Annotated in this window: 52 protein-coding genes, 1 tRNA gene and 3 pseudogenes (1 of these 56 only partly in view); 23 read left to right on the top strand and 33 right to left on the bottom strand. The window is 74.7% G+C overall.

Going from position 1 to position 56,592, the window contains the following annotated elements:
- Both EDJALFJO_RS28685 and EDJALFJO_RS34610 read left to right on the top strand, forming a co-directional pair.
- Positions 1-110: the end of a hypothetical protein gene (locus EDJALFJO_RS28685; protein ID WP_233150097.1), read on the top strand. 286 nt of this gene lie to the left of the window's left edge; 110 of the gene's 396 nt are visible here — the last part of the coding sequence; its start codon lies beyond the left edge, outside the window; the stop codon is at positions 108-110.
- Positions 111-216: 106 nt separating this feature from the next.
- Positions 217-357 carry a hypothetical protein gene (locus EDJALFJO_RS34610; RefSeq protein ID WP_158220602.1) on the top strand — a complete coding sequence of 47 codons (141 nt, stop codon included), beginning with the start codon at positions 217-219 and terminating at the stop codon, positions 355-357.
- Positions 358-673: 316 nt separating this feature from the next.
- Here the strand turns inward: EDJALFJO_RS34610 and EDJALFJO_RS28680 are convergent, their stop codons facing one another.
- Positions 674-1,507, bottom strand: a complete 834-nt coding sequence (locus tag EDJALFJO_RS28680; RefSeq protein WP_088289746.1) for a crotonase/enoyl-CoA hydratase family protein — start codon at positions 1,505-1,507, stop codon at positions 674-676.
- Positions 1,508-1,584: 77 nt separating this feature from the next.
- Between EDJALFJO_RS28680 and EDJALFJO_RS28675 the strand changes: the two genes are divergently transcribed.
- From EDJALFJO_RS28675 to EDJALFJO_RS28655, 5 genes and pseudogenes are all read left to right on the top strand, one after another.
- Entirely contained in the window at positions 1,585-2,988 is a 1,404-nt protein-coding gene (locus EDJALFJO_RS28675; protein WP_088289745.1) for a glutamate mutase L, read from the top strand.
- Between the two features lie 78 nt (positions 2,989-3,066).
- The gene (locus EDJALFJO_RS28670) at positions 3,067-4,356 is read left to right on the top strand and encodes an AI-2E family transporter (protein WP_088289744.1); all 1,290 of its coding nucleotides are present in this window, start codon (positions 3,067-3,069) and stop codon (positions 4,354-4,356) included.
- Between the two features lie 113 nt (positions 4,357-4,469).
- Positions 4,470-5,684, top strand: a pseudogene (locus tag EDJALFJO_RS36605) (right-handed parallel beta-helix repeat-containing protein); the annotation flags it as partial.
- A gap of 1 nt (position 5,685) precedes the next feature.
- Positions 5,686-6,279: pseudogene (locus EDJALFJO_RS28660) on the top strand (hypothetical protein); the annotation flags it as partial.
- Between the two features lie 88 nt (positions 6,280-6,367).
- Positions 6,368-7,009 carry a DUF1349 domain-containing protein gene (locus EDJALFJO_RS28655; RefSeq protein ID WP_088289742.1) on the top strand — a complete coding sequence of 214 codons (642 nt, stop codon included), beginning with the start codon at positions 6,368-6,370 and terminating at the stop codon, positions 7,007-7,009.
- Between the two features lie 12 nt (positions 7,010-7,021).
- On the opposite strand, the gene greA is transcribed toward EDJALFJO_RS28655, so the two are convergent.
- Entirely contained in the window at positions 7,022-7,513 is a 492-nt protein-coding gene (greA, locus tag EDJALFJO_RS28650) for a transcription elongation factor GreA (RefSeq protein WP_088289741.1), read from the bottom strand.
- 125 nt (positions 7,514-7,638) lie between these two features.
- Entirely contained in the window at positions 7,639-8,052 is a 414-nt protein-coding gene (locus tag EDJALFJO_RS28645; RefSeq protein ID WP_158220601.1) for a DUF4307 domain-containing protein, read from the bottom strand.
- A gap of 139 nt (positions 8,053-8,191) precedes the next feature.
- On the opposite strand from EDJALFJO_RS28645, the gene mca reads away from it, so the two are divergent.
- The 3 genes from mca to EDJALFJO_RS28630 all read left to right on the top strand — a co-directional run bounded on the left by mca (position 8,192) and on the right by EDJALFJO_RS28630 (position 10,477).
- The gene (gene mca / locus EDJALFJO_RS28640) at positions 8,192-9,070 is read left to right on the top strand and encodes a mycothiol conjugate amidase Mca (RefSeq protein ID WP_088289739.1); all 879 of its coding nucleotides are present in this window, start codon (positions 8,192-8,194) and stop codon (positions 9,068-9,070) included.
- The gene (locus EDJALFJO_RS28635) at positions 9,070-9,405 is read left to right on the top strand and encodes a hypothetical protein (RefSeq protein WP_088289738.1); all 336 of its coding nucleotides are present in this window, start codon (positions 9,070-9,072) and stop codon (positions 9,403-9,405) included. Before mca ends, EDJALFJO_RS28635 begins: the two co-directional genes overlap by 1 nt.
- 160 nt (positions 9,406-9,565) lie before the next feature.
- Positions 9,566-10,477, top strand: coding sequence for a patatin-like phospholipase family protein (locus tag EDJALFJO_RS28630; protein ID WP_233150101.1), 912 nt, complete (start codon positions 9,566-9,568; stop codon positions 10,475-10,477).
- A 133-nt stretch (positions 10,478-10,610) separates the two neighbouring features.
- Here EDJALFJO_RS28630 and EDJALFJO_RS28625 read toward each other — a convergent pair whose 3' ends face one another.
- The gene (locus tag EDJALFJO_RS28625; RefSeq protein ID WP_143448843.1) at positions 10,611-11,747 is read right to left on the bottom strand and encodes a methyl-accepting chemotaxis protein; all 1,137 of its coding nucleotides are present in this window, start codon (positions 11,745-11,747) and stop codon (positions 10,611-10,613) included.
- Positions 11,748-12,008: 261 nt separating this feature from the next.
- Here EDJALFJO_RS28625 and EDJALFJO_RS28620 point away from each other — a divergent pair, with 261 nt between their 5' ends.
- The 4 genes from EDJALFJO_RS28620 to EDJALFJO_RS28605 all read left to right on the top strand — a co-directional run bounded on the left by EDJALFJO_RS28620 (position 12,009) and on the right by EDJALFJO_RS28605 (position 16,186).
- The gene (locus EDJALFJO_RS28620) at positions 12,009-12,752 is read left to right on the top strand and encodes a DUF5995 family protein (RefSeq protein WP_088289735.1); all 744 of its coding nucleotides are present in this window, start codon (positions 12,009-12,011) and stop codon (positions 12,750-12,752) included.
- A gap of 161 nt (positions 12,753-12,913) precedes the next feature.
- The gene (gene betA, locus EDJALFJO_RS28615) at positions 12,914-14,719 is read left to right on the top strand and encodes a choline dehydrogenase (RefSeq protein ID WP_088289734.1); all 1,806 of its coding nucleotides are present in this window, start codon (positions 12,914-12,916) and stop codon (positions 14,717-14,719) included.
- Positions 14,719-15,567, top strand: coding sequence for a methylenetetrahydrofolate reductase (locus EDJALFJO_RS28610; protein WP_088289733.1), 849 nt, complete (start codon positions 14,719-14,721; stop codon positions 15,565-15,567). The genes betA and EDJALFJO_RS28610 overlap by 1 nt, the downstream gene beginning before the upstream one ends.
- Before the next feature lie 13 nt (positions 15,568-15,580).
- Positions 15,581-16,186, top strand: coding sequence for an HAD family phosphatase (locus tag EDJALFJO_RS28605; RefSeq protein ID WP_088289732.1), 606 nt, complete (start codon positions 15,581-15,583; stop codon positions 16,184-16,186).
- Between the two features lie 98 nt (positions 16,187-16,284).
- Here EDJALFJO_RS28605 and EDJALFJO_RS28600 read toward each other — a convergent pair.
- The 7 genes and pseudogenes from EDJALFJO_RS28600 to EDJALFJO_RS28570 form a co-directional block, all read right to left on the bottom strand.
- A pseudogene (locus tag EDJALFJO_RS28600) lies at positions 16,285-16,821 on the bottom strand (alpha/beta fold hydrolase); the annotation flags it as partial.
- Between the two features lie 232 nt (positions 16,822-17,053).
- Complete coding sequence (locus tag EDJALFJO_RS28595) at positions 17,054-17,617, bottom strand: DUF1697 domain-containing protein (protein WP_088289731.1); 564 nt, start codon at positions 17,615-17,617, stop codon at positions 17,054-17,056.
- A gap of 48 nt (positions 17,618-17,665) precedes the next feature.
- Positions 17,666-18,157: a DUF1638 domain-containing protein gene (locus EDJALFJO_RS28590; RefSeq protein ID WP_255392596.1), complete on the bottom strand. Its 492-nt coding sequence runs from the start codon at positions 18,155-18,157 to the stop codon at positions 17,666-17,668.
- A gap of 136 nt (positions 18,158-18,293) precedes the next feature.
- A complete protein-coding gene (locus tag EDJALFJO_RS28585) occupies positions 18,294-20,261 on the bottom strand; it encodes an ASKHA domain-containing protein (RefSeq protein WP_088289729.1) in 1,968 nt (655 codons plus the stop codon).
- On the bottom strand, positions 20,258-21,160 hold the full coding sequence (locus EDJALFJO_RS28580; protein WP_088289728.1) for a dihydropteroate synthase: 903 nt from the start codon (positions 21,158-21,160) through the stop codon (positions 20,258-20,260). Before EDJALFJO_RS28580 ends, EDJALFJO_RS28585 begins: the two co-directional genes overlap by 4 nt.
- A gap of 97 nt (positions 21,161-21,257) precedes the next feature.
- A complete protein-coding gene (locus EDJALFJO_RS28575) occupies positions 21,258-21,926 on the bottom strand; it encodes a corrinoid protein (protein WP_088289727.1) in 669 nt (222 codons plus the stop codon).
- Positions 21,923-22,711 (bottom strand): IclR family transcriptional regulator, encoded by a 789-nt coding sequence (locus EDJALFJO_RS28570; RefSeq protein ID WP_198950732.1) that lies wholly within the window; start codon positions 22,709-22,711, stop codon positions 21,923-21,925. The genes EDJALFJO_RS28575 and EDJALFJO_RS28570 overlap by 4 nt, the downstream gene beginning before the upstream one ends.
- Positions 22,712-22,854: 143 nt before the next feature.
- Here EDJALFJO_RS28570 and EDJALFJO_RS28565 point away from each other — a divergent pair, with 143 nt between their 5' ends.
- Positions 22,855-24,384, top strand: a complete 1,530-nt coding sequence (locus EDJALFJO_RS28565; protein ID WP_255392595.1) for a trimethylamine methyltransferase family protein — start codon at positions 22,855-22,857, stop codon at positions 24,382-24,384.
- A gap of 389 nt (positions 24,385-24,773) precedes the next feature.
- Here EDJALFJO_RS28565 and EDJALFJO_RS28560 read toward each other — a convergent pair whose 3' ends face one another.
- The 4 genes from EDJALFJO_RS28560 to EDJALFJO_RS28545 form a co-directional block, all read right to left on the bottom strand.
- The gene (locus EDJALFJO_RS28560; protein WP_088289724.1) at positions 24,774-26,651 is read right to left on the bottom strand and encodes an HNH endonuclease signature motif containing protein; all 1,878 of its coding nucleotides are present in this window, start codon (positions 26,649-26,651) and stop codon (positions 24,774-24,776) included.
- A 94-nt stretch (positions 26,652-26,745) separates the two neighbouring features.
- Positions 26,746-27,114 (bottom strand): hypothetical protein, encoded by a 369-nt coding sequence (locus tag EDJALFJO_RS28555; RefSeq protein WP_088289723.1) that lies wholly within the window; start codon positions 27,112-27,114, stop codon positions 26,746-26,748.
- A gap of 41 nt (positions 27,115-27,155) precedes the next feature.
- Positions 27,156-28,031 (bottom strand): SDR family oxidoreductase, encoded by an 876-nt coding sequence (locus EDJALFJO_RS28550; RefSeq protein WP_088289722.1) that lies wholly within the window; start codon positions 28,029-28,031, stop codon positions 27,156-27,158.
- A gap of 54 nt (positions 28,032-28,085) precedes the next feature.
- Positions 28,086-28,706, bottom strand: a complete 621-nt coding sequence (locus tag EDJALFJO_RS28545; protein ID WP_088289721.1) for a hypothetical protein — start codon at positions 28,704-28,706, stop codon at positions 28,086-28,088.
- Positions 28,707-29,171: 465 nt separating this feature from the next.
- On the opposite strand from EDJALFJO_RS28545, the gene EDJALFJO_RS28540 reads away from it, so the two are divergent.
- Genes EDJALFJO_RS28540 through EDJALFJO_RS28530 form a run of 3 tightly spaced genes read left to right on the top strand, consistent with a single transcriptional unit; the run spans position 29,172 to position 33,050 of the window.
- On the top strand, positions 29,172-31,487 hold the full coding sequence (locus EDJALFJO_RS28540) for a bifunctional diguanylate cyclase/phosphodiesterase (protein WP_088289720.1): 2,316 nt from the start codon (positions 29,172-29,174) through the stop codon (positions 31,485-31,487).
- Positions 31,484-32,194, top strand: a complete 711-nt coding sequence (locus EDJALFJO_RS28535) for a DUF5317 domain-containing protein (protein ID WP_088289719.1) — start codon at positions 31,484-31,486, stop codon at positions 32,192-32,194. The genes EDJALFJO_RS28540 and EDJALFJO_RS28535 overlap by 4 nt, the downstream gene beginning before the upstream one ends.
- Positions 32,195-32,237: 43 nt before the next feature.
- Complete coding sequence (locus EDJALFJO_RS28530) at positions 32,238-33,050, top strand: MBL fold metallo-hydrolase (RefSeq protein WP_088289718.1); 813 nt, start codon at positions 32,238-32,240, stop codon at positions 33,048-33,050.
- A gap of 51 nt (positions 33,051-33,101) precedes the next feature.
- On the opposite strand, the gene EDJALFJO_RS28525 is transcribed toward EDJALFJO_RS28530, so the two are convergent.
- The 13 genes from EDJALFJO_RS28525 to EDJALFJO_RS28470 form a co-directional block, all read right to left on the bottom strand.
- Positions 33,102-33,767, bottom strand: coding sequence for a hypothetical protein (locus tag EDJALFJO_RS28525; RefSeq protein WP_198950731.1), 666 nt, complete (start codon positions 33,765-33,767; stop codon positions 33,102-33,104).
- A 60-nt stretch (positions 33,768-33,827) separates the two neighbouring features.
- Positions 33,828-34,574, bottom strand: coding sequence for a YcnI family protein (locus EDJALFJO_RS28520; RefSeq protein ID WP_158220600.1), 747 nt, complete (start codon positions 34,572-34,574; stop codon positions 33,828-33,830).
- A 29-nt stretch (positions 34,575-34,603) separates the two neighbouring features.
- Positions 34,604-36,289, bottom strand: a complete 1,686-nt coding sequence (locus tag EDJALFJO_RS28515) for a copper resistance protein CopC (RefSeq protein ID WP_158220599.1) — start codon at positions 36,287-36,289, stop codon at positions 34,604-34,606.
- Positions 36,286-36,969 (bottom strand): hypothetical protein, encoded by a 684-nt coding sequence (locus EDJALFJO_RS34605; RefSeq protein ID WP_158220598.1) that lies wholly within the window; start codon positions 36,967-36,969, stop codon positions 36,286-36,288. Before EDJALFJO_RS34605 ends, EDJALFJO_RS28515 begins: the two co-directional genes overlap by 4 nt.
- A gap of 347 nt (positions 36,970-37,316) precedes the next feature.
- Positions 37,317-40,262 carry a BTAD domain-containing putative transcriptional regulator gene (locus tag EDJALFJO_RS28510; RefSeq protein WP_158220597.1) on the bottom strand — a complete coding sequence of 982 codons (2,946 nt, stop codon included), beginning with the start codon at positions 40,260-40,262 and terminating at the stop codon, positions 37,317-37,319.
- A gap of 124 nt (positions 40,263-40,386) precedes the next feature.
- Positions 40,387-41,481 carry a branched-chain amino acid aminotransferase gene (locus EDJALFJO_RS28505; protein ID WP_088289714.1) on the bottom strand — a complete coding sequence of 365 codons (1,095 nt, stop codon included), beginning with the start codon at positions 41,479-41,481 and terminating at the stop codon, positions 40,387-40,389.
- The gene (locus EDJALFJO_RS28500) at positions 41,478-42,608 is read right to left on the bottom strand and encodes a diaminopropionate ammonia-lyase (RefSeq protein WP_088289713.1); all 1,131 of its coding nucleotides are present in this window, start codon (positions 42,606-42,608) and stop codon (positions 41,478-41,480) included. Before EDJALFJO_RS28500 ends, EDJALFJO_RS28505 begins: the two co-directional genes overlap by 4 nt.
- Positions 42,605-43,792, bottom strand: coding sequence for an amidohydrolase (locus EDJALFJO_RS28495; RefSeq protein ID WP_088289712.1), 1,188 nt, complete (start codon positions 43,790-43,792; stop codon positions 42,605-42,607). Before EDJALFJO_RS28495 ends, EDJALFJO_RS28500 begins: the two co-directional genes overlap by 4 nt.
- The gene (locus EDJALFJO_RS28490; protein ID WP_088289711.1) at positions 43,789-45,075 is read right to left on the bottom strand and encodes a M20 family metallo-hydrolase; all 1,287 of its coding nucleotides are present in this window, start codon (positions 45,073-45,075) and stop codon (positions 43,789-43,791) included. The genes EDJALFJO_RS28495 and EDJALFJO_RS28490 overlap by 4 nt, the downstream gene beginning before the upstream one ends.
- Positions 45,076-45,295: 220 nt before the next feature.
- On the bottom strand, positions 45,296-45,811 hold the full coding sequence (locus EDJALFJO_RS28485) for a hypothetical protein (RefSeq protein ID WP_088289710.1): 516 nt from the start codon (positions 45,809-45,811) through the stop codon (positions 45,296-45,298).
- Positions 45,812-45,907: 96 nt separating this feature from the next.
- Positions 45,908-46,699, bottom strand: a complete 792-nt coding sequence (locus EDJALFJO_RS28480; RefSeq protein WP_143448842.1) for a hypothetical protein — start codon at positions 46,697-46,699, stop codon at positions 45,908-45,910.
- Between the two features lie 94 nt (positions 46,700-46,793).
- Entirely contained in the window at positions 46,794-47,108 is a 315-nt protein-coding gene (locus EDJALFJO_RS28475) for an EthD family reductase (protein WP_088289708.1), read from the bottom strand.
- Positions 47,109-47,523: 415 nt separating this feature from the next.
- Positions 47,524-47,964, bottom strand: a complete 441-nt coding sequence (locus EDJALFJO_RS28470) for a hypothetical protein (protein ID WP_088289707.1) — start codon at positions 47,962-47,964, stop codon at positions 47,524-47,526.
- A gap of 204 nt (positions 47,965-48,168) precedes the next feature.
- On the opposite strand from EDJALFJO_RS28470, the gene EDJALFJO_RS28465 reads away from it, so the two are divergent.
- Positions 48,169-48,921: a DUF4386 domain-containing protein gene (locus EDJALFJO_RS28465; RefSeq protein ID WP_088289706.1), complete on the top strand. Its 753-nt coding sequence runs from the start codon at positions 48,169-48,171 to the stop codon at positions 48,919-48,921.
- A 231-nt stretch (positions 48,922-49,152) separates the two neighbouring features.
- On the opposite strand, the gene EDJALFJO_RS28460 is transcribed toward EDJALFJO_RS28465, so the two are convergent.
- The 5 genes from EDJALFJO_RS28460 to EDJALFJO_RS28445 form a co-directional block, all read right to left on the bottom strand.
- Complete coding sequence (locus EDJALFJO_RS28460) at positions 49,153-49,500, bottom strand: hypothetical protein (protein WP_143448841.1); 348 nt, start codon at positions 49,498-49,500, stop codon at positions 49,153-49,155.
- 26 nt (positions 49,501-49,526) lie between these two features.
- Positions 49,527-49,784, bottom strand: coding sequence for a hypothetical protein (locus EDJALFJO_RS33800; RefSeq protein WP_143448840.1), 258 nt, complete (start codon positions 49,782-49,784; stop codon positions 49,527-49,529).
- A 26-nt stretch (positions 49,785-49,810) separates the two neighbouring features.
- Positions 49,811-50,209, bottom strand: a complete 399-nt coding sequence (locus tag EDJALFJO_RS28455; protein WP_088289704.1) for a type II toxin-antitoxin system VapC family toxin — start codon at positions 50,207-50,209, stop codon at positions 49,811-49,813.
- 16 nt (positions 50,210-50,225) lie between these two features.
- Positions 50,226-50,423: a hypothetical protein gene (locus tag EDJALFJO_RS28450; protein WP_088289760.1), complete on the bottom strand. Its 198-nt coding sequence runs from the start codon at positions 50,421-50,423 to the stop codon at positions 50,226-50,228.
- Between the two features lie 208 nt (positions 50,424-50,631).
- Positions 50,632-50,704, bottom strand: a tRNA-Arg gene (locus EDJALFJO_RS28445).
- 480 nt (positions 50,705-51,184) lie between these two features.
- Here EDJALFJO_RS28445 and EDJALFJO_RS28440 point away from each other — a divergent pair.
- The 4 genes from EDJALFJO_RS28440 to EDJALFJO_RS28425 form a co-directional block, all read left to right on the top strand.
- Positions 51,185-53,149 carry a dynamin family protein gene (locus tag EDJALFJO_RS28440; RefSeq protein ID WP_198950730.1) on the top strand — a complete coding sequence of 655 codons (1,965 nt, stop codon included), beginning with the start codon at positions 51,185-51,187 and terminating at the stop codon, positions 53,147-53,149.
- Complete coding sequence (locus EDJALFJO_RS28435; protein WP_088289702.1) at positions 53,146-54,852, top strand: GTPase; 1,707 nt, start codon at positions 53,146-53,148, stop codon at positions 54,850-54,852. The genes EDJALFJO_RS28440 and EDJALFJO_RS28435 overlap by 4 nt, the downstream gene beginning before the upstream one ends.
- A gap of 190 nt (positions 54,853-55,042) precedes the next feature.
- Entirely contained in the window at positions 55,043-55,651 is a 609-nt protein-coding gene (locus EDJALFJO_RS28430) for a single-stranded DNA-binding protein (protein WP_088289701.1), read from the top strand.
- Between the two features lie 47 nt (positions 55,652-55,698).
- On the top strand, positions 55,699-56,592 hold an 894-nt coding region (locus tag EDJALFJO_RS28425; protein WP_088289700.1), incomplete at its 3' end, for a CobD/CbiB family cobalamin biosynthesis protein.

Below are 56,592 nucleotides of genomic sequence, written 5' to 3'. Positions count from 1 at the left end.
CTGGCGGGTGTCGTCCGCCGGCTCGACGTCGCCCGCAGGACGACCTCGACGGCGGTGCCGACGTCAGCGGCCTCGTCGGTGACATCGAGCACGGCCTCCTCGAGCCGTAGGCGCGGGGGCGCTCCGGCCGGGTGGACCCGGTGCTCGAGGTGGCGGCGCCGCAGGAGGCGCGCGCCGGACGGCGCCACGACGCGCCGCCGCTCGGGCACGCAGACGGTGAGCCGGTCCGGGCACACCGGCAGCACCTGCCACAGCCAGAGCGCCGTCGTCCCACCGAGCGCGGCGCCGTCGCCCGCCGCGAGTACGGCGGCCCAGACCCGGGTCATCGGCGGCACCGGCCCGGTGAACGTCGCGTAGACGCCGCGATGCAGGCCGGTCCATCGCCGGGCGTCGAGGAGTGCGCCCACCTGGCCGGCGGTCAACCCGGACGCGATCAGCTGCCTGCGGGTGACGACACCGGCCTGCCACGTCGCGATCGCACGCCACGGCACCGGCCGCCCGAGCGCGGCAACGGCCCCTGACCGTCGGTCACGTCCCACCATGCCCGCAGATCCTGCACCGAACCGCGCACCCGCTGCCGCGCCCGTCCACAGCCCCCGCGGACCCCTGTGGAGTGCGGAAGTTCTCGCGGCAGATCGCCGTCCGATCCTCCGCACATCGATGGGCGGCGCCGCTACAGGCCCGTCGGCGCGGGCGGGAGGTCCTCGAACTCGGGGTCGGTGCGCGCCTGCTTGGCCATGAGCGCCGTCGCCATGTCGGCCGTCTGGAGCATGCCCGTCTGCCACAGGCTCACGAAGTCGAGGCTCTCCGCGACGGAGTGGTCGCGGGCGTGGTTGAGGGACTCCTTGACGCCCCACAGCACGAGCGGGGAGTGCCGGGCCATCTCGTGGGCGACGTCGAGGGCGCCGGCGACGAGCGCCTCGTGGGTGTCGAAGACCTCAGTGACGAGGCCGACCTCGCGGGCGCGGGCCGCGGGCATCCGGCGACCGGTGAACGCGAGCTCGCGGGCGACGCCGTCGCCGACGATCCGGGGCAGCCGCTGGAGCGCGCCGACGTCGGCCGTCATGCCGATGTTCGTCTCCTGGAGCACGAAGAACGCGTCGGCGCTCGCGTAGCGCAGGTCGCAGGCCGTGACGAGCGACAGCGCGCCGCCGATGCACCCGCCCTGGACGGCGGCCACGACCGGCATCCGGGCCGCCTCGATCGCGTCCGAGGTGCGCTGGAGCGCCTTGACGAGCAGCCGGCGGTTCGCGTTGTTCCGGGCGGGCTCGCCGGACGGCACGAGGCCGCCGCCCATGAAGACGGACAGGTCCATCCCGGCGCAGAAGTGCTTCCCCGTCGAGGACAGGACGACGGCCCGCACGTCCCCGGCGTCCGACAGTGCCGTGACGAGCTCGGGGAGCTCGCGCCAGAAGGCGGGGGTCATCGTGTTCAGCGCGTCCGGCCGGGACAGCCGCACGTGCGCGACCTTGCCGTCGCGCTCGACCTCGAAGCACTCGTACGTCATGCCGTCCTCCTTCAGCCCGACCCTCGCTCTGGCACGCTAGCGCCCGTGGCGACGGCGCAGCGGCAGGGGAGTGTGGCGTGAGCGACGTCCTGTGCGTCGACGTCGGGTCGACCTTCACGAAGGCGGCCCTCGTCGACACCGCGACCGGCGACCTGCTCGCCACCGCCTCGCACCCGACGACCCTGGCGACCGACGTCCTCGACGGCGTCGCGGCCGTCCGGGCGGACGCCGAGCGGGCCGCCGGGCGGCGCGCGGACGACGTCCTCGTCTGCTCGAGCGCGGGCGGCGGGCTGCGGATCGCCGTCGTCGGCTACGAGCGGCTCGTCACCGCCGAGGCCGGCCACCGGGTCGCGCTGTCGGCGGGCGGCAAGGTCGTCCACGTCGCGGCGGGCCCGCTCGACGGCACGGGGGCCGGCGACCCCCGCCTGGACGACCTGCGCGCCGCCGCGCCGGACGTCGTCCTGCTCGTCGGCGGCACCGACGGCGGCAACGCCGAGGTGCTCCTGCACAACGCCCGCCGGCTCGGGATCGCCCGGCTGCCCGTCCCGGTCGTCCTCGCCGGCAACGCCGACGCCGCCGACGAGGCCCGCGCCGAGCTCGAGCGCCGCCGCCGGCACGTCGTCGTCACGGCCAACGTCCTGCCCCGGATCGGCGTCCTCGACCCGCTCGGGGCCCGCGCGGCGATCCGCGAGGTCTTCCTCAGCCACGTCATCGGCGGCAAGGGGTTGTCGAAGGGCCCGGCGTTCGCCCGGCTCGTCCGCGCGGCCACGCCGGACGCCGTCCTCGCGGGCGTCGAGGCGCTCGCCGACGGCAGCCACGACGTCCCCGGCGCGGACGACGTCCGGGGCGCCGGGGACGTGCTCGTCGTCGACGTCGGCGGTGCCACGACCGACGTCTACTCGGTGCTCACGCCCGAGGGCGAGGACGCCGCGCTCGCCAAGGAGGTCGTCGCGACGCTGTGGCGGGCCCGGACCGTCGAGGGCGACCTCGGGATGCGCTGGGGCGCGCCGGGGGTCGTCGCCGCCGCGGTCGCCGAACGGCTCCTCGACCCCGGCGACGCCACGACCGCGGCGCTCGCCGCGCACGCCGACCGGGCCCGCGCCGAACCGGCCTGGGTGCCCGGCCCGGAGACCGCGGACGGCGCCGCGGCGCGCGACCTCGACACGACGCTGGCCCGGCTCGCGGTCACCGTCGCCCTGCGCCGGCACGGCCGCCCCGCGACCACCTCGGCGTCGCCGCGCCCGCTGCGCGACGTCGCGCTCGTCGTCGGCAGCGGCGGGGTGCTGCGGCACGCGGACGCCGCGACCCGGGCCGCGGTGCTCGCGCCCGCGACGTCCGACCACGCCGGCGGCTGGCGGGTGCCCGACCGCGCCCGGATCGTCGTCGACGGCCGGTACACGCTCTTCGCCGCGGGGCTGCTCGCCGCCGGGGCCCCGGTCGCCGCCGCCCGGCTCGCAGGGTCGGTCACGTCGCCCGGCTGAGCCCCGACCGCCGGCCGACCGACCGGCCGAACGCCACGTCGCCCGGTCGCGAGCACGCGCACCCGGCAGGATGGGGCCATGAGTCTCTCGCCGCGTGAGCGTGCCGCCGTCGGACGCCTCGACGACGCCGACGTCGTCCCTGCCGGGCTGCGGGCCGCCGCCGGATGGTCGTGGCGGATGCTCGTCGTCGGCGTCGCGATCTACTACCTGCTGCGCATCCTCGGCATCTTCGAGGTGCTCGTCGTCCCGGTGCTCGTCGCGCTGCTCGTCGTGGCGTTCCTCAAGCCGTTCGTCGACCTCGTCGCCGCCGGCCGCGGCCGCCCCGGCGTCCCCCGCGGGCTCGCGTCGATCGGCGCGATCATCCTGTCGCTGCTCGTCATCGCCGGGCTCATCACGCTCATCGGCCAGCAGGTCACGACCGGTTTCCCGAGCCTGCAGAAGCAGGCGCTCAGCGGCTGGCAGGAGCTGCAGAAGTCGCTCGCCAGCGGGCCGCTGCACCTGACGAACAACCAGGTGTCGGCGTACATCGACCGGATCGTCGCCGAGATCCAGGCGAACAGCTCCCAGCTCGTCAGCGGCGCGCTGCAGGTCGGCTCGACGGCGGCGGACATCGGCACGGGCTTCTTCATCGTGCTCTTCAGCGCGTTCTTCATGCTGTCCGGCGGCGACCGGATCTGGGCCTGGGTCGTCCGGCTCTTCCCGCGCACGGCCCGGGCCCGGGTCAACGGCGCCGGGGTGCGGGCCTGGGCGACGCTGACGGCCTACGTGCGGGCCACGATGATCGTCGCGGTCGTCGACGGCGCCGGGGTCGGGATCGCCGCGGCGATCCTCGGGGTCCCGCTCGCGCTGCCGCTCGGCGTCCTGGTCTTCCTCGGTGCGTTCGTGCCGATCGTCGGTGCGTTCGTCACGGGCATCGTCGCCGTCCTCGTCGCGCTCGTCGCGAAGGGCCCGGTCGTCGCGCTCATCATGCTCGCCTCGGTCATCGCCGTGCAGCAGCTCGAGGCGCACGTGCTCCAGCCGTTCCTCATGGGCCGGGCCGTCTCCGTGCACCCGCTCGCGGTGATCCTCTCGATCGCCGCGGGCGTGCTCCTCGCCGGCATCGTCGGAGGCCTGTTCGCCGTCCCGCTCGCGGCCGTCGTCAACGTCGTGGCCTCGTACCTGTCGGGGTCGGACGACGAGGAGGACTCCAGACGCGACGCCGCGGACGGCGTCCTCGACGGCTTCGACGGGAACGCGACGACCGGGCAGACCCCGGCGGAGGCCGCGCGGGACGCCGGTGCCGCCGCGGACGAGGCCGGACCGCTCGCCGACGAGCCCGTCGAGGGGGCCCGCCGGGCCGCCGGGGAGCCCGGCCCGTCGGAAGCCTGACCTCATCACTCGAGTGTGGTCCACCTCACATCGAACCTCGCCTGGAAACCCGGAGCGGCCCCGGGACGACCTCTGCGCGTCGGACACCACCGAGCAGAGGGACACCGATCTCCATGGTTTCAAGGACAGCGCGGCGGCGCCCCGCCCGCGTGGGGGCCCGGGCGTTCGCCGCGGCCGCCGTCGTCGCGGTGGGGGCCTCCGCGGTCGTCGCCGTCGCCACGTCGACGTCGCAGGCGGCGCTCAACAGCAACGCCCTGTACGTCTCCCCGACCGGCAGCGCCGGTGCCGCGGGCACGGCGTCGGCCCCGACCACGCTCGCGTCGGCGATCTCGAAGATCACCCCGGGCGGCACGATCTACCTGCGGGGCGGCACGTACAGGCTCTCCTCGACGGTGGCGGTCCCCACCGGCAACAACGGCACGTCGTCCGCCCGCAAGGAGCTCGCCGCGTACCCGGGGGAGACCCCCGTCCTGAACTTCTCCGCCCAGAGCGAGGCCGCCTCGAACCGCGGCCTCGTGCTCGGCGGGAGCTACTGGCACCTCTACGGTCTCGTCGTGGAGCGGGCCGGTGACAACGGCATCTACGTCTCCGGCAGCAACAACGTCGTCGAGCGCACCGTGACGCGCTTCAACCGCGACACCGGCCTGCAGATCGGTCGGGCGGCGTCCTCGACCCCGCGCTCGGACTGGCCGGCGAACAACCTCGTCGTCACGTCGGAGTCCCACGACAACAAGGACGCGCTCGGCGAGAACGCCGACGGGTTCGCCGCCAAGCTCACCGTCGGCCCCGGCAACGTCTTCCGCTCCACGGTCGCCCACCACAACGTCGACGACGGCTGGGACCTGTTCGCCAAGCCCGACACCGGCCCGATCGACCCGGTGACGATCGAGGACTCCCTCGCCTACTCCAACGGCACCCTGTCCGACGGCACCCAGCTGGCGAACGGCGACCGCAACGGCTTCAAGCTCGGCGGCTCGAAGATCGCGGTGAACCACGTCATCCGGCGCAGCATCGCGTACAAGAACGGCCAGCACGGGTTCACCTGGAACAGCAACCCGGGCCGGATCACGGTGTCCGACAACGTGAGCATCGACAACACCGAGCGCAACTTCGCGTTCGACGGCGGCGTCTCGGTGTTCCGCAACGACACGTCGTGCCGCAGCTCCGGCTCGACGGTCGACAGGACCTCCGGTGACGCCGACGCCTCGAACCAGTTCTGGAGCGGGAAGAACGGCTCGCGTTGCGCCACGTACACCGGGGCCATGACGTGGTCGTTCGCCGGCCAGTCCGAGCGCGGGGTCGAGGACGCCGCCCGACCGATCTGCAGGNTTCCCCGACGTGAACGTGGCGTCCGTCGTGCTGACGAGCCGGGCGCCGCCGACGACCACGACGACGACCGGCGCCCCCGGCGGGACGTCGCTGCTCGCGGACGACTTCGCGGACGGCAGCAGCACCGGCTGGACGGCGGGCGCCGGCACCTGGGCGGTCAGCGCCGGGGCCCTGGGCCAGTCGGCCGCCGGGACGACCGCGGCGGTCGCCGGGTCGGCCGCGTGGACGGCGGCAGACGTCCGGGTGACCGCGACGAACACGGGCGTCACCGGGTCGGGCTCGGCGGTCTCGGTGCTCGCCCGGGCGCAGAGCGCGACGAGCTACTACGCGCTGGCCCTGCGCGACGCGAACGTCGTCGAGCTGCGCAAGGTCGTCGACGGCAGGAGCACCGTGCTCGCGTCGGCCCCGTTCAAGGCCGCCACGAACAAGGCGTTCGCGTTGCGGCTCGTCGTCAAGGGCACGACGCTCACCGGGTCCGTCGGCGGCGCCCGGCTCGTCAGCACGACGGACGCCACGTTCACGTCGGGGAAGGTCGGCGTCGGCACGAACAACGCCACCGCGTCCTTCGACGACGTGACGGTGACCGTCGCGTAGCGGTCCGGCGCCCTCCCGAGGCGTCGGCCCGAGCGGCCCGGATCCCGTCCCCGACGGGGTCCGGGCCGCTCCGCGTAGGGTGCCGGGCATGGATCTCACCGACGGCGCCCCGGCCTTCGACTGGCTCCCCGTCCCCGGCGCCCCGGCCGCCGGCACCTGGGCGGACGGCGTCCTCACGGTCACGGCCGGCCGGCTCACCGACTGGTTCGTCGACCCGTCCGGAGTGCACGTCGCGGCAGGGAACGCGCCGATCCTGCTCGGCCCGGTCGGCACGACGGGTGAGGGTGCCCCGGCGGGTCCGGCGCGGGCCTGCCTCACGGCGACGGCCGCCATGGACGGCACGACGCAGTTCGACGCCGCCGCGCTCTACGTGTTCGTCAACGACCGGTCCTGGGCGAAGCTGGCCCTGGAACGGAACCCGCTCGGCCAGGAGACGCTCGTGAGCGTCGTCACCGACGGGACGTCGGACGACTGCAACCACCGGGTCGCGGCCGGTCCGGTCCGGCTGCGGGTCTGCTCGGTGGGCGGCGGGGCCTTCGCGTTCCACGTCGAGCAGGACGGCCGCTGGGACCTGCTGCGCCTGTTCGGCCTCGCCGACGCGAAGGCCGAGCCGGACTCGGTCCGGCTCGGCCTGTCGGCGCAGTCCCCGCTCGGCGAGGGCTGCACCGCGTCGTTCCGTGGGATCGCCTGGTCGGCCGACGTCCCGGCCGACCTGCGCGCCGGGACCTGACCCGCGGGCCGCTCAGCCGCTGTAGGGCTTGGCGTCCTTGATGACGACCGGGATCTCGGTGCCGTTCGGCGCGGTGTAGGCCACCTTGTCGCCGATCTTCGCGCCGAGGATCGCCGAGCCGAGCGGGCTCTTCTCGCTGTAGACGTCGAGGTCGGTGTCACCCGCGACCTCGCGGCTGCCGAGGAGGAAGGTCGTCTCGTCGCCGGCGAGGTCGATCGTCACGACCATCCCGGGGGCGATGCCGTCGTCCGCGTTCTGGGGGGCGTCGCCCACCTTGGCGTTCTCGAGCAGGTGGCGCAGGACCCGGATCCGGGCCTCCTGCTTGCCCTGCTCCTCCTTGGCGGCGTGGTACCCGCCGTTCTCGCGGAGGTCGCCCTCGAGGCGCGCCTCCTCGATCTTCTTCGCGATCTCGGTGCGGCCATCACCCGACATGTACTCGTACTCGGCCTTGAGGCGGTCGTAGGCCTCCTGCGTCAACCACTGGACGCTCGTCGTCTCGGTCACGATGCCTCCGTTCCACGTGCTGTCGGCCTGTGCCGCACGGCCGGGCCTGTTCCCGGCACGCGTCTGACCCGGCCCGCCGATGCGGACCCTCGGTCAGGTAGGTGAAGCGTCGAGCCTAGCAAGGCTCACCCGAGGGCGCAGGCCTTGACATTCCCGCTCACGGCGCGCTCGCTCGTCGGCACGACGGCCGTGACGGTCACCGCGCCGTCCGGCGCCGCGGGGATGCGGACGTCGGTGCGCCCGACCTCGGCGAACCCCACGTTGAGCGCGCGGACGGTGCACACCGCGGTCGCCGACGGGGCCTTCTGGACCTCGAAGGTCACCCGGACCTCGGTGTCGGCCACGACCTCGTACCCGATGTCGAGGTAGTGCACCCCGGTGTTGCCCGGGCCGAAGGCGATGTAGGCGAACCAGCCGACGGCGAGCAGGAGGGCGGCCGCCGCGGCTCCGACGAGCGTGCGGCGGCTCGGCGGGCGCCGGACCGGGCCGTAGCGGCCCTCGGGGCGGCGCGGGCCGGCGGCCCCGTCGGCGAGCGTCACGTCGTCCTCCTCGTGCCCCGCCGGGCCGGTGTCGGACCGGCGGCGTAGCGTCGGGAATGATTGTCCCCCGGGGCGGCTTCGCCCTGGGAGGGGGGACCTCCCTCCGGGGGGACCGGCGAACGACCAGGGAGGCAGTGGCGTGGGCGAGGTGCTCCGGCTCATGGCCGTGCACGCGCACCCGGACGACGAGTCCAGCAAGGGTGCGGCGACGATGGCGCGGTACGTCGCGGAAGGCGTCGAGGTGCTCGTCGTCACGTGCACCGGCGGCGAACGCGGCGACATCCTCAACCCGAAGCTCAAGGACGACCCGGACCTGCTCCGGGACATCGCCGAGTACCGCCGGGTCGAGATGGCCAACGCGGTCGCGGCGCTCGGCGTCCGGCACGAGTGGCTCGGTTTCGTCGACTCGGGGCTGCCGGAGGGCGACCCGCTGCCGCCGCTGCCCGAGGGCTGCTTCGCGCTCGAGCCGCTGCACGTCGCGGCGGCCCCGCTCGTACGCCTCGTCCGGTCGTTCCGGCCGCACGTCATGACGACGTACGACGAGAACGGCGGCTACCCGCACCCGGACCACATCATGACCCACAAGGTGAGCATGGAGGCCTTCGAGGCCGCCGGGGACGACGAGCGCTACCCGGGGACCGGCGCCCCCTGGCAGCCCCTCAAGCTCTACTACGACCGCGGCTTCTCCCGCGCGAAGATCATCGGCTTCCACGAGGCGATGCTCGCGGCCGGTCTGGAGTCCCCGTTCGCGGAGTGGCTCCAGCGCTGGGAGGACCGCGAGGAGGTCACCATCACCACGCGCGTCGAGTGCGCCGACTGGTTCCCGGTGCGGGACAAGGCCCTGCTGGCCCACGCGACCCAGATCGACCCGGACGGCTGGTTCTTCTCCATCCCGTCCGAGATCCAGCGCAGCGTGTGGCCGACCGAGGACTTCCAGCTGGCCCGGTCGCACGTGCCGACCGAGACCCCCGAGGACGACCTCTTCGCGGGCGTCCGCGAGCGGGTCGAGGTGGCGTGATGACGGCCTCGCTGCACAGCGGCCTGCTCACCGGTCTGCACGGCGGTCTGCTCGCCGTCGACCCGGAGGGGCCCAACGCGGACAAGGTGTCGCCGGGCCTGCTCGGGTTCGTCACGGTGTTCTGCCTGGCGCTCGCGGTCGTCGTCCTCGTCCGGAGCATGGCCAAGCACCTGCGGAACGTGCGGTACAGCCCCGGCCCGGACGGTCAGATGTGGACGCCGCCCGGCACCGTCGGCCTGCCCTCGGCCGAGCAGGTAGCGGCCGAGCAGGCGGCGGCCGCGAAGGTGCCGCCGGCGGACGACGAGCGTCCGGGGTCCGCACCCGCCGCACCCTGACCGCCCGCCCGGTCACCCGGCCGGCCGAAAGACCGGACGTACCTGCTCACCCTCGCGGCCCCTCCTGCCGATAGACCAGCAGCGCGTCGTCGCGGTGGGGTGCGGCCCGCCGCGACGACGCCAACTCATCTCGAGGGCGAGCGGAGGTCCGCCGGTGGCGATGTGGTCCGCGGTGCGCGAGGGCGTCCGGGTGGGCCGCCGCGCGCCGGCCCCGCCCCCGGTGCCCGTCGTCCGCAGGCACGTCGTCGTCCTGTCCGGCGGGGGCGCCCGCGGCGCCGCCCAGGCCGGCGCGCTCGCCGCGCTGCTCACCGCCGGGATCGACCCGGTCGGCATCGTCGGCTGCTCCGTCGGGGCGCTCAACGGGGCCTACCTCGCCGTCGACCCGACCCCCGCGCGGGCCGAGGCGCTCGCCGACCGGTGGGCGGGCCTGCGGCGCCGGGACGTGTTCGGCGGCGGCCGGCTCTCGACGTGGCGCAACGTCGTCGCGCGCCGACCGGCGCTGTTCTCCGAGGAGCCGCTGCGCCGCCTGCTCGCCGACTGGCTGCCCGTCGACGACTTCGACGACCTCGCGGTGCCGCTCCGGGTCGTCACGACGTCCCTGACGTCCGGCCGCGCCGTCTACCACGGCACCGGTCCGCTCACCGACGTCCTGCTCGCCTCGGCCGCCCTGCCCGGGCTCTTCCCGCCGGTCCACCTGCCCGCCGGGTACGACGACGACGGCACGGTCCGGACCGAGCAGCACGTCGACGGCGGGGTCACCGACCTCGTCCCCGTCGCGGGGGCGCTCGACCTGGCCCCGACGGACATCTGGCTCCTCGACGTCGCGGCCCACCCGGGGACGGGCGCCTGGCGCGTCCGCAGCGCGCTCGACGTCCTCGTCGCCTCGCTCGCGGCCTCGATGCGCTGCCGGCCGCTGCCGCGGCTCGACGGCACGGTGCTCCACCACGTCGAGCTGGGCGCGGCGCCGGACGGCCCGGGCGGCCTCATGGACTTCACCCGCACCGCCGGCCTCGTCGAGGCCGGCCGGGCCGCCGGGGCCCTCGCGGTGTCGGGGCTCGTCGTCGGGGCCTGAGCCTCCGTCCGGCGACGTCCGACAGGACGACGGCCCGACACGACGACGCCGCGACACGACCACGCCGCGACAGAACGACGACCCGACAGGACGACGTCCCCCGACGTCCCCCGACGTCGCCCGACGCCCCCGCTCAGCTGTCGAGGATGATCCGGTGGAGCATCTTCGTCTGCTCGCTGACCTCGCTGACGGCCTGCTCGATGTCGCCGGACTGCGCCGCGGTGTCCCGCGCGCCGCTCGCGATGCCCTCGAGCGCACGGGCGATCTCCGTGGTCACGGCGGACTGCTCCTCGATCGCGGCGGCCACGGTGTTCTGGCTCTCGCTGATCGTGCCGATGAGGGTCTCGATGTTCGTCAGCGCCTGGACGCCCAGGTCGGCGGCCCGCTGGATGGCGGCGATCCGGGCCTCGATGTCGCTGATCGACGCGGCCGTGGTCCCGGCGAGCTGCTTGACCTCGTCGGCGACGACGGCGAAGCCCTTGCCGGCCTCGCCGGCCCGGGCCGCCTCGATCGTCGCGTTGAGGGCGAGCATCTTCGTCTGCTCGGCGACGCCCGTGATGAGGCGCAGGAAGTCGCCGATCTCGGTGCTGGAGCGCTGCAGGTCGCGCAGCGTCGAGGCGCCCTCGTCGGTGGCCTGGACGGCCGCCCGGACCTGGGTCACGGCGTCCGACGACGAGCGCGCGATCTCGGCGACGGCCGCCCGCAGCTCCTCGGTCGCGGCGGCCGCGGTGTCCGAGGCGCTCGAGGTCTCGGCCGCGACCTGGACGATGTGCCCGACGATCCCGCGGAGCCGGTCGGTGGCGCTGTCGACGTCCCCGATCGAGGTGTCCGCGCGGCCGTTGCGCTCGGAGACGTTGTCCCAGATGACGACGAACCCGTGGCGGGTGCCCTCGCCGTCCGTGATCGCGTTGATGAGCGTGCGCAGGGTGATCCCGCCGAAGCTGAAGACCGCCTCGCGGGGCAGCGCGGCGGGGTCGGCGAGGATCCGGTCGATCCGGGCCGGGTCCTTGTGGAAGCGGTGGATGGAGCCGCCGAGGAGGTCCTCGATGGACATCCCGAACGCCTGCCGGACGGCGGGGCCGAGCGCCCGCACCGTCTGCGCCGCCTTGCGGTTCATGTAGACGAGGTTGAGCGAGGTGTCCGCGATGAAGCAGTTCGCGTTGAGGCTGTCCAGCGTGGCCTTGACGGGGTTCTTCGGGTCGTCGAGGTAGCCGGTGATCCCCGCGGCGGCGCGCTTGCCGCCCCCGTTGAGCAGCTGGGTGATGGACATCTGCGCCTGGTCTCCTGACGGGACGGTGTTGCCTGGAACGGTCTGACCCCGGGCGGAGCCCTGTCGCTGGGTCGAGAACGACATCGACGTGCGACGCACATCACTTGACGACCGCTCACCGCAGACGCCGGTGTTATCGCTACCGAGGTCGGTCGCGCGGGGAGTGCCGGCCGGGGCTGCGGGTCGGCCCGACCGGACAGCACGCCGTCCCGGATGGTGTGATGGGCCCGACCTTGCGGTGCGGCGTGCTCGGGAGGTGCGGTGAGCGACACGGTCGACGGCGTCGTCGCGCGGATGCGCGAGCGGCTGTCGGTGCTGGAGCGTGACCGGGACCCCGCGCGGTTCTTCCTCGCGACGTACCTGCGCACGACGCAGGCGGTCGCGGACGCCGTCGACGACGGCCGGTTCGAGGACGCGCCGTGGGTCGAGTGGTGGGACGTCGTCTTCGCCGAGCTCTACCTCGACGCCCTCGACGCGCACCGGATCGACCCGAAGTCCGCGCCGCGGCCGTGGCGGATCGCCTTCGGGGCGGCCCGGGACGCGCCGCCGGTGCTCCACGTGCTGCTCGGCATGAACGCCCACATCAACTACGACCTGCCGCAGTCGCTCGTCGGGGTCATCTCGCCGACCCAGTTCGGCGACCCCGGTCTGCTCGCCCGCCGCGAGCGGGACCACGCGCGCATCGACGAGGTGCTCGCGCGCCGGGTGTCCGCCGAGGACGGCGAGCTGCGCCGCCTCTCCGGCCCGCGGCGGGCGCTCGACCGGGCGATGACCCCGCTCAACCGCCGGATGACGGCGAGGTTCCTCCGCGAGTCCCGGGCGAAGGTCTGGCTCAACACCCAGGCGCTCCACGAGGCCCGGGTGGCCGGCGACGACGTCTACCGCCGCCGCCTGGCCGAGCTCGAGGTGCTCTCCTCGGCGCGCGTCCGGGACCTCACGACCCCGGGGCCGGTGCTCGTGCGGCTCGGCGTCCGCGGCTTCGGCGTCGTCCTGCCGCCGCCCTGACGACGCGTCGGCCCACATGGTGGTGCCGTTGTTGCGTATCGCGCACACCGTTCCGTATAGCGCGTCGCTCGGATACGATCGCCGCAACCTGGGGGGACTCGTCGGGGCGGCGTCGCTGCCGTCCCATCAGGCGTTTCCGTGCGGCGAAGGGATCGTCGAGCGTGTCCGGTCAGCGGTACGACGTCATCGTGGTCGGTGGTGGTTCGGCGGGCTGCGCGCTCGCCAACCGGCTCTCCGCGGACGGCACCACGAAGGTGCTCGTCCTCGAGGCCGGCCGCAGCGACTACCCGTGGGACGTCTTCATCCACATGCCAGCGGCCCTGCCGTTCCCGATCGGCAGCCGGTTCTACGACTGGCAGTACGAGTCCGAGCCCGAGCCGTTCATGCACGGGCGGAAGATCTACCACGCCCGCGGCAAGGTGCTCGGTGGCAGCAGCAGCATCAACGGGATGATCTTCCAGCGCGGCAACCCGATGGACTACGAGCGCTGGGCCGCCGACCCGGGGATGCAGACCTGGGACTTCGCGCACTGCCTGCCGTACTTCAAGCGGATGGAGAACTGCCTCGCGACGGGGCCGGAGGACGTGTGGCGCGGTCACTCCGGCCCGCTCGTGCTCGAGCGCGGCCCGGCGACGAACCCGCTCTTCGGGGCCTTCCTCGAGGCTGTCCAGCAGGCCGGCTACCCGCTGACGGACGACGTCAACGGGTACCGCCAGGAGGGCTTCTCGGCGTTCGACCGCAACGTCCACCGCGGCCGCCGGCTGTCCGCCGCCCGGGCCTACCTGCACCCGGTCAAGGGCCGCGGCAACCTCGAGGTCCGTACCCGGGCGTTCGTCACCAAGGTGCTGTTCCGCGGCACGAAGGCGATCGGCGTCGAGGTCGCCAAGGCGCCGCTGTGGGGCGGCGCGCCCGGCCGCTACTCCGCGGGCTCCGTCGAGCGCATCGAGGCGGGCGAGGTGATCCTCGCCGGCGGCGCGATCAACTCCCCGCAGCTGCTCCAGGTCTCCGGCATCGGCAACTCCGAGCACCTGCGCCCGCTCGGCGTCGAGATGGTCCACCACCTGCCGGGTGTCGGTGAGCACCTGCAGGACCACCTCGAGGTCTACATCCAGCACACGGCGACGCAGCCGGTGACGATGCAGCCCTACCTCAAGCACCGGTACAAGCCGCTCATCGGGGCGCAGTGGCTGTTCCTGCGCAGCGGGCCCGGCGCGACGAACCACTTCGAGGCCGGCGGCTTCATCCGCAGCAACGAGGACGTCGAGTACCCGAACCTCATGTACCACTTCCTGCCGATCGCGGTCCGGTACGACGGGACGGCGCCCGCCGGCGGCCACGGCTACCAGGTGCACGTCGGGCCGATGTACTCCGACGCCCGCGGCCACCTGCGGATCAGGAGCGCGGACCCGACCGTCAAGCCGTCGATGCTCTTCAACTACCTGTCGACCGACCAGGACCGTCGCGAGTGGGTCGAGGCGGTCCGCCGCACCCGCGAGATCCTCTCCCAGTCCGCGATGGCGCCCTTCGACGGCGGCGAGATCTCGCCCGGGGCGCAGGTGGAGACCGACGAGCAGATCCTCGACTGGGTCGGCCACGAGGGCGAGACCGCGCTCCACCCGTCGTGCACGGCCCGGATGGGCGTCGACGAGGAGTCCGTCGTCGACCCGCTGACGATGCGCGTGCACGGCGTCGAGGGGCTGCGCGTCGTCGACGCCTCCGTCATGCCGTACGTGACGAACGGCAACATCTACGCGCCCGTCATGATGCTCGCCGAGAAGGCCGCGGACCTCGTGCTCGGCAACACCCCGCTCGAGGCGATCACCGAGCCGTTCTACCGGCACCGACCCGCCGGGGCGGCCGGTGAGCACTACCCGCCCGTCCGCACCGGTGCCCCCTCGTCCGACGGTCTGTCCGACGGTCTGTCCGACGGCACCGACCCCGACCCGACCCGGCAGGTGAGCGCCTGATGGCCAGGACCGAGACCCTCACCCGCGGGACCGCCGCGGAGCGCCTGCTGCGCCACGCGCGGTACGAGGTGCTGCCGACGAAGACGATCGAGGAGAAGGTGCTCGCGGCGGTCCCCAAGGACGTCGCGCTCACCGTGACGGCCTCGCCCGCCAAGGGCATCGAGCAGACCGTCGACCTCGCCGAGCGGTTCGCGGGGCACGGGTACAGCGTCGTCCCGCACCTGTCGGCGCGGCTCATCAGGGACGGTGCGCACCTCGCCGACCTCGTCGCGCGCTGCACGGCTGCCGGGATCACCGCCGTCTTCGTGCCCGCGGGCGACGCCGACCCGCCCGCGGGGGAGTACGACGCCGCGCTGCCGGCGCTCGCCGAGCTGAGCCGGATGGGCAGCCCGTTCTCCACCGTGGGCATCACCGGGTACCCGGAGAGCCACCCGTCGATCGACGACGACGTCACCGTGCAGGCCATGTGGGACAAGCGTTCCCACGCGACGGAGATCGTCAGCAACCTCTGCTTCGACGCCGCCGCGATCGCCGGCTGGGTCAAGCGAGTGCGCCGGCGCGGCGTCACACTGCCGATCCAGGTCGGCATCGCCGGGCCGGTCGAGGCGACGAAGCTGCTCTCGATGGCGACGAAGGTGGGGGTCGGGGAGTCGACGCGGTTCCTCACGAAGCACGCCGGCTGGTTCGCCCGGCTCGCCAACCCCGGCTACACCCCCGAGCGGCTGCTCGGCCGCCTCGCCAAGGAGGTCGGCGACCCGGAGTGGGGGCTCGCCGGCCTGCACGTCTTCACGTTCAACCAGGTCGCCGAGACCGAGGCCTGGCGGCGGCGCCTGCTCGGCGAGGGCTGAGGCCCGCCGTCCGGTGCAGCTCGTCTTCGACCTCGGCGGCGTCCTGCTGCGCTGGCGCCCGCTCGAGCTGGTCCGCCGCGCGCTGCCGCACCGCGCGGACGACGCGGAGCGGCTCGCCCGCAGCATCTTCGGCCACCCGGACGGCGAGTGGTCCCGGTTCGACCGCGGCCTGCTCGACGTCGACGGGGTCGTCGCCGGGATCGCCGCGCGCACCGACCTCACCCCGGACGACCTGCGTGCCGTCCTCGCGCAGGTGCCGGCCGAGCTGGTGCCCGTGCCTGCGACCGTCGCCCTCCTGGAGCGGCTGCACGGCCGCGGGGCGCCGATGTTCTACCTGTCGAACATGCCGGCGCCGCACGCCGACCGCCTCGAGGCCGAGCACGCGTTCTTCGGCCTGTTCGCCGACGGGGTCTTCTCCGGCCGGGTCCACCTCGCCAAGCCGGACCCGGCGATCTTCCAGGTCGCCCAGGAGCGGTTCGGCGTGCCCGCGGGCGACCTGCTCTTCCTCGACGACCACGCGCCGAACGTCGACGCGGCCCGGTCCGCGGGCTGGCAGGCGCTGCTGTTCACCGACGCCGCGGCGTGCGAGGCGGAGCTGACGGCCCGCGGACTGGTCTGAGGCCGCTCGTACGGGGCTGTCCCAGGTCGGCGCCACGCTGGGGACGATCGCCAACAGCGGGATGTGGCGGATGGTCCCCGATCCGCAGCGCCACCGCGTCAGGCGCGTCGTGCGGGCCCGTGGCACGCGGCGGTCACGACGTCGACCCACACCTGGGGGTGCGTCGACCACAGGTCGTGCGGTACGCCGGGGACCTCCACGAGGCGGCCCCGGGGGAGCAGTGCGGCGAGCTGTCGGAGCGGCCACGCCGGGCGGATGTCGTGCTCCGCGGCGACGACCGTCGTCGGCACCTGGCAGTCCGCGAGGCGGCGGAGCAGGTCGCGCTCATGGATCCACTCCACGAAGGACTCGCTGAGCGCACCGTGCACACCCGGATCCCAAGCGACGTCGATCCCGGCCTCGGTGTTCTTGAGGGCGTGGTAGGCCGCCGACCACGTCCGGTCCTGGTGCAGACCGTGCGCGGCGACCGCGACGACTCCGCGAACGGCGGCCGGGTGGTCGAGCGCGTACCGCACCGCGAGGTCGCCGCCCCACGAGTGACCGAGCACGACCCCGCCGGCCACCCCAGCGGCCTGCCGGACGGCCTCCAGGTCGGCGACGTCCCGGGCGAGGTCGTGCGGACCGCCCGCGGAGCGGCCGACGCCGCGGGGTTCGGGGTACCAGGCGCGCGTCCCGCGCGGCGCGAGGTTCGTCGCGTTCGAGGTAGTGCACGCAGCCGGGACCGCCGGAGAGGACGACGACGTCGGGACCGCTGCCGGTCACGCCCACGTGGAGCAGGACGCCGTCGTCGGCCGTCACGGTCGTGGAGCGCACCGCGCCATCGTGCCAGCGGTCGAGGGGCCGCGCCGACCGTCGGCCGGCCGCCCGTCAGGCGTCGACGAGACCGAGCAGCGCCTCGACGGTCGACCAGTTGCGGGCCGTCGCGACGATCTTCGCCTTCGGCAGCACCTTCGTCAGCGGTGAGTCGATGCTGCGGCCGCTGCGGAACGCCAGGTAGAGGGTGCGGTCGCCGACCGCCATCTCGTCGTCGCCGTGCCGCAGGCCGACGGCGGCGTCGAGCGCGGCGGCGTCCGGCGCGGTCTCGCAGAACATGACGTGCAGCTGCTTGGGGGTCGGCACGAGGTCGGGGAAGGGGTTCGCGGCCGCGACCGCACGCAGGTGGTCGGCGGTGACGACGAGGACCCGGGCCTGGACGCCGCTGCGGGCGAGCATCGCCTCCTCGGCGGCGGAGCCGAGCGCGGCGAGCGCCTCCGCGGTGCCGGCGGCCTCCGCGGGGACGTCCATGACCGCGTTGCCGCTGCGCAGGTACGTGCGGACGCCGGTGCCGCCGACGTCCTCGAGCGCCGTCTTCAGGTCCGCCATCCGCACCTGCTTCGCCGTCCCGACGTTGATGCCACGGACGAGGACGACGACGCGTGCGAGTGGGCTCACCGGGCCAGGGTGCCACGCGCGCGGGGTGCGCGGGACCGGGGCGCGGGGTCAGCCCGTGACGAGCCGCTCCAGCTCGGACTCCAGCCCGCCCTCGCCGACGTCGACCCGTTCCAGCGGCAGCCGCAGCACGGCGGCGGCGTCCGCGACCGCCGCCTCGAGCGCGGGCGTCGGGTGCTGCGCGAGCCACACGACGCGGCGGTAGTGCCGGAAGTAGTCCTCGTGCAGCTCGGGGTACCGGTCCAGGCCCAGCTCGACGACGACGCTGCGCCGGAAGGACGCCGCGAGGAAGTCGGTGAGCACGTACGTCCCGGCCTCGGCCTCGAAGATCTCCCTGAGCCGCTGGACGCCCGCGTAGACGTCGTAGCAGTGCTCCCCGGCGAGCCGGGCGACGCCGTGCCGGGCCAGGACCTCGTCGAGGGCCCCGTACGTGCCGCAGTCGGCGTACGCGACCGCGAGGCGGGCGTAGCCGGGCCGGTGCTCCCCGAGGACGGCGAGCGCCTCCTCGACGGCCGCGGCGATCCGGTCCGGGTGGTTGTGCAGCAGCGGCGGCAGCGGGTGGACGTCGACGGGCCAGCCGCGCCGGGCGGCGACCCGCCCGATCGTCAGCGAGAGCGCGCCGCAGGCGACGACGCCGACGCGCGGCCCGCCGTCCGGCCCGCCGTCGTCGGGCCGCTCGTCAGACCGGGAAGGACAGCTGCTCGACGAAGAGGTCGTTGAAGTCGGTGCGGTCGGAGAGCTCGACGTAGCGCACCTCCTCGAGCAGGGTCTGCGCGCCCTGGCGCTCGCGGACCGAGAGCAGGGTCATCTTCGCGCCCTCGCCGGCGACATTGCCCGCGCTGACGATCCGCAGCAGGGGCACCTTGGGGACCAGACCGATCCGGACGGCGCTCGCGGGGGACAGGTAGGACCCGAAGGAGCCGGCGAGGAGCACCTGCTGGATGTCGGCGACGTCGGCGCCGATCTCCTCGACGAGGAGCTTCCAGCCGGTCGCGATGGCGGCCTTGGCGAACTGCAGCTCGCGGACGTCGCGCTGCGACAGGTAGATCGCCTCGTCGAGGTCGCCGACCTCGCCCTTCCAGTGCAGGACGAAGACCCGCTCCTTGCCGACGGCGAGGAGCCGGTCGGCCAGCCCCGGGTGCAACTCAGCGGCGACCTCGTCGGCGACGAGCCGGCCCGAGGTGTCGAGGATGCCGACGGCGGCGAGCTCGGCGACGGCGTCGACGAGGCCGGAGCCGCACAGGCCCATCGGGGCGACGTCCCCGATGACCTGGAGCTGGACGTCGTCGTCGCTGATCTTGACGACCTCGATCGCGCCGTCCGCGGCGCGCATCCCGCACCGGATCGAGGCGCCCTCGAAGGCCGGGCCGGCCGGGGCCGCGGTCGAGACGAGGCGGCTCGCGTCGCCGAGGACGATCTCGCAGTTGGTGCCGACGTCGATGAACAGCCGGAGCCGCTTGTCGCGGTCCATGCCGCTGGCGAGCATGCCCGCGACGATGTCGCCGCCGACGTACGCGCCGAGCGAGGGGAACACGTACGCCCGGGCGCGCGGGTGCAGCGCGAGGCCGAGGTCGGTGGCGAGGACGTCGGGGAAGCCGCTCGCGGTCATGACGAACGGGGCGACGCCGAGCGGCTCGGGGTCGATCCCGAGGGCCAGTGCCGTCATCGTCGCGTTGCCGGCGAGCGCGACCTCGTAGACGTGCCGCGGGGCGACGCCGGCCTCGGCGCAGACCTCGTCGGCGAGCTCGGCGAGGGTCGCGTGCGCGGCGTCCCGCAGGCGGCCGAGGGCGTCCGGGTCGAGCATCGTCGCGCTGATCCGGCTGATGACGTCGCCGCCGAACGGCTGCTGCTTGTTGAGCATGGAGCGGACGGCGGAGGGCGTGCCGGTGGAGAGGTCGAGCAGCGTCGCGACGACCGTCGTCGTGCCGAGGTCGAACGCGATCGCGTAGCGCTGCTCGGTCGTGTCGCCGCCCTCGACGTCGACGAGGACGTCGTCGACGATCACCGCGGTCACGGTGAAGTCGTTGTCCCGCAGTGCCTTCGGCAGGCTGCGCAGGGCGTGCAGGTCGACCCGGAGCTCGAGGTCGTCGATCTGCGCGAGGAGCCGGTCGAGGTCCGGGACCTGGTCGGCGAGCGTCGGCTCGGCGAGCGTGACGCACCGCTTCTGGACGGCGGGCCGCAGGATGACCTGCCGGCCGACGCCGACGGTGGCCGCCTTGGGCCGGGTGAGCAGCGGCGGCACCTCGACCCGCAGGTCGCGGTTCGCCTGCGCCAGGCAGGCCAGCCGCCAGCCCTGCCGCAGCTGCTCGGTGGAGAACGCCCGCGGGTCGAGCCGTGCGACCGGGACGTCGCCCTCGACGACGCGGATCTTGCACTTGCGGCACGTGCCGTGGCCGCCGCAGGTGGAGTCGATCGCGATGCCGTTCCAGGACGCGGCGTCGAAGACCGTGACGCCGGGCGGCACCCGGACGTCCCGCTCGGCCGCGAGGTTCTTCTGGTCGGCCTCGCCGGGGACGAACGCGATCCGCACCCGGCCGACGCCCTCCGGGGCGGCGGGCGGCGGGGGCGCCGGGTGCTCGCCGAGCAGGCCTTCGCGCAGGTAGGCCTCGCGGGGTGCGGGGGCGGGCCCGTCCGGGGTCGAGGTCACGTGGTCGGCTGGGCGGCGGCTGCCGCGGCGGCCTCGGCCTCCGCCTGCGCCTTCTGCTTGGCGCGGAACGCGGAGATCCAGTTCGCGCCCCAGGGGTCGTTGCCCATCATGAGGTCGGCGGCCTTGATCGCGTCGACCATCTGCGGCGTCCGGGCGTCCATGATCGCCGTCGTGAGGCCGGCGTGCATGGCCATCGTGAGGAACGTCGACCCGAGGGTGTGCCGGCCGGGCATGCCGAACGAGACGTTGCCGGCGCCGAGGGTCGTGTTGAGGTCGAACTCGTCGCGGATGAGCGAGATCGCCTCCATCGTCAGCTTGCCGTACTCGTGGTTCGCGCCGACCGGCATCGCGAGCGGGTCGATGATGATGTCCTCGATCGGGATGCCGTACTTCTCGGTGGCGACGCCGACGATCTTCTTGGTGATCTCGAGGCGCTTGCGCGGGTCCTCGGGGATCTCGTCCTCCTCGTTGGGGAGGGCGATGACCGCGGCGCCGTAGCGCTTGACGAGGGGCAGGATCGCGTCGAGCCGGTCCTGCTCGCCGGTGACGCTGTTGACCAGGGCCTTGCCCTCGTACGCCGCGAGGCCGGCGTCCAGCGCCTCGACGACGCTGGAGTCGATGCACAGCGGCAAGTCCGTCATGGACTGGACGAGCTTGACGGCGCGGGCGAGCAGCTCGGCCTCGTCGGCGAGCGGGACGCCCATGTTGACGTCGAGCATCATCGCGCCGCCCGCGACCTGGGCCCGGACGTCCTCCTCGACGCGGGCCAGGTTGCCGGCGCGCAGCTCCTCCTGGAACTTCGGCCGCCCCGTCGGGTTGATCCGCTCGCCGATGATGCAGAACGGCTGGTCGGGACCGATGACGAGCTCTTTGGTCGCCGAGCGGACGACGGTGTGCATGCGGGTCTCCTGTCGGGGGACGTGCCGGAGGTCTGTTCGGGCCGGCCGGACGGCGTCCGCGCTGGGACGCCGTCCGGCCTGTGCTGCCCTGCTGCGGTCAGGCGGGGACGGCGGCCGCGCGCTTGCGGGCGATGAGGTCCTTGGCCCGGCGGACGGCGGTCGAGGCGTCGGCCGCGTAGCCGTCGGCGCCCACGGCGTCCGCGTACTCCTGCGTGACGGGTGCGCCGCCGACCATGACGATGACCTTGTCGCGCAGGCCGGCCTTCTCGAGCGCGTTCATGTTCGCCTTGAACATCGGCATCGTCGTCGTGAGGAACGCGGAGAACCCGACGATGTCGGGCTTGTGCTCCTCGATGGCCGCGATGAACTTCTCGGGGGAGACCTGGACGCCGAGGTCGATGACCTGGAAGCCGGCGCCCTCGAGCATGATGTTGACGAGGTTCTTGCCGATGTCGTGCACGTCGCCCTTGACGGTGCCCATGAGGAACGTGCCGACCGTCTCGGCGCCGGTGTCCGCGAGGAGCGGGCGCAGGACGTCGAGCGCGCCCGACATCGCCCGGCCGGCGATGAGCATCTCCGGGACGAAGAAGTCGCCGCGCTCGAACCGGGCGCCGACCTCCTCGAGCGAGGGGATGAGCGCCTCGAAGAGCAGCGCGTCCGGGCCGAGGCCGCTCTCGAGACCCTGTGCGGTCAGCTCGAGGACGCGAGGTGCGTTGCCGACGAGCGTCTCGTCGTAGAGGGCCTTGAGGATGTCCTGGCCGTTCATGCGGCCCCTTCCTTCCCGGAGTGGTGGTACCCCAACAGAGCGGAGACCTTGCGGGCCTCGGCGACGAGCGCCTCCCCGACCGCGACGATGCGGCCCGCGGGGATGCGCGCCGTCGGCCCGGAGACCGAGAGCGCGCCGAGAATGATGCCGTCCGTGGCACGGACGGGTGCGGCGACCGCGACGAGCCCGATCTCGAGCTCCTCGTTCGCGACGGCCCAGCCCCTGCGGCGGACGTCGACGAGGTCGCGCTCGAGCTGGGGGACCGTGGCCACCGTGCTCGGGGTGCGGCGCTGCAGGGCCGACTGCGGCGGGAGCGGCAGCCGGCCGAAGGCGTAGAAGATCTTGCCCTGGGCCGAGCAGTGCGGCGGGACGTCGTCCACGCCGATCCAGTTCGTCGTCCCGAGCAGGTACCGGCTGTCGACCTGGGCGACCTGGACGACGCCGTCGCCGCGGGGGACCGCGAAGTTCACGGTCTCGCCGGTGCCGGCGGCGAGCCGGTCCATCGCCGGGCGCAGGAGCGCGACGAGGTCGTGCATCGTCTGCTGGCGGGCGGCGTAGACGGCGAACACCGGGCCGGGGCGGAAGGAGCCGCTGCGGTCGCGCTGGACGAGGCGGCCGCGCTCGAGGGCGTGGAGCAGGCGGGACGTCGTCGACTTGGCCAGCCCGGCCTCCTCGACGAGCGAGGTGAAGGTCCGCGGCTCGCCGGACTCGACGACGAGGGCCAGGAGCGCGGCGGCGCGGTCGACGGCCTGGCTGCCGGCCTGTCCAGCAGGGGCGGTGGGCACGGTCGACCTCCTCGGGCTCTCACGCGGGGGAGGATCGTCCTGCCGGTCCGCGACTGATGCAGCTGTGGTGATGTTCCATATCATGGAACCGGCGTTCTATAAGTGAAGCGTAGGATCAGCCCGCTCGGAGGGTCAAGGGATCGATCGGCCGCCGTGCGCCCAGACTTCAGCCCGAAGCCCTTCCGGACCTCGCCCCCGCGTCGTCCGCAGCCCGTCAGCTCCAGGAGGTGCGGATGTTCCGCAACGCCATGCCGCGGTACGAGATCCTGTCGCAGGAGTCGCTCGCCGTCCTCGACAAGGGCTGGCGTCGGCTCGTGTCCGACATCGGCGTGGAGTTCCTGTCGGACCGGGCGCTCGACCTGTTCCGGGCGGCGGGGCAGAAGGTCGATGACAACAACGTCCGGTTCGACCCGGACTTCATCCTCGAGCAGGTCGCCAAGGCGCCCCGCGAGTTCGACATCCAGGCGCGGAACCCGGAGAAGTCGGTCCACATCGGCGGCGACTCGATGGCCTTCGGCGGGGTGTACGGCCCGCCCTTCGTCCGGGAGGGCGAGGTCCGCCGGGACGCGACCATGGACGACTTCCGCAACTTCACCAAGCTCGCCCAGTCGTTCTCGATGCTCGACTCCGCCGGTGGTGTCATCTGCGAGCCGAACGACGCGCCGCTCGACTCGCGGCACCTCGACATGATCTACGCGCTGCAGACCCTCACCGACAAGATCTACATGGGCAACGTCGTCTCCGGGGTCAACGCCCGCGACACCCTCGCGATGACCGACATCCTCTTCGGCGGCCGGGCGAACATCGAGGCCACGCCGGCGACGATCTCCCTCATCAACTGCAACTCGCCGCTGCGGTGGGACGACCGGATGCTCGACGCGCAGTTCGAGTACAGCGCGGCGAACCAGCCCGTCGTCATCACGCCGTTCCTGCTCATGGGGGCGATGTCGCCGGTGTCGATCCCCGCGACCCTGGCCCAGCAGATGGCCGAGGCGCTCACCGGCATCACCCTGAGCCAGCTCATCCGGCCCGGCAGCCCGGTCGTCTTCGGGTCGTTCCTGTCGAACATCGACATGCAGTCCGGCAGCCCGCAGTTCGGGACGCCGGAGTCGGCCGTCGGGCTGCTCTGCACCGGGCAGATCGCGCGCCACTTCGGCCTGCCCGTGCGCTCGGGCGGCGCGCTCACGTCGTCCCAGGTGCCCGACGCGCAGGCGGCGTACGAGGGCCTCATGACGATGCTCCCGTCGTTCCTCGCGGGCATCAACTGGGTCATGCACACCGCGGGCTGGCTCGACGGCGGCCTCGTGGCGTCGTACGAGAAGTTCGTCATCGACATGCAGATCCTCGAGATGCTCCAGGCCGAGTTCACGCCGCTGGAGTTCACCGAGGAGAACCTGGCGTTCGGGGCGCACGAGGAGGTCGGCCACGGCGGGCACTTCCTCGGTGCCGCGCACACGATGGAGCGCTTCCGGACGTGCTTCTACCGGCCGTTCCTCTCGTCCTCGGACAACTACGACCGCTGGATGCGCAACGGCGCCAAGGACGCGGCGGCCCGGGCGAGCGACGTCTGGCGCAAGAAGCTCGACGAGTACGAGCAGCCGCCGATCGACGAGGCGGTCCGCGAGGAGCTCGAGGCGTACGTGACCCGGCGCCGGGCCGAGCTGGGGGACTGAGACCGGGCGGTGTCGGGCCGCAGTGCGCTGCTCCCTGAGCGCCGCTGCGGCAGACTCCGGCCATGCGTTCGACGACGGTGCCCGGCGACAACGGTGCCGGCCTGCACGTGGGCGTCACCGGTGAGGGACCCGACGTCGTCGTCCTGTCCGGCGGCCCTGGATGCGTGCACTACCTCGAGGACGACCATCTCGTGCCGCGCGGGGTGCGCGCCTGGCACCCGGAACCCCGCGGCTGCTCCCGCACGGACGGTTCGTCGACATCGCCGGAGTGCCGCACGACCCGTGGTTCACCCATCCGAGCATCTGGGTCGAGGCCGTCACGGCTGCGTGCCACGAGACCGCAGGCAGGTGGACGTCGTCAGTCCGTCGCTCCGTGGTGCCGCGGTCGGTCAGAACGGTGGCAGGTCCTCGGCGACGTCCGGACCGACGGCCACCCGTCCACGCAGACGCAGCCCGGGCGGCACCGGTCCGGGAGCCAGCGGCGTGTGGGGGAGTGCGGTGTAGGCGCGGCCGGTGCGGGTGGTCCAGGTGGTGGTGCCGGGTGGGTCGCGCGGGTCGTTGCGTTGTTCGGGGACGAGGAGTCCGGCGGTCTTGAGTCGGTGGCATGCGCGGCAGAGCGGCCGCACGTTGCAGGCGCAGGTGGCTCCGCCCTGTGCGTAGGGGATCTGGTGGTCCAGATCGCAGCGCCAGGAGGCCTTGTCGCAGTGGGGTGCGGTGCAGGTCGGGAATGCGTGCTCGACGAGCAGCTTGAGTCGTTCGCTGGTGACGTAGCCGGGGCTGAAGGTGTTCTTCCCGACCCCGAGGACGGTGCCGTGCTGCCCGTCGACGACGAGGCAGCGGAAGACGCCGTTCGTGGCAAGGTCGCGGATGGCGTCGGCGGGGATCGGGCCGTAGCCCTGCAGGGTGCCGGGGTCGTCGACCAGGCCCATGAGGGTCTCGGCGGAGACGGTGATGTTGACGGTGACCTGGACGTCGGGCCAGGTGGTGGTGAACCACGGCGGCACGGACTCCTGGTCAGCGTCTCCGCTCGCCGGACGAACGCCATCAGGTGGCGTCGGAGTCGGCGGCTGCGGCTGCGGCGTCGCGGTGGTGTCCGTCCGGGCGCAGCCGGCCGGAACCGGCAGCACGTCCGCGGGGACGGGGAGGTAGCCGCTGGTGCAGCCGGTGACGAGCAGGTCGTGGCGGAGCTGGTCCAGGGTGCGCGGGTCCCCGTTGGCCCGCAGGTAGCGGGCTGCGGCGTCGAGGCCGTTGTAGGCGGCGGTGATCGCCTCACCGGGGCCGACCGCGGTGAACAGGGCTTCGCCGTCGTCACTGGTCTGGATGCTCACCCGGCGGCCCTTGCGGTGCCGCTCGCGGCGCTTGGCCTCCGCTTCGGCGTCGACGGCGAGGACCGCGTTCGTCAGGGCCTTCTCGAACCGTCGGGTGCCGCCGTCCAGCACACCCCGCGTCGCATAGACGAGCCTCTCGACCGCCTGCGCGGCCTCGGTGCTCAGGCCGCGGGTGCGACCGAGGACGAGGCGGAGCCGGGGCCAGTCGAGCCGGCCCTGCTGCAGCACCTGCGCCGTCAAGGGCAGCTTCTCGTCGATGACCAGCACGATCGCGGTCTCGACGAGGTAGTCGGCCTTGCTGAGGGTGATCCCGGCGGCGCAGGCGATCTCGGTGGCGACGCAGCCGTCGACCAGGACGTCCTGGTCGTCCATGTGCCGCCGGCCCGAGCGGGTCTTGCGGGGCAGCGACGGAGTGTTCCCGGAGCGGGCGGTGACCAGCTTCGCGGCATGGGCGACTTGCAGCCAGAGCAGGTGGTTCTGCAGCCGGTGCAGGGCGGCGGCGCCGGAGAGCGACGCGTCCTGCAGGACGTCGACGAACCCGTCGACCCCGGCCTGCTGCGCCGTCCACGCCGGCGCCCTGTCGAGGACCTCCAGTGCCGCCGCGAGCGACCCGAGCCCGGGCGCACCGTCCAGCAGCGACCGCCGCTCGACGGCGTCCCGCCGGTCGTCCGCAGCGACCTGCTCGTACAGGGCGCCGAGTTCGGTGTTCCAGTCTCGCTGTGCAGCGACCGGGTCCGCCCACCACTCGTCGACCAGACGCTCGGCATGAGCGTCCGCGAGCGCGCGCTGCAGCTCCTGCTCGTCGCTCGGGCAGTCCGCGAGATCGGCTGCACTCAAGCAGATCTCTCCATGGAGCGGGTCCGCAGGCAGCGGGGCGTCGACGCCCGAACCGACGGTGTCACCGCCCGAACCGACGTGCTGCCAGCATGTCTCCGCCATGTTCCGATCCTATCGAACTTCGGAACGAGAGTCGAACACCAGTTCGAATGCGAACGGAGTCTGTGTGCGGACGACGCGCCGCGGCCGGCCACGCCTATGCGAAGAAGTCCGCGCCTTCCTGGCCGGTCGGGTCCGCCGACAGGAAGTCCTCGTGCAGGCCCGCAAGATCATGGGCATCTCCGAGGACGACGCGTCCGCGCTCGTCCTCGACCGCGGGCACCAGCACCCACCCGGGACTGCCCGGCGGGGCCTCCTTCGGCCCGTGGGCGTCCAGCAGGGACAGCGCACCGAAGAGCGCGTCGTACGCCGAAGCCTGCATGGCAGCCACGACGTCGTCGGACGCCGCGCCGGCCCGGAGCGCCCTGCCGGCAGCAGGCACGTTGCCGATCGTCTCGGCCCGCCACCCACGGATGTCCTGCCACAGGCACTGAAGCAGCAGCTCGCGGGAGTTCTCGACAGGCATGGCACAAGCCTGTCAGTCGTGGGGGCATGGCCGCGTGCGCCCTACGAGACCCCGCGCGCGGCATCGTCGGCGGCCCCGCCCGCACCGACGGCCCGCACCGACGCCTGACCGGCGTAGGACGCGGCCGCTCCCGCGGCGGCCTTGCGGCCGGCGGCCGACATGAGCGCGGGCAGCAGCCCGCGGACCGGGGCGACGGCCCCGACCCACCGCGGGAAGTACACGTGCCGACGCCGGTGCTCGATGCCGTCGGCGAGCGCCCGTGCGGCCTGCTCGACCGAGTAGGTGCGGTTGAACGGCGGCGGGAGCTTCTGCCGGGCGCCGGCGCCCGGGCTGCTCGCGTCGGCGCCGCGGACCATGTCGGTGTCGGTCCACGACAGGTAGGCGATGCCGACCCCGACGCCCTGGTGGGCGACCTCGGCGCCGACCGCGTGCGCGAAGGCCTCGACGCCGGACTTGCTCGCGCAGTAGGCGGCCATCATCGGCGACGTGGCGATCGCGGCGAGCGAGGCGATCTGGAGCAGGTACCCGCGGCGGTCGACGAGGTGCGGTCCGAACGCCCGCGCCGTCCGGACCGAGCCGAGCAGGTTCACCTCGACGACGCGGTCGAACGCCTCGGCGTCCGTCGTGAGGAACGGCCCGCCGACGGCGATGCCGGCGTTCGCGACGACGACGTCGGGCGCGCCGAGGGACTCGGCGACCTCGGCGGCGACGACGGAGAGCCGGCTGCCGTCCGTGACGTCGGCCTCCCACCAGCGGGCCCGCGGCCCGCAGAGCGCGGTGACGCGGGTGAGCTCGTCGGGCTCGTGACCGACGAGGGCCGGGACGGCGCCGCGCGCGGCGAGTTCCCGGGCGAGGGCGGCACCGATGCCGCGGGCGGCCCCGGTGATGACGACCGTCCGGCCGGCGAGCACGCTCATGCCCGCGATCCTGCCAGTCGCGTCCCGCGGGCGCCGGTGCGGCCGGCGGGTGGGTCAGCGGGTGCGGTGCTCGGTCGCCGCGGGGGCGTCGTCCGGCAGCGGCTCGAGGAGCCCGAGCAGGTCGGGGTCCCAGACGAGCAGGTCGACCGGGCCGCCGTTCGTGCGGAGCAGGCGCACGTAGCCCGACTGCGGCAGGCCTGGGCACCACGAGGGCACGAAGCGCAGGCCGATGATCTCGCTGTGCCGCCAGCCGCGCGGGGAGACCTCGTCGGTGCAGAAGAGCGACGGCACCCAGCGCCAGCCGTGCTCGGTGACGTGGATCGCCCCCATGACGACCGTCTCGGGCCAGCCGTCGGGCTGCGGCCGGCCGCGCGCGGTGCTGCGGCCGATCCCGGCCCGGACGACCGGGTGCCGGGCGGCGCGCCGCCGGGCCCGCCACCAGCGGGTGCGGACGGTGCCCCAGAGCCAGGTCCCGCCGCTCGTGAGGGCGAACAGCACGGGGAGGACGAGGAAGCGCTCGGAGACCAGGGCGAGGACGACGGACAGGGTGGCGGACGCCGTCCAGGCCTCGGCGAGCAGCCGGTGACCCGACTCGCGGCGGCGTGCCCACTCGGGCAGCGCGGCGTACGGCGTGAGCGGCGGGACGGCCGCCCGGCCGGGGTGCGTCTCGTCCATGGTGACCTCCGGTGCGGACCTCCGGCGTCCGTCCATCCTCCGCAACCGGGCGGCGGACTCCCCGGGGCGAACGTCCCGCCGGGCCCGCAGGCCGCGACCGAAACCGATCACTACTGAAAGTGATCACCCGTTCGTCCCCCTATGCGCTCACAGAGTGAGGAATCAATAACGGTATGTCTCCAAACCGGTAGCGGCGGCCCTGGATCCCTTCTATATGTATGCAGGCGGTCACGTCGTGACTGCGGAGTGTGTAGTCCGTTCGGAGGAGAGGGAGCGTCATGACTCGGGCAGTTCTGCTTCGAGCATCGGGTGCGCTGCTGACGATGGTCGCCCTCGTGGCGACCGTGGGAGCCGGGGTGAAGTGGTGGTGAGTACCCGCCGTCGGATCGTCGCGCGCGTGGTCTGCGCGTCCGGGACCCTGGTGACCCTCACGGCCGTCGCGGCCGTCGTCGGCGCCGGGAAGAAGTGGTAGCGGACACCCGCTCGCAGCCCGCGGAACCCGGGGCTGCGGGCCCCGGGTCCGCGGGTGTCGCACGACCGGTCGCCCCGCCGCACCCCCGGCGGGCGGTCACCGGGTACGTCGTCGTCCTCACCGTGACGGCGGTGCTGCTCACCGTCCCGCTGCTGTGGGTGCAGATCCCCAGGCTGCCGACGTCCGGGCACCTCCTCGCGCACCTCGTCGCGTTCACCGCGCTCCTCGTCCTCTCCGAGCAGCGGCCGCTCACGCTGGCCCGCCGGGACGGCGAGCTCGACCAGATCACGGTCTCCTCGACGTGGGCGCTCGCGCTGACGATCTGCGGCCCGCTCGCGCTCGTCGTCCTCGCGCAGGGCCTGTCCGTCGCCCTCGACGACCTGCTGCGCCGGCGCGGCCTGCTGCGAATGGCCTTCAACGTCGCCCAGTACGTCGTGACCCTGTGCGCCGCCCGGGCCGCCTACTCGCTCGTCACCGGGCACGGGCTGCTCGACGTCCACAGCCCGTTCTCGCCGTCGGACATCCCCGGCACCGTCGTCGCGGCCCTCGTCTTCTTCCTCGTGAACAACGGCGCCGTCGCGCTCGTCGTCGCGCTCGACCAGCGGCTGCCGGCGCTCGACGTGCTCCGCGAGGACGTGCGCGTCCAGGGCATGACGTCGGCGATCCTGCTCGGCCTCGCGCCGGTCGCCGTCGTCGTCGCGGACTTCTCGCTGTGGATGCTCCCGATGCTCGTCCTGCCGCTGCTCGGCGTGCAGCGCAGCGCGTGGGTCGCGGCCCGGCGCCAGTTCGAGGCGCTCCATGACGGCCTCACCGGCCTCGCGAACCGGATCCTCTTCCACCACCGCACCGACCGCGCGCTCGTCGCCGGCCGCGGCAGCGACGGGTACGTCGCCGTCATGCTCCTCGACCTCGACCACTTCAAGGAGGTCAACGACACCCTCGGCCACCACGTCGGCGACGACCTCCTGCGCCAGGTCGCCGAGCGCGTCGGGGCGGCCCTGCCGGAGGGCGTGACGCTCGCCCGTCTCGGCGGCGACGAGTTCGCCGTCCTGCTGCCGGACGCCGGCCCGGTCGAGGACGTCCTCACCGCCGCCGAGCGGGTCGCGACGGTGCTGCACACGCCGGTCCTCGCGGACGGCGTCCGGATCGGTGTCCAGGCGAGCATCGGCATCGCGCACCAGCCGGTCGCCCAGGCGACCCGGGACCTGCTGCTCCAGCAGGCCGACATCGCGCTCTACCGGGCCAAGGAGAACCGCGGCGAGATCCAGGTCTACCGGCCGGAGATCGACCAGCACACCGTGCAGCGGCTCAGCCTGCTCGCCGACCTGCACGCGGCCGTCGGGCGCGGCGAGTTCCGGCTCGTCTACCAGCCGCAGGTCGACACCCGCACCGGCCGCGTCGTCGCCGTCGAGGCGCTCCTGCGCTGGCACCACCCCTCGCAGGGCGTCGTCCCGCCGGACGTCTTCGTGCCGCTCGCCGAGCAGAGCGGCGTCGTCGCCGCGCTCACCCGGGCCGCGCTGGCCGAGGCGCTCACGACGCTGGCGCTGCTGCACGCGTCCGGGCACCGGGTCGAGATGGCCGTGAACATCTCCGCCCGGCTGCTGTCCGACCTCGAGCTGCCACGGATGGTCCGCGACCTCATCGACGCGCGCGGCGTCCCCGCGACGTGCGTGACCATCGAGGTCACCGAGTCGACGATCTCCGCGGACCCCCGCCGCGCGATGCAGGTGCTCAAGGAGCTGCGGGACACCGGGATGCGCGTCGCCGTCGACGACTTCGGCACCGGCTACTCGTCGCTGTCGTACCTGCGCCGGCTGCAGCCCGACGAGCTCAAGGTCGACCGCTCCTTCGTCACCCACATGCTGGACGACGAGAACAACGCGGTCATCGTCCGGTCGACCGTCGAGCTCGGGCACGGACTGGGCCTGTCCGTCGTCGCCGAGGGCGTCGAGGACGACAAGACCTTCGCCCGGCTGCGCGAGCTCGGCTGCGACCGGGTGCAGGGCTTCCTCGTCGCGCGTCCGATGAGCGTCGCCGCGCTCAAGGTGTGGCTCGACTCCGCGTCCCAGGCCGGCTGGCGGGCCGCGGCGCAGTCGGCGGCCCGAGGCCGGGGCGTCCGGCCCGCCGCCGGTGCCTGGCCGGACGGCGCGGTGCCCGGCGCCGCCGCCCCGCGCGACCTCGTCGACCTCAGCGCCGCCGAGGTCGTCGCCGCGGAGGCGGTCGCTGCGGACCTCGTCCGGGCCGCGACCCGGCTGCCGGTGACCAAGCCGTTGCCGCTCGCGGACGTCCTCTCCTTCGAGACCCGGTGATCGTCCCCGTCTGCGCGCTGCTCGCGGTCCTCGTGCCGCTGCTCGTGGGCGGTCGGCTCCGCGGGTTCGCGGTGCTGCGGCTGCGCCGGACCGAGGTGGTCAGCGCCGCGTTCGTCGTGCAGTTCGCCGCGGTCTCCGTGCTGCCCGGCCCGCGCGTGCTGCTCGTGGCCCTGCATGTCGGCTCGTACCTCGCCGCCGGGGCGTTCGTCGTCGTCAACCGCCGGGTGCCGGGGATCGTCGTCCTCGGGCTCGGAGCGCTCTCCAACGGGCTGACGATCGCGCTCAACGGCGGCACCCTGCCCGCGTCGTCCGCCGCGCTCGCCCGGGCCGGCATGCTCGAGGCGGAGACGCTCGGCGCCGCAGCGGGCCTGGCGAACTCGGGCATCGTCGCCGACCCGCGGCTGGCGCTGCTCGGCGACGTGTTCGCGGTGCCCGCCGGCTGGCCGCTCGCCAACGTCTTCAGCGTGGGGGACCTGCTCATCGTGCTCGGCGCCGGCTGGGCCTCGCTGCGCATCTGCGGCACCCGCTGGTCGGCCCCCTGGGAGGGGCGGGCGAGCGGGCACGCCAAGGGCCGGCACCTCGAAGGGCTGCTCGCCCGACCGGCGCAGGAGCCCGCTGCCGCGCGCCCGCGCCCGCCGGCCCGCCGGGTGGCCGCCCGCCGGGGAGGCGTCACCGGCTGGGCACCGCCGACCGCCCTCACCGGCTGACGCACCGGTCGACGGGCGACGCGGCCGCGGTTACCGTCACCCGATGGGAACCTCGCAGCCCGGCCCCGGACCCTCCCGGCGCCAGGTCGTCCTCGGCCTCGGCGGCGGCGGCTTCGCGCTCGCGCTCCTCGGCGCCTGCTCGTCCGACGGGTCGGGCGCCGGACCGGCGACGGGTTCCCCCGCAGGGACCGCGGGCGCTGCGGCACCTGGGACGCCGGCTGCCCCTGAGCCGTCGTCCGCCCCCGCGAGCAGCCTGGCGGCCGGTGTCGACGGCGCACCCGGCTGGGCACGCGTCAACCTCGGGTTCGTCTCCGCCTACGTCCTCGTCCGCGGCCGCGAGGTGGCAGTCGTCGACACCGGCGTCGCGGGCAGCGCCGACGCGATCGGTGCCGTGCTCGACGCGGCGGGGCCCGGCTGGGCCGGGGTGCGGCACGTCGTCCTCACCCACCACCACCCCGACCACGCCGGCAGCCTGCCCGACGTCCTGGCCCGCGCGTCCGGCGCGACCGGCTACGTCGGCGCCGCCGACCTCGAGCAGGTCCCCGCCGGCCCGCGACCGCTCACCCCGCTTGAGGACGGTGCCGAGGTGTTCGGGCTGCAGCTCGTCGGGACGCCCGGGCACACCGCCGGGCACATGAGCGTCTTCGACCCGGAGACCGGCGTGCTCGTCGCGGGCGACGCGATCCGGAACACCGACGGCCTCCAGGGATCCAGCCCGCCGAACACCGCGGACCCCGCGGCGGCGCAGGCCTCCGTCGGGCGGCTCGCGCGGCTGCCCGTGCGGGCGGTGCTCTTCGGGCACGGCGACCCGCTGACGACGGACGTCGTCGCGGCCCTGAGGAAGCTCGCGGGCTGACCCGCGCCGGGCAGGGCAGGCAGAGCAGGGCACGTCGGGCGGGCGGGCCTGTCAGGCGAAGGCGAACAGGCGCGTCCCGGGGGCCGGCGGGGCGGCGTCCACGGTGCCGGCCGGGCGCCGGTGCACCCCGACCCGGAAGCGCGCGTCGTCGGGCGCGGTGAACGACACCTCGGTGAGCCCGGCACGCACGCACCGGCGCCGGATCACCTGGGCCTGCTCGTTGCCGTCGCCGCCGCGGCCGCGGGTCCACAGGACGACGCCGTCGTCGGCGAGCATCCCGGGCAGTGCGTCCACGGTGCGCCTGACGTCGTCCGGGGGGACGTTGCCGAAGACCCCGCACACGAGCAGGACGTCCGCGGGCAGGTGGTCGAGGTAGGTGTCGACCGGGCCGGCGTCGGTCCCGCGCACCTCGACGCGCGTGAGCCCGAGCGCGTCGACGGCCTCCCGGGCGGCCGCGACGAGCGCGCCGTCGAGCTCGACGAGGAGCACGCGGACGTCGTCCCGCCGCGGGTGCTCCGCGAGGACCGGCAGGACGTCGCGGCCGTCCCCGGCGCACAGGCTCACGAGCGTGTGCGGCGCCGCTCCCGGCAGCCGGGCCGGCAGGTCGTCGAGCGCACGCCGGACCTGCTCCCGGACCACCTCGAGCCGCCGTGACAGCGACGACCCGGGCCGGTCGTAGGCGGCGTGCCAGGCGACCCAGTCGTGCTGCTTCACCACGACGTCTTCACCACGACGTCTTCACCACGACGACTTCACCACGACGACTTCACCACGACGTCACGCGGACCGGCGCCCGGTGCGCCAGAACGCGACCGCGCCGAGCACGGCACCGACCGCACCCAGCACGAGGCCGGCGATCCCGTACGCCCCCGGCCCGTCGCCGGAGCCGCCTCCGGCAGCGTCCCCCGCGGCGTCCCCCGACGTGCCGGACGCCGCCGTCCCCGCCCCGGCGGCCTCGCCGTCGGCCGCGGCCCGCAGCGTGAGCCGCGGCGCGGGGCTCTCCGGCGGGTTCGCCGGGTCGGTCACCGGGTCGACCCAGCTCTCGCTCGTCCCGTTCGCGTACGTCTGGACCGTCGGGAAGGCCAGGCTGTCGGCGTCCGGCAGCGGCCCGACGAGGAGCTGGAACGCCTGGAACCCGCCGACCGGGATCCCCTTCGTGCCCTTGTCCGCGGTCCACGTCACGGTCGCGACGCCGCGGGTGATCGCGCCGTCGTCCGTCGTGACCGGCGCGTCGAGGTCGACCTCGCTCGTCGTCACCGTCCAGCCCGCCACGGGCGCCGGCAGCACCGAGCCGAGCGGTGTCCTCGACGGCAGCTTGACCTCGACCTTGACGGTCGTCGAGTCGTCCGCCTCGTTCGGCACCCGGAAGGTCAGCAGCACGTCCTGCGCGCCGCGGCGGTCGTCGTCGGCGCTCACGGTGACGTGCGCGGCGGCCGGGCCCGCGACGACCGCGAGGGCCAGGGTCAGCGCGGCGACCGCGCCGGCACGGCGGGCGCTGCGGGAACGGCGGGACGGGGCGGGCATCGGCTCTCCTGCGCAGGGGTCCGCGGGCGTCATCCGCGGACGTCGATCGTCGTCGTCGCGATGTAGGCGGTCGTCGCGTCGGTGAGCACCCGGACCGACACCGACCAGGCGCCGGCGGCCGGGATGACGACGGCGTCCGTCGTCCCGTGCCCGGGCGTGAGCACCGGCAGGTCGACGCGCACCGGGCCCAGGCCCGCCGCCTTCTGCGTCAGCGACGCCGTCGCCGACTCGAAGGGCAGCGGGTCGCCGAAGTCGGTGAACGTGTAGACGTGCATCGCGGTGAGGCCGGAGCGGGTGCTGTCGAGGTCGAGCAGCACGGTGATCTCCTTGCCCTCGACGTCCACGGCCTTCAGTGTCCTGGAGAAGGGCGTGTCGAACGAGTCCCGGGCCGGCACCGTGCCGACGAGCGTCGCCGTGACCGCGAGGACGAGCACGCCGACGACGGCCTCGGTCGCCACCCGGGAGCGCACCCGCAGCGCGGTCTGCGCGGTGTCCGGGCCGCGGCCGGCGAGCCGGGTGACGAGCGAGCGGGCGCTCGCCGCGACGACGAGCATGACGACGACGAGGGCGACCTTGGCGAGCAGGAGGCGGCCGTACGTCGTCCCGGTGAGCGCGGCCCGTTCGCCGACCTCGCGCCACGCCTGGAAGAGCCCGGTGCCGACGATCACGGCGACGGCGCCGGCCGCCGTCCGCGACCAGCGGGGGAGCACGGCCGACAGGTCGGGTCGCGGGTCGCCCGGCGCCGGGCGGACGAGGACGACGAGCAGCAGCGTCGCGAGGCCGCCGAGCCACACCGACGCCGCGCCGGCGTGGAACGCGTCCGCGGCGACCGCGAGCGGGACGAGCCGGCCCTGGCCGGCGTGCTCGGCGAGCGAGAACGTCAGCAGCAGGATCCCGCCGAGGCCCGCGAGCGGCGCGACGACCGTGCGGTCCCCGTCGAGCCGGCGCAGCAGCGGGACCGCGAGCGCGAGCAGGACCAGGCGCATGAGCAGCAGCTGCCCGTACCGGGTGGACAGGGTCGTCCCGACGAGGTCGGGGTCGAGGAGCGAGGTGAGCGACAGGCCCGCGCCGTAGGGGCCCTGGACGACGAACAGGGCCAGCGTCGTGCCGAGGGAGGCCCACCACGACGCGGTGACGAGTGAGCGCGCCCGCCGCGAGCCGGTGCCGGCCGGCCAGACGGCGACGCAGAACACGACGCCCCCGACGAGGCCCGCGGCACCTGCGAGGGAGAGCGCACGGGCGGCGCCGTGGACGGCGACGGTGTCCGGCGAGGCGGCCGCGACGTCGGCCCGGACCGCGCCCGGCTGCACGCCGAGACCGAAGGAGAAGGTGCCGGCGATCGGGTGGCTGTCCGCGGAGACGACCCGGTAGACGACCGTGTACGTCCCGCGGGAGAGGCCGCCCTGGAGCCGGACGGTGACGACGTCCCCGGCGCCGTCCGGGTGCGACGGCGGCCCGGTGTCGACCCGGCGCCCGTTGCCGTCGAGCACCTGGACCGACCGGTCGGACAGGCCGACCCCCTCGGAGAACCGCAGCGTGACGGCGGTCGGCGCGGTCTCGACCCGGCTGCCCTGGACGGGCTCGGTGAGCCTGAGGTTCGCGTGCGCGGACGCAGCAGGGGCGCCGGCGACGAGCCAGGCCAGTGCGGCGACCACGGCCGCGAGCAGGGCGACCGCGCGCCGGGCCGGCCTCGCGGGGGCTGCGCGGCCGGTCACGGGCGGCCGGTCCGGGACCGGACGGCGAGGCCGACGGCCACGAGGGCGAGCAGGACGAGGCCGCCGACGACGGAGGGCGCGAGCCAGCCCGCGGTGGCCGAGGCCCCCGCCCAGGACAGGGCGCCCTCGACGGTGACGGGCGTGCCGTCGACGGTCATCCGGATCTTCCAGGTCGAGACCGGGTGCGGGTTGCCGGGGTCGGTGGCGACCTTGGGCGGGCGCTGCCGGGACATCCAGTGCGTGCGGTGGTCGGACCACGTGTACGTCGCGTCGTCGCTGACGTGCTTCCACACGACGGCCGTCGCGGACGGCGGCGGCGCCGGCGCGGCACCGAGGACGCGCACGGCGTTGAGCCGGGACGTCAGCGACGCGGTGTTCTCCTCGACGCCCTGCGGGCCGAACCGCAGGAACGGCTCGCCGCTGACTCCGGTGACCTCGACGGCCCGCCCGGTGCCGTTCGTCACCGTGACGGTCTCGCCGGTCCGCTCCACGCTCACGACGAGGCCGGGGACCTGCGGGGCGATCCCCGTGACGACGGAGCGGTAGAAGGGTGCGTCCGGCGTCATCCCGGCGTGCGCGGCGGCCGGGGCCGCCGGGAGGAGCAGGGCGCACACCGCGACGGCGAGCGCGCCGAGCCCGGCGACGACCCGCCCTGGTCGTCGCCCCGTGCGTGACCCCACGGGTCGCCCCTTCCTGCCCCTGGCCCGGACCGGCACCGTGCCGTGTCGAGAGTACGGAGCAGATCGCCGGCGGCGCACGCACCCGGGGGAGGTTTCCCCCGAATCGACGAGGGCACAGGCAGGAACACGCCCGGCGCGCGGGTTCTGGGCCGCGGCCGGACGTGCCCGGCACCGCCGCCGCAGGGGCGAGGACGGCGGTGCGCACCCCCTGCCGGCCCCCCGCCGGCCCTGGCCGCCGTCGCGCGGGGCCGGGTCCCCCGTGAACCCGGCCCCGACGACGGTTTCGTGGGGCCCGCCGATCCTGGGGGGCGTGGCTGAACCGGCGCTGAACCCGCGGCGCCGGGCGCTCAGCGCGAGGGAGGACCGGGCGCGAGGTGCTCGCGGACGACGCGCCGCGCCGTCCGCCACAGCGTGGCCAGGTCGGCGGCCGCGCCGGCCCGGCGGGCGGCCTCGGCGACGGGCCCGGGCAGCGCGGCCGCGGCCCGGTCCGCGATCCCGGCGACGACGAGCTCGCCGGACGACGCCTCGAGCGCCGCCCGCAGCGGCTCGGCGTGCCGGGCGAACCCGGCGAGCAGGTGGAGCGCGTCGGCCCAGGCGCCGGCGCCCGCGGCGACGGCGACGACGGCGCGGACGACGTCGAGCCGCAGGACGACGTCCTCGCCGCGTTCGGCGAGGTCGAGGGCGAGCGGCAGGTCGGCGGCCGCCCGCGCCGGGTCGCCGGTGAGCAGGGCCGCGGTGACCCGGTTCCCCAGCGGGTAGGCGACGAGGTGCGGGGCGACGTCCGCGAGCGCGGCGAAGTCCCACGGGGCGAGCAGCGCGACCGCCTCCGGACCGCGCCCGCTGAGCAGCATGACCTCGGACAGCCAGCCGACCGCGGTCGCCTCGTGGAGCTCCTCGTCGAGGTCGCGCATGAGGACGAGCGCCTGCTGCAGCCGGTCCGTCGCCGTGTCGTGCGCCCCGCGCTGGAGGGCGACCATGCCGAGCAGCGCGAGGAGCATCCCGGTGCCGGGGCCGGCCGCCGTGGCGAGGTGCGCGGCGACGGCGTCCTCGTGCGCGAGGGCCTGCGGGTCACCGGCGTAGGCGAGCCAGTACGCGACGAGGATCCGGGCCATGACGACCCGTTCGGGGTCGGCGCTCTCGCGGGCTGCCGCGAGCGAGGCCTGTGCGCTCTCGAGCCCGCGGCCGGCGGCACCGACGTCCCGGGCGAGCCGACTGCGCCACAGGTGCAGGTCGCAGCTGCGCGCGGCCGGCAGCACCGCCCGGCCGGGTGCGGCGTCGACGACGTCGAGCCAGCCGACGACCTCGCCGGCCCGGCCGGAGACGTCGCCGACGGGGGCCAGCGCGGCGACGAGGTCGGCGAGCAGCGGGGTGTCCCCGGCGTCCCGGGCCGCCGACAGCGCGGCCCTCAGGTTGTCGAGCTCGGCCGCGCCGGCCCGGGCCTGCGCGACGGACGCGATGTGCCGGGGCCGGTCGTCCATCGTCGCGGCGAGGGTGTCGGCGAGGTGGCGGGCGTGCGCCCGCTGCAGCGGTCCACGGTCCTGCGGCGGCAGCAGGTCCTGCGCGCACTCGCGGATCATGACGAGCATCCGCAGCCGGGACGGGTCCTGCCCGTCGAGGGTCACCAGGCTCGCGTCCCGCAGCTCGGCGACGACGTCGACGACCCGGCCGCCGAAGCTGCCGTCGTGGTCGCCGACGGCGACCGCGGCGTCGAGGGTGCAGCCGCCGCGGAACACCGACAGCCGGCCGAGCAGGCGACGGTCCTGTGCCGGGAGCAGGTCGGTGCTCCAGCGCACCAGCTCGCGCAGCGAGCGGTGCCGGTCGGCGGGGTCGGCCGCGGCGACGCCGGTGGCCTGCAGGTCGGCGGGGGCGGCGCGCAGCTGCGCAGCGATCGAGACGAGCGGCAGGACGGCGGCACGCGCCGCCGCGAGCTCCAGGGCCAGCGGGAGCCCGTCGAGGCTGCGGCAGATCTCCTGGACGGCGGGCCGGTGCGGTCCCGGGTCGGCCGGCAGGTCGCTGCGGACCGCGCGCACCCGGCTCCAGAAGAGCCGCTCGGCGGGGCCGAGGACGTCGTCCGGCACGGCGAGGGGGGCGAGGGCGTGCTGGTGCTCGCCGTGCACGCGCAGGACGGTGCGGCTCGTGACGAGGCACCGCAGGCCCTCGCACGCGGCGAGCAGCCTGGTCACGACCGGGGCCGCGGCGGGCAGGTGCTCGAGGTTGTCGACGACGAGCAGCAGGTGCTGGTCGCGCAGGTGGGCGGCGACGACGTCGAGCACGTCGGGGCCGACGTCCCACAGGCCGAGGGCGGACCCGATCGCGGCGGGCACGTCGGCCGGGTCGGTGAGCTCGGAGAGCGGCACCCAGACGGCACCGTCGTCGAAGGACCGCGCGAGCTGCGCGGCGAGGGCCAGCGCGAGCCGGGTCTTGCCGACCCCGCCCGGCCCGGTCACCGTGACGAGCCGGGCGTCCCCGAGGAGCAGGTCGCGGACGGCGTCCAGGTCGTCCTCGCGGCCGACGATCGGGTGCATCGGGGAGGGGGCCGCGCCGCGTCCGGCCGGCCGGCTCCCGGCGGGCGCCTGCAGGGCCACCGCGTGCGCGTCCTCGAGGAGGTCGCCCGGGTCGAGCCCGAGCTCCTCCCGCAGCGCCGTCCGGACCCTGCGGTAGGCCGCGAGCGCCTCGTCGCGCCGTCCGGCCGCCGCGAGCGCCAGGACGAGGAGCGACTGCAGCCGTTCGTCGAGCGGGTGCGTCGCCGCGAGCGGGAGCAGGTCCGGCAGGGCCTCGCCCGGCCGGCCGATGCCGACGAGCGCGTCGAGCCGGTCCAGGACGGCCTGCTCGCGGGCGGCCTCGAGCCGGCTGCGCTCGGCGAGCAGCCACGGTGCGTCGCCGTGGACCCCGCCGAGCGGTCCCGGCCAGCGTTCGAGCGCCGCATCGAGGAGCTCGACGGCCCGGTCCCCGGCGCCGCTCCGGCGGGCCTGGGCAGCCTCGGCGAGCAGCGCCTCGACGTGCGGGAGATCGACCTCGACGGCCGGGCCGAGCGCGTAGCCGTCGGCCGCCGTGACGACCGCGTCGTCGCCGAGGCGGCGGCGCAGCCGGCGGACGTACACCTGGACGGCGTTGCCGGCCGTCGCGGGCGGGGCGGCGCCCCAGAGGACGTCGGCGAGCCGGCCCGCGGGCACCGGGCGCCCGGCCGACACCGCGAGCGCGAGGAGCAGGACCGTCGCGTTCCCGGCGGGCAGCGGGAGCGGCGTCCCCGCGTCGTCGAAGGCCTCGACGACCCCGAGGACGGTGATCCGCACGAGCCCGTACCGCCCCTCCCCGACCGCTTCGACGCGTCCAGTATCGCAAGCGGTGATCATCGTGCAGGGCGGAGCGGCCTCCGGTCGCCCGGGAGGCGCAAGCCCGGTCGCTGCGCGGGCGGCCTCAGTCGACGCGGTGCAGCCACCCGTGCGGGTCCGGTGCCCGGCCGGTCTGGACGGCGAGGAGCGCCTCGCGCAGCCGCATCGTCACGGGTCCGGGAGTGCCGTCGCCGACGGTCCACGCGTCGTCCGGGGTCCGCACCGACGCGACCGGGGTGACGACCGCCGCCGTCCCGCACGCGAAGACCTCGGTGAGGGTGCCGTCGGCGCAGCCGCGGCGCCAGTCGTCCAGGGCCACCCGGGACTCCTCGACCGGGTGCCCCAGGTCGGCCGCGATCGTCAGGAGCGAGTCCCGGGTCACGCCCGGGAGAAGGGTGCCGGTGAGCCGGGGGGTGACGACGCGCGCCCCGGGACCGGAGCCGTGCACGAAGTAGAGGTTCATCCCGCCGAGCTCCTCGACCCAGCGCCGCTCGACGGCGTCGAGCCAGACCACCTGGTCGCAGCCCTGCTCGGCGGCCTCGACCTGGGCGAGCAGCCCGGCGGCGTAGTTCGCCCCGCACTTCGCGGCCCCGGTGCCGCCGGGGGACGCCCGGACGTACTGCTGCGTGACCCAGACGTGCACCGGCTCGACCCCGCGCGGGAAGTAGTCGGCGGCGGGGAACGCGATGAGCACGAAGAGCACCTCGTCCGCCGGGTGCACCGTGAGGAGGGTCTCCGTCGCGAGCATGAACGGGCGCAGGTACAGGCTCTGCAGCGGGTCCTGCGGGACCCACTCGCGGTCCTGCCGGACGAGCGCGTCGACGGCCGCGACGAAGCTGTCGACCGGCAGCTCGGGCAGGCACAGCCGGCGCGCGGACGCCTGGAACCGCAGGGCGTTCGCCTCGGGACGGAACGCGGCGACGCTGCCGTCGGGGTGCCGGTACGCCTTGAACCCCTCGAAGATCGACTGGCCGTAGTGCAGCCCGACCGCCGCCGGGTCGAGGGCGAGCGGCCCGTAGGCGCGCAGCTCCGCGTCGTGCCAGCCGCGGTCGCGGGTCCAGCGGATCGTCACCATGTGGTCGGTGAACACCCGGCCGAACCCGGGGTCGGTCATCCGTGCGGACCGCTGCCCGGCGGGCAGCGGGTGGTCGGACGGCGTGACGCGGATCGTCAGGGTCATCGGGGCTCCGGTCCGTCGGTCTGGGGGTTGGCCTCGGCGCCCTCGGTGACGACGAGGACGACGACGCTCGCCGGGGTGAGCCCGAGGTGCGCGCGGCGGTCCGTCGCGTCGTCCGTCCCGTCCCGGGCGAGGGTCCGCAGCGCCGCGAGCGGTGCGGCGCCGCACGGGCCGGCCGGGACACCGAGGTCGTGCAGGTCGCGGGCCGCCCGCGCGGCGGCGCCGTCGGTGACGGCGACGGACGCGTCGAGACCGTGCTCGACGTACGGCCAGGCCAGCGTGGACATGGTGCCGCAGTTGAGCCCGGCCATGATCGTCGTGCCGGTGTCGACGGCCACCGGCCGGCCGGCGGCGACGCTCGCGAGCACGCACGCGGCACCGACCGGCTCCACCGAGACGACGGCGGTGCCCGGTGCGGCCCGGTCGCTGCGGTAGTGGGCCAGCGCCGCCTGCAGCAGCGAGCCGACCCCGGTCGGGACGAGGACGGCGTCAGCGCCCGGCAGCCCGGCCGCCGCGAGCTGGTCGTCGACCTCGGCGAAGAGCGTCGAGTAGCCGTCGACGATCCACCGCGGGACGTCCTCGTAGCCCTCCCAGGCGGTGTCCTGGACGAGGACGGCGCCGTCCGGGTCGGCCGCGGCGTACCGGGCGGCCTCGGCGACGGCGTCGTCGTACGACCCCGCGACGGCCGTGACCGTCGCGCCCTCGTCGGCGATCGCCTGCACGGCCGCGGCGTGGACGCCGTCCGGTACGACGACGTGCGCCCGGTGCCCGAGGGTGCGGGCGAAGCGGGCGACCGCCCGGCCGTGGTTGCCGTCGGTGGCCGTGACGAGGGTGAGCGGCGTCGTCGCCCCGTGGTCCGCCGACCCGCGCTCCGCCGTCCGGCCGAGGACGGCACGGTGGACCGCCCAGGAGGCGCCGAGCGCCTTGAAGGCGGGCAGCCCGAGGCGGTCCGACTCGTCCTTGGCGAGCACGTGCCCCACCCCGAGCTCGCGGGCCAGGTCCGGCAGGTCGACGAGCCGGGTCGGGGCGTACCCGGGCAGGGCGCGGTGGAAGGCGAGGACCTCGGGGGCGGGCGCCGGGCAGGTCCAGGCCGGGTCCCGGTGGTGGGCCGCCCACGTCGCGTGCGTCATGCGCCCGCCTCGGGGAGGGCCGTGCGGACGAGGTTGGCGTAGAAGCGCACGCCGGTCTCCAGGACGTCGTCGTTGAACGTGTAGTCGCTGCTGTGCAACGGGTTCCCGCCCGCACCGGGCTCGTCGCCGTTGCCGAGGAACACGAAGCAGCCGGGGACGGCGCGCCCGAGCACGCCGAAGTCCTCGCTGCCCATGAAGGGTGCGACGTCGGCGTCGACGAGGTCCTCGGGCACGGTCAGCCGGGCGGCGGCGACGGCCAGGGCGGTCGCGTCCGGGTGGTTCACGGTCGGCGCGAACTCGTGGGTGTACGTGACCTCGCACGTCGCGCCGTGCGCTGCGCAGATCCCGTGCGCGACCTCGCGGATCCGGCGGTCCAGCAGGTCCTGCACGGCGGGGGAGAAGCTGCGCGTGTCGCCGCGGACGACGACGTGCCCGGGGATCGCGTTGCGCGCGCCGTCCGTGACGAACTCGGTGCACGACAGGACCGCGGCCTCGGAGGGCGGCACCGCCCGCGCGACGACGGTCTGCAGCGCGAGGACGATCTCGGCGCCGACGACGAGCGGGTCGACGACCATCTGCGGCTGCGAGGCGTGGCCGCCGCGGCCGGTGACCCGGATCTCGAAGTTGTCCTCGCTCGCCATCACCGGCCCGGACCGGGTGCTCAGCCGGCCGGCCGGGTGCCCCGGGGTGTTGTGGATCCCGAAGACCATGTCCATGCCGAACCGCTCGAAGAGCCCGTCGGCGATCATCGCGTCCGCGCCCCGGCCGGGCTCCTCGGCGGGCTGGAGCACGAGGTGCACGGTCCCGGCGAAGCCGCCCTCGGTCGCGAGGACGTGCGCCGCCCCGAGCACCATCGCCATGTGGCCGTCGTGCCCGCAGGCGTGCATGACGCCGTCGGTGCGCGACCGGTACGGCAGGTCGCCGCGTTCGTGGAGCGGCAGGGCGTCCATGTCCGCGCGGAGCCCGATCGCGCCGGTGCCCGACGCGCCGGCGCCCCCGGCCCCGCGCCGCAGCGTCGCGACGAGCCCGGTGCCGCCGAGGCCGCGGGTGACGACGAGCCCGAGCGCCTCGAGCTCGGCGGCGAGGTAGTCGCTCGTCCACCGCTCCGTGAACGCGGTCTCCGGGTGCTCGTGGAGGGCGTGCCGCCAGCGGCGCAGCCGGGTGCCGAGGTCGCCGGCGGTCATGCCGTCACGACCGGCCCGGCGAGGGCGAGGACGGCGTTCGCGAGGACGTCGACCCCGTTGCCGCACGCCTCGGGGCGGGAGTACTCGCGCGGGGTGTGGCTGATGCCGCCGTGCTCGCCGGCGACGAAGACCATCGCGGTCGGGCACGTCGCGGCGATCTCCTGGGCGTCGTGCCCGGCACCGGACATCGCGCGCACGTAGGGCAGGCCGAGCGCGTCGGCGCTCGCGGCGATGACGTCCTGGACGCTGTCGTCGAAGGGCACCACGGCGGTCCGGGCCATCCGCTCCCAGGTCGCGCTGACGCCGTGCCGGTCGTGCAGGGCGTCGACGAAGGCGCCGAGGTGGGTCTCGGCGGCGGCCATGAGGGCGTCATCCGGGTTGCGCAGGTCGACGGTGAGGACCGCCCCGGCGGGGATGACGTTCGTCTGGGCCGGGCTCAGGGCGAGGGTGCCGACGGTGCCGCGCAGCCGCCCGAAGGTGCCGCTGTCGCACATCCGGCGGATCTCGACGACGACCTCGGCCGCCGCGAGCCCGGCGTCCGCCCGGGCCTCGATCGGCGTCGTCCCGGCGTGGGCGGCCTCGCCGTGCAGGGTGAGCCGCTGCCAGGAGATGGCCTGCACCCCGGTGACGATGCCGATGTCGACGCCCGCGGCCGCGAGGATCGGGCCCTGCTCGATGTGGCACTCGACGTAGGCGTGCGGGACGGGCCGGACCTCGGGCGCCGACCCGTCGAACCCGATCCGGACGAGCTCGTCGCGGACCGTCGCCCCGTCGGCGTCGGTGAGGGCGTACGCGTGGGCCAGGTCGATCCGGCCGGCGGTGACCGCGGAGCCGAGCATGTCGGTGCCGAACCGGACGCCCTCCTCCTCGGTGAAGAAGCCGACCTCGACCGGGCGCCGGGTGCGGATGCCCGCGGCGTCCAGCGCCCGGACGACCTCGATGCCGCCGAGCACCCCGAGCGTGCCGTCGAACGCGCCGCCGGTGGCGACCGTGTCGATGTGGCTGCCCACGAGCACGCACGGCAGGGCCGGGTCCTCGCCCGCGCGCTCGCCGTAGACGTTGCCGATCCGGTCCACCCGGACCCGCAGCCCCGCCTCCTCCATCCACGTGACGACGAGCCGGCGGGCCTGCGCGTCCTCGTCCGTCAGCGCGAGCCGCCGCACACCGCGCAGCCCGGTCGCGCCGTCGTCGTAGCCGCCGATCTCCTTGAGCCGCATGAGGTTCTGCCAGAGCCGTTCGCGGTCGACCCGCAGCGGCGCACGCGGGGTGTCGGATGCGGTCACGGGGCTCCTTCGGCGGGCCGGACGTCGTCCGGCGGGTGTGCCGCAGGGTACCGACGGCGGTGCGGGGCCGCGCGGGACGTCCCGGGCGAGACGTCCCGCGCGGCACCCGTTCGGCGCCCCGGCGAGGGTGGCCGGGCGCCGTTCTCCGCCGACAGCCCGGGCGGGCGTGCGACGGCGACCGGGGGCGAACCGGTGCCGCCGCGTCGGCGGACGTGCGGGATCAGCCGGTGCTGGCCAGGGCGCCGGCGTGCGGGATGTGCGCGAGCGCCGTCACCCGGGCGTCGACGCGGGCACGGAGCGTGTCCGCGCCGCCGTCGACGTACGGCGTGAAGGCGTCGACCAGGAGCCGGATGACCCGGTCGGGCCGGGACCGGTCGGCGTCCCTGCCCCACGCCGGGACGGGCCAGAGCCCGTCGAGGTGCAGGGCGTCGTCGAGGAGCAGTCGGGTCGCCTCGAGCGACAGGCCGCTGGACCACTCGTCGGGCCCGCGGCTCGCCGGGCCGTGGGCCAGGGTCGCGGCGAGCGGGACGGTGAGGACGGCGTCGACGACGCTCTCGAAGATGACGAGAGCGGCGGCCTCGAGGTCGTCCGGGTAGCCGTGGCCCGCCTCGCCCGCGAGGACGGTGACGAGGTCGGCGACGGCGTAGCGGTCGATGAACCGGCTCAGCGGGAGCGAGCCGTCGGTGCCGGGCTCGGCCGGTGGCGGTTCCGGGGGTGCTGCAGTCAGGGTTCGCATGGCGCACAACGCTTTCCGAGCGGCCGCGTCGACCAGGGGTCGCGCGCGCTCGATCGCCGGGACAGAGGGCGGCGGGTGCCGGCGTCCCCTGTCCCGTCAGGCGACGGCGGAGGCGTTCGGCACGAGGGCGCGCAGCGGCGGGCCGCGCCGTGGGTGTGCGCGGACGGCGCTGACCTGGTCCTGCAGGACGCGGACGGCCGCGTCGGCCCAGCGCCGGGGGGCGGGGCCGGGCACGGTCGTCCGGACGACGGGAAGGGTCTCGAGGGCCGGCCAGACCCAGCCGGCCGCGGCCCAGACCGCGGCCTCGCCCTGCCGCAGCCACCAGGCGGCGACGCCGGCGGCGAGCAGGTGCACGAGGAGCATCGCGTGCCCGGGGTAGAGGTGTGCGAGGTAGCCCGCGCCGTCGGCGCCCGCGAGCGCGGAGGCGGCGTGCGCGCCGTGCGACCCGGCGGCGAGCCACGGGTCCGTGGCCCGGGCGGCGGTCGATCCGTCCCCAGGGCTGAGGAGGGTGCGGACGAACGTCGCGGCCGCTGTCCCCGGTGTGCAGTGGCACAGGCACAGGACGGCGTGCACGGCCGCCTGGCCGAGCACGAGCAGTGCGGCGATCGCCTCGAAGGAGCGCTCACGGCCGCGCCCGAGGAGGGCGACGGCGAGGACGGCGACGACCGCCGCGGCGAGCAGTCCGGGCTCCGGCAGCGAGCCTTCGACGAGCGAGTGCGCGCCGACCCCGAGCAGGATGCTCACGCCGACGAAGGCGGGGAGGCGGAGCGAGCGGCCGACGTCCGAGACGGACGAGACCCCGTCGGCCGGCGCCGGGCGTGCGGACGACGGCACCGGGCCCGGGCGCACGCCCGCCGGTGCCGAGAGCCGCCCCGAGCGCCCCCACATGGAGTGGAGGCTAGACGGGATGATCGCGCCGGCGGAAGTGCCCGGGAGCAGAACGGACCGAACGGCCGGGAGGGCTCTCGTCACCCGGCACCCGTCACTCGCCCACCTCGACGTCGCTGAAGACGATCCTGACACCGCCCGTCGCGAGCCCGAAGACGGCGGGGAAGAGGGCTCCGGCCGCGGGGCCCTGCACCGCGGCGACGGCCCGGTCGTAGTCGTCGAACCAGGCGTCGACCATCCGGTAGGCGGGCGTGGGGGAGCCGTCCTCCGTGGGCCGCGCCTTCGAGGCCTCCACCCGGACGACGCCGGGGAGGGCGCGGACCAGGTCGAGGTGACCGGCGGCGTAGCCGCGCTCGAAGGCGTCGGCGTCCGCGGGGTTGTCGTCGATGAACGTGATCTTCGTGGGCACGGTGGCTCCTGTGTCGTCGGTGTCGGACGCGGTCCTTCGCCGTCCGGTCGTCGCCGGCGTGGAACATGACCGGCCCGGGGGCCGGGCCCGGTGGGCACCGGGTCGAGGTTCTCGAAGCCGTAGACGCTGAAGGCCTTGACGACGGCGGCACCGGGGACGAGCGAGGCGACGTGCTGCGTGCCCGAGGTGGTCGAGCCCGGGCCGTGGGTGAGCCCCGGGCCGACCGGGTTCGTTGCGTCGACGACGACCGCGCCGGCCGGGGCGTCGCGCAGGGGCGTAAGCACGTCGCCGACGGCTGCGAAGGGGACGGCAGGTTGCGGCGTCGTTCGAGGTGGGGCTCGACCTCGTCCTCGACGGGCTCGAGCGCCTGCGGGGGTGACCGGTCAGCAGGCGGTCGCGTCGAACGCCGCCCGGGTCATCCGCGGGGCCCCGGTCGTGCCGTCGGGCCGGACGTCGGCGGCACGCTCCCGGCGGCGATCACCTGGTCCGCGGGCAGCGCCAGGACCTCGGCACCCGTGAAGCGGCGGCCGGACGCCCACACGTCGGAACCGATGAAGTCCTTGTCGAAGACGACGTCGTGGCCGCTGCCGACGGAGTACGTCGCCGTCGGTGACAGGGGCAGGGTCGGCCCCTGCCACCCCTCGCCCGGAGCGGTGAGGTCGACCCGCAGGTCGTGCGTGACGTCCTCGTGGTGCCACACCAGCGGGTGGGCGACGTCGTTCCCGAACGTGACGAAGACGTCGGTGAGCTTCCCGTGGCAGACCGGGGCCACGACGACCAGGTGGCCGCCCTCGTTGGCCACCGCCATGGGCCCCGCGTCGACGCCGGCCGTCCCCCGCAGCGCCCTGGTCCCCATCCGCGGCATGGTAGGTCGCTCGCTGCCTCGGCGTCGTGCCTCCGGTGCTCCGTGCAGTCAGGACACGAGGGACGTCTCGGTCCTTCCGCGAGGGGCACGGACGCCGTAGGACGGATGTGTCGGGCGGCGTCCATCAGGGACGACTGAGGGCGATGCTGCCGCACCACGTGTCGCCCCGGGCCCGCCCGACCCGGGGAGGACGACATGAGAGAGCACAAGACGGCCGCCGTCACGGCCGGGATCCTGTACATCGTGGGGACGGTGTCCGGCGTCCTCTGCAAGGTCCTGGTGCAGTTCCCGGTCCGTGATGCGGACGACCCGCTGGCCTACGCCGCCGAGCACCGCGACCTCGTCGTGACGGGCGCCCTGCTCGTTCTCGTCATGGGGATGGCGCTCGTGTTCGTCCCGGTGGTGCTCTTCCCGGTCCTGCGCCGGGTGGACGAGGTCCTGGCCATCGGCTACCTCACGGTGCGCGGAGCCGTCGAGGCGGCCTGCTACATCATCAGCGCGACCGCCCTGCTGCTCCTGGTCCCGGTGGGCGACGTCCTGGCGGCGGGGGAGGGCACGGCCACCGCGGGTGGCGTACGACTGGGCATGCTGATGGTCGACTTCGACGCGATGAACACCGTGACCGCGCTGGTGTTCTGCCTCGGCGGCGTCATGTTCTACGCGCTGCTCTACAGGTCCGGCATCGTCCCCCGCTGGATCGCGGTCTGGGGCCTTGCCGGGATCCCGTTCTACGTCGCCGCCTACGTGCTCGCGGCGTACGCGGTGATCGGCCCGAGCTCGGCCACGCTCAACCTGCTGGTCCTGCCGTTGGCCCTGCAGGAGATGGTGCTGGGGATCTGGATGATCGCGCGCGGGTTCCGGCCGGCGAGGGGCGCCACCGTGTCGCGGGCGGCGGACGTGGCCAGAGCAGGGGTCCAGGCGTCAGGTTCGCCGCCGCGCCACGTTTGATCCCTTGGTGGCTGCTCGTGGGGAGACCTGTCGGCTCACGGCGAGCGCGGCGGTCAGTCGGCGATGCCGAGCCGCCGGCGGGCCTCCGGCCCGACTCGTGCCGTTGGGGTGTGTCAGTTCGGGTCGATGCCGCGTGCGTGAAGGGATGTTCGGCTGCCTGACTTTGATCAGGTTGTGCGCAGTAGGTGCTGCCACGGCGAGGCAGATGCGCGCCGCGGGCGTTCCGCCGGCCTAGACGATTCGGGGGGCTCCGGTCAGCACTGCCCAGGTCTGCCAGACCAGGGCGACCAAGACGAGGAAGGCGCCAAGAGCCAGCAGCGATCGCGCCTGGCCTCTCGGCTCTCTGGAGCGGGCCAGGATCGCCAGCAGGGCGCTGGCGCCGGCGAAGAGGGGGACGAGCACGATGCTGAAAACGACCAGCGGGGTGAGCGCTTCCTCGCCTTGTGTGCCTTCGAGCATCGGCGGAAGGTAGGTGAGCAGGAGCGCTGCAACGACACCGATCAGTGCACCGATGCCGGCGGATCGCAGGGCAAGGCGGCGTGTGCCGGGTGCTTCGCTTGTCCCGGTGCGACCGTCCACGACGAACAGGCTAGTGCGACCCAAGCTCAGCGTGAATGTGCCCGACCTCGAGTAGTCGAAGGACCTTGACGATCCGAGAAGTCTGAAGGGGCCGCCGCCGGCATGGCGTCCATCGCCTTCTCGAAGTTCGTCCGTGACAGGGAGCGGTTGATCTCACGCCCCTCGCGTGCGATGCGCAGGAAGTTGCCTGGCACGGCGTACGTGAACGGAAGGTCCGTGGCCGTCCTGAAATCGGATCCGGCGTAGCGCCGGATGCGTTCCCACACGGCCGTCTTGTCGACCACGGCGTCTCCGTCTGTCCGAGAAGCGGTCACGAAATGAGGACGAGTCCTTCGTGCTCCGCAAAGTCCGTGAAGTCCTTGAGGTTGAACGTCGCCAAGGGGAGTCCTCGCGCGAGGCAGCATGCGGCGATCCAGCTGTCGTTGACCGGCCGTGGTCGGCCGCGCAGCTGGGCGTAGGCCTGGAGCTGGCCCCAGATCTTGGCGACCTGCGAGTCGTAGGGGAGCACGACCAGCTGGTCGAGGAACGCCTCCATTGAGGCGGTCCGGGACGGGCCCCAGCTACGCAGCAGGGTCCACTTGGTCAGCTCGCCCACGGTCACGAAGCTCGCGGCGAGGATGCGGCCGTTCAGCTGTCGGAGCATCGACTCCGGCGTACGCCGTCGCAACATGGAAGATGCGACGTCGGTGTCGATGACGACGAGGTCCACGGAGCCTGACGACCGCTCAGGCGACGTCGCTGCGGCGAGAGACGTAGAGGTCGGTCAGGAAAGCGTCGTACTCCTCGTCGCCGGCGAACGGATCGCTGCCCGGCAGGTCGGCGAGCGAGGTGAACGGCTTGGCGCCGGCCCGCCGGACGAGTTCCTCGGTCGGGACGACGTCCTCGGCCGGCACCGGCCAGGACTGATGCGGCGTCGTGCTCACGGTGACCACCTCCCTCGTGGCCCATCCTCCCATGCCGGCCACCGCGACGGGTGGTCCCGCGCGCCGCTGATCTCGGTCGCTTCCACCGTCCTGTCCATCCGCGATCCCAGTGAGTTGGTGGGACGATTGAGACGGACGGCATCGGAGCAATTCGTGTCACGTTCGCTGCCGCGAAGCAACGGTTTGAGGCAAACCCGCTGGTCAGGAGCGCGCCCGGCAGGGGTCGAACCTGCGACCATCGGATTAGAAGTCCGCTGCTCTGTCCACTGAGCTACGGGCGCCCGGGCCGCCGGCGGTCGACCCGCCCCCGGCCCTCCGCAATGCTGCCACGAAGCGGCCGTGGCGTGGGCGGGCGACGGAAGGCCGGCCGTGGTGGACGCCGGCGCCGGGACCGTGGGGACGCCGCCGTGGAGTGAACGGCCCGGGAACGGGCATGGGGTGGTCATGGCGTGGATCGCGGCTACAGCCCGCGCGGGATCTGGCCGACGAGGCGGATCGATGGTGACTGTGCGTCGCGAGTAAGGCTGGAGTTGTGATCATGCGGGGTGCTATGTGACGGAATGTGATGGTCGCCGTGGGATGCCCGATGATCCGATGCACGGATACCGTCGCGCTTTGGCAAGATGAGCCTCCGGGGCGCGGTCCGAAGCGTCGTGACGGGGCCGGTCGGCAGGTGCGTGAGCACGGCCGACGTCGTCTCGTCACGGCCGGCGCGCGCTCCCTGGCCCGAGGGAGCACCGCTATGCACGGGAAGGGGACGCGTGGACACGCAGGCTGACGCCGTCCGCGAGCCGTCACCGGCGGGCACCCTCAGTGACGCCGCAGCGCCCGCCGAGGCTCCGGTCGCGACCGACCCGCCGGCCACCGAACCGACCGCTCCGGCTGCCGCGGAGACCGCGCCGGCAACAGATGAGCAGGCAACGGGGGTCGTGCCGCCGTCCGGTCGCGCACCCGCACCCGCACCCGCCGCGACCCCGCCCGTCGGTGTCGCCCCCGCGGGCCCGCCGCCGGTCCTCGACCACCCCGGGATCCTCGAGTCCAGCGAGCGGCTGCGCGAGGCGGTCTCGGCGCTGCACCTGCCCCTCGTCGTCGAGGACGTCGACCGGTCGCGCGTCGACCGGGAGCGGCTCCAGGCGCAGCTCGACGACTACCTGCTCCCGCGGCTGCGCCGGATGGACGCACCGCTGCTCGCCGTCATCGGCGGCTCGACCGGTGCGGGCAAGTCGACGCTCACGAACTCGTTGGTGCGCAAGGAGGTCACGCGGTCCGGCGTGCTCCGGCCGACGACCCGCTCGCCCGTCCTCGTGCACCACCCGTACGACTCCGGCGCGTTCCTCTCGCAGCGGATCCTGCCGAACCTCGCGCGGGTCACCGCGGAGGCGCCCGAGCCGATCCAGCCGATCGACGTCGACGCGCCGCGGATCACCGCGTTGCGGCTCGTGCCGCACGAGGGCGTCCCGGCAGGTCTGGCGATCATCGACGCACCCGACATCGACTCGGTCGTCGACACCAACCGTGAGCTCGCCGTCCAGTTGCTCGCCGCCGCGGACCTCTGGCTCTTCGTGACGACGGCCTCGCGCTACTCGGACGCCGTCCCGTGGGAGATGCTGCGGACGGCGTCCGACCGGGGTGCGTCCGTCGCCGTGATCCTCGACCGCGTCCCTCGCGACTCGATCCGCGAGGTCCGCACCCACCTGGCGACGCTCCTGCGCGACCGCGGGCTCGCGTCGTCCCCGCTCTTCACCATCCCCGAGGCGCGCCTGACCGACGGGTTCCTCCCCGACGCCGTCGTCAAGCCGCTCCTCACCTGGCTGCAGCGGCTCGCGAAGGACGCCCGGTCCCGGGACGTCATCGTCCGGCGAACCCTCGCCGGGGCGCTCGACAGCCTCCGCGAGCGGGTCTACGTCGTCGCGGACGCCGCGGACGCCCAGCGGGACGCCGACGCGGCCCTGCGCGAGTCGCTCCAGGCCACGTTCGCCGAGAACACCGGCGTCCTGCGCGATCGCCTCTCCGACGGCACGATCCTGCGCGGCGAGGTCCTCGCCCGGTGGCAGGAGTGGGTCGGCACCGGCGAGTTCATGCGGACGCTCGAGTCGAGCATGGGCCGGATCCGGGACCGGATCACCGCGTCGCTGCGCGGTCGGCCGGCGCCGGTCGAGCCGCTCGGCGAGGCCCTCCAGACCGGCGTCCAGGCGATCGTCCGGGCCGCCGCCCAGGCGACGCTCGAGCAGTCGGTGCTCGGCTGGCGGGCGATCCCGGCCGGTGCCGCGCTCATCGAGCGGGCCGCGACGACGACGACGCTCGCGCCGGACTTCGAGGTCCGGCTCGCACGGGCCGTCGCCGAGTGGCACGCCGGGGTCGTCGACCTGGTCGAGGTCGAGGGGCAGAGCCGCCGGCTCACCGCCCGTGCGCTCTCGCTCGGTGTCGACGGCACCGCCGCGATCCTCACCCTCGTCGTCTTCAGCCACACCCTCGGCGACGGCAACGACTCCGAGGCGGCCGCGGGCACCGCAGCGCTGGCGAACCGGATGCTCGTCGCGGTGTTCGGCGAGCAGGCGGTCCGCACGCTGACGGCGAAGGCGCACGCCGACCTCGTGTCCCGCGTCGACGCGCTCATGGAGTCCGAGCGGGCCCGCATCGTCGGTGTCCTCGACGCGGCCGGGGTCCTGCACGATGCCGGTGACCGGCTCCGGGCCGCCGTCGGCGCTCTCGAGGAGGCGCGGTGAGCAGCGGACCGACGACCCTGCCCGCGAGCAGCCCGACCGACGAGCCGTCGGGCGCGGAGCCTGCGGCCGAGCGGGCGTCGTCCGGCCGTTCCGGCGGACGACGTCGCGGCGCCCCGGACATCGCCGCCCGGGTCGAGGCCGTCGAGCAGGCGCTCAAGGTCGGCGGCGACCGCTTCGCGCCGGCCGCGGTCGCCCAGGCCCGGCACGCGCTCGAGCGCACCGGCGAGCGGATGCGGCTCGGCTCCCGGCACACCGTCGTCGCCCTCGCCGGCGCGACCGGCAGCGGCAAGTCGAGCCTCTTCAACGCGCTCGCGGGGATGGACCTGTCGGACGTCGGCGCGCGCCGCCCGACGACCGGCAAGCCGGTCGCGTGCGTCTGGGGCACGGACACCGCGGACCCGCTCCTCGACTGGCTCGACGTCCCGGGCCGGCACCGGACGGCGCGCGAGTCGGTGCTCGACGGGCAGCGCGAGGCGGCGCTCAACGGTCTCGTCCTGCTCGACCTGCCCGACCACGACTCGACGAACGTCACGCACCGGCTCGAGGTCGACCGCCTCGTCGACCTGTGCGACCTGCTCGTCTGGGTCGTCGACCCGCAGAAGTACGCGGACGAGGTGCTCCACGCGAACTATCTGCGCAAGTTCGTGGGACACGAGTCGGTCATGCTCATCGTGCTCAACCAGGTCGACAAGCTCGGCCCGGCCGGCACCGAGACCTGCCTGACCGACCTGCGCCGGCTGCTCGACGCCGACGGGCTCGGCCCGGTCAAGCTCGTCGCGACGTCGGCGACCCGCGGCGACGGTGTCGAGGACCTGCGCACCGTGCTGTCGGACGTCGTCCGTCGGCAGGCGACGACGGCGCAGCGTGCCGCTGCCGACCTCGACGGCGCCCGTGAGGCGCTCGAGAAGAGCCTGTCGCCGACCGAGCCGGACGCGCGTGCCCTCGACGGCGCCGACGAGCTCGTCGGGGCGCTCGCCGCGGCCGCCGGCCTGCCCGTCGTCCTCAACGCCGTCGAGACCGACTACCGGCGCCGTGCCGGTGCCCTCGTCGGCTGGCCGCTCGTGCGCTGGTGGCACGCTCTGCGCCCGGACCCGCTGCGCAAGCTGCGTCTCGGCGAGGCGGAGAGCGAGCTGCGCCGGCTGACCCGGCGCTCGCTGCCGGCCATGTCGCCGTCGCAGCAGGCCCGGGTCGAGATCGCCGTCCGGGCCGTGACGTCCTCGGCGGCGAACGCGCTGCCCGCCCGCTGGGGCGACGCCGTGCGCAAGGCGTCGACGGCGCCCGGGGCGGACCTGGCCGAGGCGCTCGACGGTGCCGTCATGTCCGTCGACCTCGAGTACGCACCGCCGCCGTGGTGGTCGGTCGTGCGGGTCGTCCAGTACCTGCTCGCTGCGGCGCTGGTCGCCGGGACAGGCTGGTTCCTCTACCTTTTCGTCCTCGCGGCCCTGGGCCGTTTCGGCGCTCCCCGTCTCGGGCCCTTCTACGTGCCGTCGTGGCTCTTCTACGGCGGCCTCGTGGGCGGGCTGCTGCTCGCCCTCGGGGCGAGGTGGGCCGTCCGCGTCGGGGCCCGGCGCCGTCGGGCCCGGGTCGCGGCGCTGCTGCGGCAGGCGGTCTCCGCGGTCGCGTTCGAGCACGTCGTCTCGCCGGTCGCGGAGGTCCTCGCCGACCACCGGGCCGCGCGGCAGGCGCTCGAGTCCGCTCGCTGACCTGCTGACCGGTCCACCCGGGATCCCTGTCGTACGAACGTGTCCGGACGCCCGGTCGGCCTCGACCCGTCCACAGTTCCGCCGTTCGTCCCACTGTCCACAGGCGCGGCGTCCGCCCGAGCGCGACGTCGGTCGTCCGGGGTGGACTTCCTCCATCGACCCGGCACCGCGCCGGGCGGAGGAGGATGAGATGAACGAGACCCACGTGACCCTGACCGGCGTCGTCGCGACCGTCCCGGAGGTCAAGTCCCACAACGGCACCCGGCTGCTGAGCTTCCGCTTCGTCTCGACCGAGCGCCGGTTCGACCGCGCCACCGGCTCCTGGGTCAACGGCGCCGAGACCTGGGCGACGGTGACGTGCTGGCGGGCGCTGGCGGTGAACGCCGAGCAGTCCGTGCGCGTCAAGGACCGGATCATCGTCAAGGGCCGGCTGCGCACCGACCAGTGGACCGGCCAGGACGGCGGCCGCCGCAGCGACGTGAAGATCACCGCGGAGACGCTCGGGCCGGACCTCGCCTGGGGGACGGCGACCTTCGAGCGGTCCCGCGGAACGGCGGCGGCCGAGGTCGAGGCGGCCGTGGCCAGTCTCGAGGCCGAGGTCGCCGACCTGCCCGTGATCCTCGGCGAGGAGGCCGGGTCGGGGGTCCCCGCGCTGGCCGCCCTGCCGGTCTACGCCGCCTTCCCGCCGCTCGACCCGGACGAGGAGGACGACGACCTCGACGAGGACGAGGACGACGAGGACGACGAGGGTCAGGCGGTTCTCGACACCCGTGAGCTCGTGGGGGCCGGCGCCCGCTGACCGAGGCCGGTGGCCGGGGCGGGCGGCGGGTCGGGCAGGATCGGCGGGTGCCGCTCAGCCTCGCCGCCGCCCGTCCCCTCGGCCTCGCGCTCGGAGTCGCCGCGGACGCGCTGCTCGCCGACCCCCGCCGGTACCACCCGGTCGCCGGGTTCGGGCGGGCCGCACAGGCCCTCGAACGCAGGCTGCACGCGGACGCCGTCGCGCCGGGCGCGGTCTTCACGACGGTCGCCGTCGGCGTCCCGTGGTTGCTCGGGGTCGCCGCCGAGCGGGTGACGACGGGCCGGCCGCTCGCCCGCGTCGCGGTCACGGCGGTCGCGACGTGGGCCGTGCTCGGCGGGACGAGCCTGGCCCGCGAGGGGCAGGTCATGGCGGGCCTGCTCGACGCCGCGCAGGCCGAACAGGCCGACGGCGCCGCGCAGACCGACGCCGGGGTGGGGGAGGCCGCGCTGCTGCGGGCCCGGGCCCGGCTCTCGCACCTGTGCGCTCGCGACCCCTCGCAGATGTCCGTCGGTGACCTGGCGCGGGCGACCGTGGAGTCGTTGGCGGAGAACACCTCTGACGCGGCGGTGGCACCGCTGCTGTGGGGAGCCGTCGCCGGTGTGCCCGGGCTGCTCGCATACCGCGCCGCGAACACCCTCGACGCGATGGTCGGCTACACGTCGCCGCGGTACCTGCGCTTCGGCCGGGTCAGCGCCCGCTTCGACGACCTGGTCAACCTCGTGCCGGCCCGCGTCACCGGGCTGCTCACCGTCGCTGCGGCGCCGGTGGTGGGCGGGTCGATGGCGTCCGGTTGGCGGGTGCTGCGTGCGGACGGCGCCCGGCACCCGAGCCCGAACGCAGGGCGGCCCGAGGCCGCGACCGCCGGCGTGCTCGGCGTCGTGCTCGGCGGGGAGAACGTGTACGCCGGCCGGGTCGAGCGCAGGCCGGGGATGGGGGTGGGG

Origin of the sequence: Kineosporia sp. A_224 (genome assembly GCF_002198655.1) — a bacterium.
GTDB lineage: Bacteria > Actinomycetota > Actinomycetes > Actinomycetales > Kineosporiaceae > R-H-3.
This window is presented reverse-complemented; position numbering and strand designations above follow the sequence as displayed.

Coding starts and splice junctions, on each gene's coding strand:
- EDJALFJO_RS28580 (WP_088289728.1), bottom strand. CDS start 21,160: ATGCACACCGTCGTCCGCTCGGCGACCAAAGAGCTCGTCATCGGTCCC.
- EDJALFJO_RS28500 (WP_088289713.1), bottom strand. CDS start 42,608: ATGACGCACGCGACGTGGGCGGCCCACCACCGGGACCCGGCCTGGACC.
- EDJALFJO_RS28465 (WP_088289706.1), top strand. CDS start 48,169: ATGAGAGAGCACAAGACGGCCGCCGTCACGGCCGGGATCCTGTACATC.
- EDJALFJO_RS28495 (WP_088289712.1), bottom strand. CDS start 43,792: ATGACCGCCGGCGACCTCGGCACCCGGCTGCGCCGCTGGCGGCACGCC.
- EDJALFJO_RS28670 (WP_088289744.1), top strand. CDS start 3,067: ATGAGTCTCTCGCCGCGTGAGCGTGCCGCCGTCGGACGCCTCGACGAC.
- EDJALFJO_RS28655 (WP_088289742.1), top strand. CDS start 6,368: ATGGATCTCACCGACGGCGCCCCGGCCTTCGACTGGCTCCCCGTCCCC.
- EDJALFJO_RS28560 (WP_088289724.1), bottom strand. CDS start 26,651: ATGGCGGAGACATGCTGGCAGCACGTCGGTTCGGGCGGTGACACCGTC.
- EDJALFJO_RS28480 (WP_143448842.1), bottom strand. CDS start 46,699: ATGTGGGGGCGCTCGGGGCGGCTCTCGGCACCGGCGGGCGTGCGCCCG.
- EDJALFJO_RS28635 (WP_088289738.1), top strand. CDS start 9,070: ATGACGGCCTCGCTGCACAGCGGCCTGCTCACCGGTCTGCACGGCGGT.
- EDJALFJO_RS28545 (WP_088289721.1), bottom strand. CDS start 28,706: ATGGACGAGACGCACCCCGGCCGGGCGGCCGTCCCGCCGCTCACGCCG.
- EDJALFJO_RS28470 (WP_088289707.1), bottom strand. CDS start 47,964: ATGGGGACCAGGGCGCTGCGGGGGACGGCCGGCGTCGACGCGGGGCCC.
- EDJALFJO_RS28610 (WP_088289733.1), top strand. CDS start 14,719: ATGGCCAGGACCGAGACCCTCACCCGCGGGACCGCCGCGGAGCGCCTG.
- EDJALFJO_RS28555 (WP_088289723.1), bottom strand. CDS start 27,114: ATGCCTGTCGAGAACTCCCGCGAGCTGCTGCTTCAGTGCCTGTGGCAG.
- EDJALFJO_RS28575 (WP_088289727.1), bottom strand. CDS start 21,926: ATGAACGGCCAGGACATCCTCAAGGCCCTCTACGACGAGACGCTCGTC.
- EDJALFJO_RS28430 (WP_088289701.1), top strand. CDS start 55,043: ATGAACGAGACCCACGTGACCCTGACCGGCGTCGTCGCGACCGTCCCG.
- EDJALFJO_RS28485 (WP_088289710.1), bottom strand. CDS start 45,811: ATGCGAACCCTGACTGCAGCACCCCCGGAACCGCCACCGGCCGAGCCC.
- EDJALFJO_RS28520 (WP_158220600.1), bottom strand. CDS start 34,574: ATGCCCGCCCCGTCCCGCCGTTCCCGCAGCGCCCGCCGTGCCGGCGCG.
- EDJALFJO_RS28505 (WP_088289714.1), bottom strand. CDS start 41,481: ATGACCCTGACGATCCGCGTCACGCCGTCCGACCACCCGCTGCCCGCC.
- EDJALFJO_RS28625 (WP_143448843.1), bottom strand. CDS start 11,747: ATGTCCATCACCCAGCTGCTCAACGGGGGCGGCAAGCGCGCCGCCGCG.
- EDJALFJO_RS28680 (WP_088289746.1), bottom strand. CDS start 1,507: ATGACGTACGAGTGCTTCGAGGTCGAGCGCGACGGCAAGGTCGCGCAC.
- EDJALFJO_RS28550 (WP_088289722.1), bottom strand. CDS start 28,031: ATGAGCGTGCTCGCCGGCCGGACGGTCGTCATCACCGGGGCCGCCCGC.
- EDJALFJO_RS28630 (WP_233150101.1), top strand. CDS start 9,566: ATGTGGTCCGCGGTGCGCGAGGGCGTCCGGGTGGGCCGCCGCGCGCCG.
- EDJALFJO_RS28530 (WP_088289718.1), top strand. CDS start 32,238: ATGGGAACCTCGCAGCCCGGCCCCGGACCCTCCCGGCGCCAGGTCGTC.